Annotated in this window: 48 protein-coding genes (2 of these 48 running past the window's edge); 30 read left to right on the top strand and 18 right to left on the bottom strand. The window is 48.6% G+C overall.

The window, feature by feature from the left end; translation table 11 throughout:
• On the top strand, nucleotides 1–1,350 hold the end of the coding sequence (locus AC50YG_RS08560) for a hypothetical protein (RefSeq protein WP_494826112.1). Its footprint begins 4,173 nt before the window's first position; 1,350 of the gene's 5,523 nt are visible here — the last part of the coding sequence; its start codon lies off the left edge, out of view; its stop codon occupies nucleotides 1,348–1,350.
• Between the two features lie 111 nt (nucleotides 1,351–1,461).
• Here the strand turns inward: AC50YG_RS08560 and AC50YG_RS08555 are convergent, their stop codons facing one another.
• From AC50YG_RS08555 to AC50YG_RS08545, 3 genes are all read right to left on the bottom strand, one after another.
• Nucleotides 1,462–2,106: an HAD hydrolase-like protein gene (locus AC50YG_RS08555; protein ID WP_494826110.1), complete on the bottom strand. Its 645-nt coding sequence runs from the start codon at nucleotides 2,104–2,106 to the stop codon at nucleotides 1,462–1,464.
• Between the two features lie 127 nt (nucleotides 2,107–2,233).
• Nucleotides 2,234–2,986, bottom strand: a complete 753-nt coding sequence (locus AC50YG_RS08550; protein ID WP_473757387.1) for an SDR family NAD(P)-dependent oxidoreductase — start codon at nucleotides 2,984–2,986, stop codon at nucleotides 2,234–2,236.
• 40 nt (nucleotides 2,987–3,026) lie between these two features.
• The gene (locus AC50YG_RS08545; RefSeq protein ID WP_341280908.1) at nucleotides 3,027–3,797 is read right to left on the bottom strand and encodes an SDR family NAD(P)-dependent oxidoreductase; all 771 of its coding nucleotides are present in this window, start codon (nucleotides 3,795–3,797) and stop codon (nucleotides 3,027–3,029) included.
• Nucleotides 3,798–4,132: 335 nt separating this feature from the next.
• Between AC50YG_RS08545 and AC50YG_RS08540 the strand changes: the two genes are divergently transcribed.
• Both AC50YG_RS08540 and AC50YG_RS08535 read left to right on the top strand, forming a co-directional pair.
• Nucleotides 4,133–4,786 carry a TetR/AcrR family transcriptional regulator gene (locus AC50YG_RS08540; RefSeq protein WP_494826107.1) on the top strand — a complete coding sequence of 218 codons (654 nt, stop codon included), beginning with the start codon at nucleotides 4,133–4,135 and terminating at the stop codon, nucleotides 4,784–4,786.
• A gap of 308 nt (nucleotides 4,787–5,094) precedes the next feature.
• Nucleotides 5,095–7,443, top strand: coding sequence for an endo-1,4-beta-xylanase (locus tag AC50YG_RS08535; protein WP_494826106.1), 2,349 nt, complete (start codon nucleotides 5,095–5,097; stop codon nucleotides 7,441–7,443).
• Between the two features lie 200 nt (nucleotides 7,444–7,643).
• On the opposite strand, the gene AC50YG_RS08530 is transcribed toward AC50YG_RS08535, so the two are convergent.
• Nucleotides 7,644–8,609, bottom strand: coding sequence for an ABC transporter substrate-binding protein (locus AC50YG_RS08530; RefSeq protein WP_494826105.1), 966 nt, complete (start codon nucleotides 8,607–8,609; stop codon nucleotides 7,644–7,646).
• A gap of 193 nt (nucleotides 8,610–8,802) precedes the next feature.
• Between AC50YG_RS08530 and AC50YG_RS08525 the strand changes: the two genes are divergently transcribed.
• A complete protein-coding gene (locus tag AC50YG_RS08525; protein ID WP_494826103.1) occupies nucleotides 8,803–10,560 on the top strand; it encodes a helix-turn-helix domain-containing protein in 1,758 nt (585 codons plus the stop codon).
• 110 nt (nucleotides 10,561–10,670) lie between these two features.
• Here AC50YG_RS08525 and AC50YG_RS08520 read toward each other — a convergent pair whose 3' ends face one another.
• Nucleotides 10,671–11,624 carry a ribose-phosphate diphosphokinase gene (locus tag AC50YG_RS08520; protein WP_494826102.1) on the bottom strand — a complete coding sequence of 318 codons (954 nt, stop codon included), beginning with the start codon at nucleotides 11,622–11,624 and terminating at the stop codon, nucleotides 10,671–10,673.
• A 222-nt stretch (nucleotides 11,625–11,846) separates the two neighbouring features.
• On the opposite strand from AC50YG_RS08520, the gene AC50YG_RS08515 reads away from it, so the two are divergent.
• Entirely contained in the window at nucleotides 11,847–12,356 is a 510-nt protein-coding gene (locus tag AC50YG_RS08515; protein WP_494826100.1) for a GNAT family N-acetyltransferase, read from the top strand.
• A 217-nt stretch (nucleotides 12,357–12,573) separates the two neighbouring features.
• Here AC50YG_RS08515 and AC50YG_RS08510 read toward each other — a convergent pair whose 3' ends face one another.
• Nucleotides 12,574–13,431: an SDR family NAD(P)-dependent oxidoreductase gene (locus AC50YG_RS08510; protein WP_494826098.1), complete on the bottom strand. Its 858-nt coding sequence runs from the start codon at nucleotides 13,429–13,431 to the stop codon at nucleotides 12,574–12,576.
• Between the two features lie 225 nt (nucleotides 13,432–13,656).
• On the opposite strand from AC50YG_RS08510, the gene AC50YG_RS08505 reads away from it, so the two are divergent.
• The 17 genes from AC50YG_RS08505 to AC50YG_RS08425 all read left to right on the top strand — a co-directional run bounded on the left by AC50YG_RS08505 (nucleotide 13,657) and on the right by AC50YG_RS08425 (nucleotide 35,322).
• Nucleotides 13,657–14,025, top strand: coding sequence for an MGMT family protein (locus tag AC50YG_RS08505; RefSeq protein WP_494826096.1), 369 nt, complete (start codon nucleotides 13,657–13,659; stop codon nucleotides 14,023–14,025).
• Between the two features lie 35 nt (nucleotides 14,026–14,060).
• On the top strand, nucleotides 14,061–15,242 hold the full coding sequence (locus tag AC50YG_RS08500) for a hypothetical protein (protein ID WP_494826094.1): 1,182 nt from the start codon (nucleotides 14,061–14,063) through the stop codon (nucleotides 15,240–15,242).
• A 204-nt stretch (nucleotides 15,243–15,446) separates the two neighbouring features.
• Entirely contained in the window at nucleotides 15,447–16,973 is a 1,527-nt protein-coding gene (gene wsfD / locus AC50YG_RS08495; protein WP_494826093.1) for a glycan biosynthesis hexose transferase WsfD, read from the top strand.
• A gap of 4 nt (nucleotides 16,974–16,977) precedes the next feature.
• Complete coding sequence (locus tag AC50YG_RS08490; protein WP_494826091.1) at nucleotides 16,978–18,582, top strand: hypothetical protein; 1,605 nt, start codon at nucleotides 16,978–16,980, stop codon at nucleotides 18,580–18,582.
• A 10-nt stretch (nucleotides 18,583–18,592) separates the two neighbouring features.
• Nucleotides 18,593–19,843, top strand: a complete 1,251-nt coding sequence (locus tag AC50YG_RS08485; protein WP_056031077.1) for a glycosyltransferase family 2 protein — start codon at nucleotides 18,593–18,595, stop codon at nucleotides 19,841–19,843.
• 17 nt (nucleotides 19,844–19,860) lie between these two features.
• Nucleotides 19,861–21,960 carry a cellulose biosynthesis cyclic di-GMP-binding regulatory protein BcsB gene (locus tag AC50YG_RS08480; protein ID WP_494826089.1) on the top strand — a complete coding sequence of 700 codons (2,100 nt, stop codon included), beginning with the start codon at nucleotides 19,861–19,863 and terminating at the stop codon, nucleotides 21,958–21,960.
• Nucleotides 21,950–22,804, top strand: a complete 855-nt coding sequence (locus AC50YG_RS08475; protein ID WP_494826088.1) for a diguanylate cyclase domain-containing protein — start codon at nucleotides 21,950–21,952, stop codon at nucleotides 22,802–22,804. The genes AC50YG_RS08480 and AC50YG_RS08475 overlap by 11 nt, the downstream gene beginning before the upstream one ends.
• 253 nt (nucleotides 22,805–23,057) lie before the next feature.
• On the top strand, nucleotides 23,058–23,531 hold the full coding sequence (locus AC50YG_RS08470) for a GNAT family N-acetyltransferase (protein ID WP_494826086.1): 474 nt from the start codon (nucleotides 23,058–23,060) through the stop codon (nucleotides 23,529–23,531).
• An 81-nt stretch (nucleotides 23,532–23,612) separates the two neighbouring features.
• Nucleotides 23,613–24,140 carry a phage tail protein gene (locus AC50YG_RS08465; RefSeq protein ID WP_494826084.1) on the top strand — a complete coding sequence of 176 codons (528 nt, stop codon included), beginning with the start codon at nucleotides 23,613–23,615 and terminating at the stop codon, nucleotides 24,138–24,140.
• Nucleotides 24,141–24,181: 41 nt separating this feature from the next.
• Nucleotides 24,182–24,700 (top strand): phage tail protein, encoded by a 519-nt coding sequence (locus AC50YG_RS08460; RefSeq protein WP_494826082.1) that lies wholly within the window; start codon nucleotides 24,182–24,184, stop codon nucleotides 24,698–24,700.
• An 18-nt stretch (nucleotides 24,701–24,718) separates the two neighbouring features.
• Nucleotides 24,719–25,252: a phage tail protein gene (locus tag AC50YG_RS08455; protein ID WP_494826081.1), complete on the top strand. Its 534-nt coding sequence runs from the start codon at nucleotides 24,719–24,721 to the stop codon at nucleotides 25,250–25,252.
• A 186-nt stretch (nucleotides 25,253–25,438) separates the two neighbouring features.
• Complete coding sequence (locus AC50YG_RS08450) at nucleotides 25,439–31,525, top strand: cadherin-like beta sandwich domain-containing protein (protein WP_494826080.1); 6,087 nt, start codon at nucleotides 25,439–25,441, stop codon at nucleotides 31,523–31,525.
• Nucleotides 31,526–31,825: 300 nt separating this feature from the next.
• A complete protein-coding gene (locus AC50YG_RS08445) occupies nucleotides 31,826–32,257 on the top strand; it encodes a GntR family transcriptional regulator (protein WP_473756797.1) in 432 nt (143 codons plus the stop codon).
• The gene (locus tag AC50YG_RS08440; RefSeq protein WP_494826078.1) at nucleotides 32,250–32,939 is read left to right on the top strand and encodes an ABC transporter ATP-binding protein; all 690 of its coding nucleotides are present in this window, start codon (nucleotides 32,250–32,252) and stop codon (nucleotides 32,937–32,939) included. The genes AC50YG_RS08445 and AC50YG_RS08440 overlap by 8 nt, the downstream gene beginning before the upstream one ends.
• Nucleotides 32,936–33,778 (top strand): hypothetical protein, encoded by an 843-nt coding sequence (locus AC50YG_RS08435; protein ID WP_494826077.1) that lies wholly within the window; start codon nucleotides 32,936–32,938, stop codon nucleotides 33,776–33,778. The genes AC50YG_RS08440 and AC50YG_RS08435 overlap by 4 nt, the downstream gene beginning before the upstream one ends.
• A gap of 11 nt (nucleotides 33,779–33,789) precedes the next feature.
• Nucleotides 33,790–35,031, top strand: coding sequence for a hypothetical protein (locus AC50YG_RS08430; RefSeq protein WP_494826076.1), 1,242 nt, complete (start codon nucleotides 33,790–33,792; stop codon nucleotides 35,029–35,031).
• Nucleotides 35,032–35,061: 30 nt separating this feature from the next.
• Nucleotides 35,062–35,322, top strand: coding sequence for a hypothetical protein (locus AC50YG_RS08425; protein ID WP_494826074.1), 261 nt, complete (start codon nucleotides 35,062–35,064; stop codon nucleotides 35,320–35,322).
• On the opposite strand, the gene AC50YG_RS08420 is transcribed toward AC50YG_RS08425, so the two are convergent.
• Nucleotides 35,317–35,883 (bottom strand): TetR/AcrR family transcriptional regulator, encoded by a 567-nt coding sequence (locus AC50YG_RS08420; protein ID WP_494826073.1) that lies wholly within the window; start codon nucleotides 35,881–35,883, stop codon nucleotides 35,317–35,319. The genes AC50YG_RS08425 and AC50YG_RS08420 overlap by 6 nt on opposite strands.
• A gap of 134 nt (nucleotides 35,884–36,017) precedes the next feature.
• On the opposite strand from AC50YG_RS08420, the gene AC50YG_RS08415 reads away from it, so the two are divergent.
• Nucleotides 36,018–37,265: an acyl-CoA dehydrogenase family protein gene (locus AC50YG_RS08415; RefSeq protein WP_494826072.1), complete on the top strand. Its 1,248-nt coding sequence runs from the start codon at nucleotides 36,018–36,020 to the stop codon at nucleotides 37,263–37,265.
• 22 nt (nucleotides 37,266–37,287) lie between these two features.
• Nucleotides 37,288–37,821, top strand: a complete 534-nt coding sequence (gene ssuE, locus AC50YG_RS08410; protein WP_494826070.1) for an NADPH-dependent FMN reductase — start codon at nucleotides 37,288–37,290, stop codon at nucleotides 37,819–37,821.
• 148 nt (nucleotides 37,822–37,969) lie between these two features.
• On the opposite strand, the gene AC50YG_RS08405 is transcribed toward ssuE, so the two are convergent.
• From AC50YG_RS08405 to garR, 6 genes are all read right to left on the bottom strand, one after another.
• Complete coding sequence (locus AC50YG_RS08405; protein WP_494826068.1) at nucleotides 37,970–39,094, bottom strand: metallophosphoesterase; 1,125 nt, start codon at nucleotides 39,092–39,094, stop codon at nucleotides 37,970–37,972.
• Nucleotides 39,095–39,136: 42 nt separating this feature from the next.
• Nucleotides 39,137–39,763, bottom strand: a complete 627-nt coding sequence (locus tag AC50YG_RS08400; protein ID WP_494826372.1) for a LysE family translocator — start codon at nucleotides 39,761–39,763, stop codon at nucleotides 39,137–39,139.
• Nucleotides 39,764–40,211: 448 nt separating this feature from the next.
• Nucleotides 40,212–41,570: a GntP family permease gene (locus tag AC50YG_RS08395; RefSeq protein ID WP_494826067.1), complete on the bottom strand. Its 1,359-nt coding sequence runs from the start codon at nucleotides 41,568–41,570 to the stop codon at nucleotides 40,212–40,214.
• 84 nt (nucleotides 41,571–41,654) lie between these two features.
• Nucleotides 41,655–42,518, bottom strand: a complete 864-nt coding sequence (locus AC50YG_RS08390; protein WP_494826065.1) for a class II fructose-bisphosphate aldolase — start codon at nucleotides 42,516–42,518, stop codon at nucleotides 41,655–41,657.
• A gap of 205 nt (nucleotides 42,519–42,723) precedes the next feature.
• Nucleotides 42,724–44,160 carry a four-carbon acid sugar kinase family protein gene (locus AC50YG_RS08385; RefSeq protein ID WP_494826064.1) on the bottom strand — a complete coding sequence of 479 codons (1,437 nt, stop codon included), beginning with the start codon at nucleotides 44,158–44,160 and terminating at the stop codon, nucleotides 42,724–42,726.
• 16 nt (nucleotides 44,161–44,176) lie between these two features.
• On the bottom strand, nucleotides 44,177–45,088 hold the full coding sequence (gene garR / locus AC50YG_RS08380) for a 2-hydroxy-3-oxopropionate reductase (RefSeq protein ID WP_494826370.1): 912 nt from the start codon (nucleotides 45,086–45,088) through the stop codon (nucleotides 44,177–44,179).
• 195 nt (nucleotides 45,089–45,283) lie between these two features.
• Between garR and AC50YG_RS08375 the strand changes: the two genes are divergently transcribed.
• Together AC50YG_RS08375 and AC50YG_RS08370 are read left to right on the top strand one after the other, a co-directional pair.
• Entirely contained in the window at nucleotides 45,284–45,919 is a 636-nt protein-coding gene (locus AC50YG_RS08375) for a GntR family transcriptional regulator (RefSeq protein ID WP_494826062.1), read from the top strand.
• Between the two features lie 19 nt (nucleotides 45,920–45,938).
• On the top strand, nucleotides 45,939–46,568 hold the full coding sequence (locus tag AC50YG_RS08370; RefSeq protein ID WP_494826060.1) for an NUDIX hydrolase: 630 nt from the start codon (nucleotides 45,939–45,941) through the stop codon (nucleotides 46,566–46,568).
• Nucleotides 46,569–46,650: 82 nt separating this feature from the next.
• Here AC50YG_RS08370 and AC50YG_RS08365 read toward each other — a convergent pair whose 3' ends face one another.
• The 4 genes from AC50YG_RS08365 to AC50YG_RS08350 form a co-directional block, all read right to left on the bottom strand.
• Nucleotides 46,651–50,121, bottom strand: coding sequence for an S-layer homology domain-containing protein (locus AC50YG_RS08365; protein ID WP_494826058.1), 3,471 nt, complete (start codon nucleotides 50,119–50,121; stop codon nucleotides 46,651–46,653).
• A gap of 79 nt (nucleotides 50,122–50,200) precedes the next feature.
• Nucleotides 50,201–51,028 carry a hypothetical protein gene (locus AC50YG_RS08360; protein ID WP_494826056.1) on the bottom strand — a complete coding sequence of 276 codons (828 nt, stop codon included), beginning with the start codon at nucleotides 51,026–51,028 and terminating at the stop codon, nucleotides 50,201–50,203.
• A 147-nt stretch (nucleotides 51,029–51,175) separates the two neighbouring features.
• Nucleotides 51,176–51,379, bottom strand: a complete 204-nt coding sequence (locus AC50YG_RS08355; protein WP_494826055.1) for a hypothetical protein — start codon at nucleotides 51,377–51,379, stop codon at nucleotides 51,176–51,178.
• Between the two features lie 71 nt (nucleotides 51,380–51,450).
• Nucleotides 51,451–53,226, bottom strand: coding sequence for an ABC transporter substrate-binding protein (locus AC50YG_RS08350; protein WP_494826053.1), 1,776 nt, complete (start codon nucleotides 53,224–53,226; stop codon nucleotides 51,451–51,453).
• 133 nt (nucleotides 53,227–53,359) lie between these two features.
• Between AC50YG_RS08350 and AC50YG_RS08345 the strand changes: the two genes are divergently transcribed.
• Both AC50YG_RS08345 and AC50YG_RS08340 read left to right on the top strand, forming a co-directional pair.
• A complete protein-coding gene (locus tag AC50YG_RS08345; RefSeq protein ID WP_494826051.1) occupies nucleotides 53,360–54,646 on the top strand; it encodes an MDR family MFS transporter in 1,287 nt (428 codons plus the stop codon).
• Nucleotides 54,647–54,693: 47 nt separating this feature from the next.
• Complete coding sequence (locus AC50YG_RS08340) at nucleotides 54,694–55,113, top strand: VOC family protein (protein ID WP_494826049.1); 420 nt, start codon at nucleotides 54,694–54,696, stop codon at nucleotides 55,111–55,113.
• 108 nt (nucleotides 55,114–55,221) lie between these two features.
• On the opposite strand, the gene AC50YG_RS08335 is transcribed toward AC50YG_RS08340, so the two are convergent.
• Nucleotides 55,222–55,779, bottom strand: a complete 558-nt coding sequence (locus tag AC50YG_RS08335) for a PadR family transcriptional regulator (protein ID WP_494826048.1) — start codon at nucleotides 55,777–55,779, stop codon at nucleotides 55,222–55,224.
• A gap of 287 nt (nucleotides 55,780–56,066) precedes the next feature.
• Between AC50YG_RS08335 and AC50YG_RS08330 the strand changes: the two genes are divergently transcribed.
• Nucleotides 56,067–56,540, top strand: coding sequence for a tautomerase family protein (locus tag AC50YG_RS08330; RefSeq protein ID WP_494826046.1), 474 nt, complete (start codon nucleotides 56,067–56,069; stop codon nucleotides 56,538–56,540).
• Nucleotides 56,541–56,732: 192 nt separating this feature from the next.
• Nucleotides 56,733–57,671, top strand: partial view of a bifunctional cytochrome P450/NADPH--P450 reductase gene (locus AC50YG_RS08325; RefSeq protein WP_494826044.1) — the 5' end (the start) only. It continues 2,274 nt past the right edge of the window; only the first 939 of its 3,213 coding nucleotides appear in the window; its start codon is at nucleotides 56,733–56,735; the stop codon falls past the right edge of the window.

The following is a 57,671-nucleotide window of genomic DNA, read 5'->3' as shown; positions in this document are numbered from 1 at the left end:
TACTTTATCATCGATTCGCCGCCCACAACCTACTTGCTGAGCTACAACGGAGCAGCAGCATCAGAGCCAATTTATACGAACAACAATCGTCCGAGCTTGCGTGTATTTACCATTGATCCTGAAAATGATCCTATCACGGCAATCGATTACGAGGTATTTTACCATGCTGCCGATCGCAAAGTGATGGATACTAATATGGCGAATGCTGCGACCAGTCATGTACCAACACTTCCTTTGCAGGAAGGTTTGCATTATTGGAAGGCAAGAGCCTATGACAGTTATGTATGGGGTCCATACAGCAGCAATGGCTATTTCTTTGTGGATACGGTGCAGCCGGATGATGTGGAGGAGCAGCTTGAAATTAAACCGACCTCGGTAAAGGTTAATTTTAATGCTTTTAGCGATGCGATCCCATCCTCAGGCCATGCGGCTCGAGTCTTTTATATGCAAAAGGTTAATATGGATGGCAGTGTGTCAACGATTGACTTGAATGGCGATGGTTCAGCCGAATACAATATGGCTCTGCCGGCGGCTGTCCGATCGCATCAAATAGCGGGATTAATTCCCGGACAAACCTATCGATTGACGGTTATAGATACGGATGTAGCGGGCAATCCAGGGAAATATGCGTATATTTATTTTGTGACGAATCGTCCGCCAACGGTTAATGTAGACTGGTCTCCGAAACCGATTTTTGAAGGGGACATGGTAACGTTCGAGGCGAATGCAGCTGATCCCGACAAAGATACGCTAGCTCTAAAGATGGAGCTTAAGTCGCCTTCTGGGCAAAAATATGCGTACGAGTATACCATTTCCTATCCTTACGCCAAGACAGGGCCGAGGCTCAAAATGGAGCAGACTGGCGCATGGCAGCTTAGCGTTACTGTAGATGATGGTCTAGCCGAACCGGTAACGATTTCCAAAACCGTACAAGTACAGCCGCTGAAAGTGGCGGGAATGGTCAATCATACGGACGATTGGAACAGCATTCGTAAATCCTATAACAAAAAGCAGAGCGGGGATGAAGAAGCTCCACGTGCGTATAGCGTATTTTGGGCAGGAGAAAAGTTCATTTTGGTAGCGAATGCGACAGAAACGGGGACGGATACGAAGCCGGAGCGCGTAGAGGTTGCCATGAAAAGCTTTAGGACAAAGCTGGAGGTGAAAAATAAGGCGGGCACATTATGGGCTGGCGAGCTATGGGATGCTTCCTTCGAAAAGCTTGACAAAGGAACGTTAAGCTTCACCTTTATAGCTTATTATAATAATGGAACGGTGAAGCAGGATGTCGTCCAGGTATCGATTGACGGCACATTTAATGAGGTTCTGGGCGTTCATCGGGTACGCTAGAGTCTAGTTTGAAGAAGCTTTATGATAGTAAACAGTAAAACTGATGTCGGTGCTCGGCTAGCGTCAGTTTTACTGTTATTCGAGGCTGATATGTTTTTGCCATATGTGAGGTTAAGAAGAGGTGGATTCTATCAGACGCAAAAGCTCATTTGGCTGGTCAATCAAATAACTAGGCTTGCCGGATACCAGCAGTTCCTTAGGATCGAGTCCCCAGGTGACTCCGACTACCTTAATTCCGCATTTATGGGAGGCTACGATATCCCGCAGCTCATCGCCGACGTAGATTACATCCTCTGGTCGAAGCTGGTTTTCTTTCAAATAGCTTTGAATGGTCTTATGCTTGCCAAACAGACTGTTGGAGCTGCGAATGTCATGAAGGGCGTGAATGCCGTGGGGCTGCAGAAAGTCGGCGACGTTGTTTGCAGCGTTGGATGTAATAACGGATAGCTTTATGCTGCTTTGCAGCAAATGGCTCAATACCTCTTGCATCCCGTTACAAAATGGAATGGAAGCAACATGCTCATTGTATTTCCGTTTGAACTCTATGCTGATTTTGCGAAACAGCATAAACCGATAAAAGGGGACGTCAAGCGCCTTGAATCGCTCCTGCAAAGTAAGCTTGCTCAGCTTTTTATATTCCTCTTCCGTTACAGGCTTAAAACGATATTGCGCCGCCATTTCATTATAGATGGTCAAAATAGCGGCAGCAGAGTCGGCAATCGTGCCGTCAAAATCAAATATAATATGCTTGTACATACCAGCATCAGCTCCCTTGTTATGCCTATTTATACTATAAAGAGGCGACGATAACAACAAGTAGGGTTAACTGAAAAAAAAGAGCAGCATCTGCGGGCAATCCGTAGCTGCTGCTTGCTAGTATGAATTAAGAGCGTTTAAAGATAAGGAAGCCATCTTCAACAGGAATCGTCTGTCCATTGATAGCCGAGGCCTCTTCGGAGAAAAGGAAGGATACAACATCAGCAATCTGCTCCGGCTGAATGAGCTTTTTGCTCAGATGCTGCTCAGCAAGGAAGGTTTTGAAATCATCGCCGTCCTTGATGATAGGTGTATCAATAAAGCCCGGTGCTACCGCTGTTACACGAATGCCGTCCTCAGCAAGCTCCAGTGCTGCCGATTTTGTCATCATGATGACCGCAGCCTTTGCAGCCTGATAAGCAAAGCTGCCTTTAGCAGCCATGTAACCGAAGATGGAAGCGGTATTGACAATAATACCTTTAACACCAAGCTCCTTCATTTTCTTGGAAGCATAGTAGATGCCGAGATATACGCCAAATTGGTCCACGGAAATAACATGGTTGAAATATTCCGGTGTGTGATCCTCAAAGGAGCGAATATCGCCTACGCCAGCATTATTGAAAATACCGTCAAGCGTCCCATGTGTTTCGACTGCTATGTCGATCATGTTTTTAACATCTTCGACACTGGAAACGTCGGCGCGGATCGCGGAAGCTTGTCCGCCAGCCTGTTTAATCAATTCCGCTGTTTCTTTAGCGGTTGCTTCATTGTAGTCGGAAGATACGACGATAGCGCCTTCGGCAGCAAGCTTCAAGGCAGTCGCACGTCCAATGCCGCTTCCCGCACCTGTAATAATGATGACTTTGTTTTCAAGCTTCATAGTGGATAGTCTCCTTTTTGGTAAGTTATTTTTCTAGTTATTATTGTCCGACCATACCGCCATCGACCGTATAAAGCGATGCTGTAACGAATGATGCTTCATCCGACAGGAGGAAATTCATTACCGCTGCCACTTCTTCCGGCTCGCCGTAACGACCCATAGGTGTTGCAGCTTCATTGGCTTTTTTGAACGCCTCCGGATTGCCGAAATTTTCTTCAATTTGACGCATCATGCGCGTATTGATTGTGCCTGGAAGAACGGCGTTGACTCGAATGCCAAGCGGAGCAAGCTCATTAGCTGTAACGCGAGTTAAACCGATTACGGCATGCTTGGACATGATGTATGGGGACATGCCTGGTGCGCCCATAAGGCCTGCCAGCGAGGAAGTGTTCAAAATCGCGCCGGATTTTTGTTTTTTCATCACAGGAACGACGTAGTGAAGGCCGAGAAATACGCCGCGAACGTTTACGTTATACACAAGGTCGAGTGCTTTCACGCTTTGCTCTTCGATAAGTCCAGATGGGCCTTCGATGCCTGCATTGTTGGCGAAATAATCGATTGTGCCGAATTTTTCAACGGCTTTATTGACGTAGTTTTCAACATCCTCTTCTTTGGAGACGTCTGCTGCTACGATTAGGGAGTTGGAATCGTCAAGGCCAAGCTCAGCAACGACTTGCTGCAAGGCTTCAAGCTTCAAGTCTACCAGGACCAAATTAACTTTACGCTCTACAAAACGGCGGGCAAGCTCTTTTCCAATGCCGCCAGCGGCGCCTGTAATGACTGCGGTTTTCGTTGTTGTTGTAGTAACCATGTTTTATCGCATCCTTATCGTATAATTTAGTCGAGCGTTATTATTGAATGAATAAGTTGTATGTCTGCCATTACAGGTTACACTTCACAATGTTGTCACGACAATAATCAATACTCTCTTCAGTGTCACGTAGGTGACAGGTAAAGCATGTATGTCTTCTTTTGGACGGAAATTGAACATATGAAACTCAATTGTTGATTTTGCTTATGATGTTCAAATGTATTCCAACGTATGCATGTCTTGGATGCTTAATAGGTAGGCAAGATAAGCTGACATTTATTCTGGAATATTGAATGAGGTATAATAGGAACAATATGACCTATAAGCTTTGGAGGATGAGCGCATTGGCAACGGAGGATCAACTGGACCGAAGGACAAGAAGAACGCGTCAAGCGATTAAAGCTGCATTCGTGTCGCTCATATTAGAGCGAGGATATGAGGCTGTGACCATACTTGATGTGGCGAAGCGGGCGGATTACAATCGCGGAACTTTTTATAAGCATTTTGTAGGCAAAGAAGAGCTGCTGCAAGAAATACGAAGCGAATTTCTGCTTGGCTTTGCCGAGACCTTGCTCGTCCCTTACGAGGGGATGGATCTGGTAAAGGCAGAAGATATTTATCCTTCGGCGCTGCAGCTGTTTAACCATATTGAGAAAAATAAAGATGAATTTCAAGCGCTGCTCTCTGTAGATCGCAGCTTCGGGTTCGAGCTTTACGACGTGCTTCGGGAGTCGATGAGGCGCGATATGCATATTATTATGGATGAGGGAAGCCCCAATCTAGACTATGAAATTATGCTTAGCTACCAGATGTCAGCTGCAATAGGGGTTATTCTTTATTGGGAAGAGTCGGGCTTTAAATATTCCACGTCCTACATGGCGGATCAGTTAATTGGATTGGTCAATCGCAAAATGGATAAAATCACCTTCAAAAAAAATGTGATTTCTCCATCTCCAACGGTAAGTGTCTATTCCCCTTATAATCAGTGAAGCCTAAGATTGGCTTGCTATCTTCTACAGCTACTGTATAAATTATAATTACATTTTTTTCTATTAATTGATATTGTAGGCTGGGCTAGGAAGATGTATAATTTTTACATGGGTCGTTCCCAGCTCTATCTATCGGGTATCTTGCTTGCAAAAGGGTAGGCTCTTTCAACCAACATAGGGAGGAGGCGCGTCTAATTAAAAATATAGACAAATATTTGTCGTTAGCTTCGCTTGTGTATGTTGAGCGACAGTACTGCGGATTTGTGAGTGGTTACCGTACCCGAATAGAAAAAGGAGTGAATTAAAGAATGAGCAATCGTCAGCTTTATCCATTTATGAAAGCGCTTAAATTTCTGATTGTCCTAAGTTTATTGCTTCCCCTCTATTGGGCAAAGCCTGTGCAAGCGGAGGAAACCGGAAATACCTTGCTCCAGTTGAGCGATTTCGAGGATGGTACGGTGCAGCAATGGGTTGGCCGCGGCGGTGTAGAGGTTCTGGCTGCGAATGCCGCAGCAGCGCGAAGCGGAGCCTACGGCTTGGCTGTAAGTGGACGAACAAGCACTTGGCATGGACCTTCTCTGGATGTGACAAGCCAGCTTGAGGTTGGGCAAACGTATGAGTTTATTGGTTGGGTCAAGCTGCCTGCTGGAGCAGCAAACACCAATATTTCAATGTCTCTTCAGCGCACATTGCCAGCGGGTACCCGCTATGAGAATATTGCATCTGGGGCAGTCACAGCGAACGGCTGGACGAAGCTGCAGGCTGCATTCAAAATGCTCGAGCCGGCCACACAGGTATCGGTTTATTTTGAGGTATCAGGAAGTGCAACCGCTTCCTTCTACGTCGACGATTTCAGGTTCGAGCGGCAGCCGGATCTCGGCCCAATTATTATTGAAGAGGACATACCGTCGCTTCAAGATGCTTTTGCCGGAAAATTTCTGCTTGGCTCGGCTTTTACGAATGATGAGCTTCTGACCGAGCCGGACAAACAGCTTCTGACCAAGCATTTTAACAGCGTAACGCCTGGCAATGTGCTGAAGTGGGATAACACAGAGCCGCAGGAGAACGTATTTAATTTTACGGAGGCAGATGCTGCTGTAGCTTTCGGTGTGCAAAATGACCAGCAGGTGCGGGGACATACGCTAGTCTGGCATGCGCAAACGCCGGATTGGGTGTTCCGGGATGCGAACGGTAATTTGGTCAGCAAAGCGGTGCTGTATGCACGCATGCAAAATCATATTCAGACGGTAATGGAACGATATGAGGGCAAAATATATGCATGGGATGTAGTGAATGAGGTCATCGATGCATCGCAATCAGATGGCTTGCGCCGCAGCCTGTGGTATCAAATTGCGGGTGAAGAATATATTGAAAAAGCGTTCGAGTTCGCCCATGCGGTAGACCCGACTGTTAAGCTGTTCATTAACGATTACAATACGCATGAACCGGCAAAAAGCCAGGCGCTGTATAATTTAATTACACGTTTGCAGGCTAAGGGCATTCCGGTTGACGGCGTCGGTCACCAGACACATATCAGTCTTTATTACCCGACTCTTGCAGAAATAGAAAGCTCCATCATCAAATTCAAAGCGCTGGGACTGGAAACGCATATTACCGAGCTTGATATTAGCGTCTATTCGGATAATTCACAATCCTATGAGGCATTTTCGGAGGAGCTAAAAACACGCCAAGCCAATTTGTACAAGTCGCTGTTCCAGGTGTTTTTGCGGCATACGGACACCGTTACGAATGTGACCTTATGGGGAAAGGATGATGCGCATACTTGGCTTCGCACCTTCCCGGTAGCCCGCAACAATTGGCCGCTCCTATTCGATGAGCGATTGCAGTCCAAGCCCGCCTATTGGTCGGTGCTGGAAACGGTCGAGGCGCCTGAGGGGCCGCTCGTTCCTGCTGCGCCGTCCGGCTTAACAGCAACAGCTGGCAACGTGCAGGTTCAGCTTGCTTGGAATGCAGTAGCTGGCGCGACCTCGTATACGGTGAAACGGGCTACGACGAGCGGCGGGCCATATACGACGCTGTCTGCTGCTGTAGCTGGTATCGGATATAATGACACAGCCGTTACGAACGGAACGACCTATTATTATATTATTCAAGCGGTCAACAGCGCTGGCACAGGAGCAGCCTCGGCCGAAGCTGCTGCCACACCGAGCGGTACAACCGGACCAGAGCAGCCTTCTGGTTCATTAGAGGTAGCTTACCGGGCAGGGGATACCAATGCTGGGGATAACCAACTGAAGCCGCAGTTTATTATAAAAAATAACGGGACCGCTCCCGTCGCAATGAGCGGACTTACTATTCGCTATTGGTACACGATTGACGGAGAAAAACAGCAAAATTTCTTCAGCGACTATGCCCAAGTAGGCAATAATAATGTGGCGGGCAGCTTCGTCAAGCTGAGTACGCCGCGGACGGGCGCCGATCATTATGTAGAGCTGTCTTTTAGCGCTGGCGCTGGCAGCATTCCGGCGGGCGGAACATCAGGCGAAATTCATACGCGCATTCATAAGAACGATTGGACGAATTTCAGCGAGACGGATGATTATTCCTTTAACCCGCTGCGAATCACTTATGCAGATTATACAAAGGTCACCTTGTATCAAAACGGAGATTTAGTGTGGGGCACGGAGCCTAGTTAAATGAGGAATAAACGGCAAGAAAGAAATGCAGAGATTTAGGAATACAGAGACACAGGAATATAGTAAAAGGAAGGGCGGAAGGCATAGCGTTGCCTTTTCGCCCTTCCTTATTTAACGATAGATTGAATCAATCAGCTTGTCCGACAAAGGAAGACGATTGATCAGCACATGAATAGGTCTATTAGGGTCTATTCTATGGCCTATTGCAGCTTAGTTTGCTTGGAGGCTAATTTTTCAGCAATTTCTTCTGCCTGATATATCGTCGTATAGGGATCAGCAGAAAGGTATTTATGAATATCCAGCTCATATACCTGGTTATTTTTCATGGCATCCATCCCCGCCCATATTTCAGGAATATCTTCTTTATCGCTGTTTTCGGACTTCATAAGCAGGAGATAATCGCCTACATATTCCCCAAATAGCTCGGAGCTGATATCCATGCTTTCCTCGCCTTTATCAATTAAATCCTGTTTGATTTTTGTAGCAGGGGTGAGGCCAAGCAAGTCGTATACCGCTTTACCGCCGCGGTTTGCACTTTTTCCAACAATGCCTACATTAGTGAGCCAATTAAAATCGGCTATCGTAAAGGTGGCGCCAGCCGGTACGGCCGCCTGTGCTTTTTTGTGCGCTGCTTCTGCTCTTTGGGTAAACTGCTCATTCCATGCTTCAGCTTCCGTCTGGCGATTCAGAATTTCGCCCATAGCGGTCACTTCCTCTTCCATGGATGCATATTCGTCAGGCACGAAAACGACAGTCGGAGCGATTTTGGAATAGGAATCATAGGCATCCTTGTTCCACGTAATAATGAGATCAGGCTCAAGTGCTACCATTTTTTCAAGTGAAACCTGATTGTGATTGCCGATATCCGCTGTTTTCTCGAGAGGTTTGCGCATAAACTCGCCATAATCGAGAAGGCTGTGAGGCACTCCGATCGGAGTGACGCCTACAGCAAGCACATGTCCGATATTCCAATCTACAATAATGCGCTCGGGCTGAGCTGGGATTTCGATCTCGCCAATAGATGTGTTTATCATCCGAGTTACCGGTGTTTGGGCTGCATCCTCCACCTGTTCAGCAGTCTCCTGATTGGCGCAGCCAGCGAGGAATACAGCAAGTGCTAGCATGGCGAGGCATGCCATTTTGTAAAAAGCTTGTTGTCTAAACATCTCGAACCCTCTTTCTAATTGATAACAATTTTCATTTAAACCTCACTTTAGATGAAATTTTTAGATTGTACAATGACCAATTCGGAACGAGAGCATACCCGTTTCGGAACTTGACTAAAGATTGTATTGAGAATTGTTATCATATATGATGAGGATGCACGCCCGTTTTAATGCTAACGATAGGAGCTTTCTTATGGATATAGAGCAATATGCAGCGCTTTGGGACAATAGGCCAGTCCGGCTATTGGATGTCCGTCGTTATGAATATGAGATTAATCAGGCACCGAGCTCCCAATTATGTCCATCCAACACCTTTTTATTTGTCATGCGCGGCCGAGGAATCATATGGCTGGATCAAGAGATGCATAGGGTTGACACCTGCTATGCCATTCATGGCAGCCAAGGGGCGCATCTAAGCGTCATAGCCGATGAGGCGATAGAGCTTTATTGGGTTGTATATATGTTTGTGGGGCCTTTGCCCGTGGAAGCTGCGGATTTGAATGCCCACTTTGGCATGCAGCTATCCTATCCTTCACCGCTTTTGGCGCATATGGCGCAGCTGCAGAGGCAATGGGAAAACATTGATTATTTGGAGCGTATCCAATCTACTTCCCAATTTTATCAATGGCTGTACGAGCTGCTGAAGCAAATACGGCAGCATCGCGCACTAGCCTCAGGCCTTGACCGAACAACGCAGATCATTGGCTATTTTGCAGAGCATTATAAAGAGCCTCTAACTGTTGAGCACGTAGCAGCTGCATTTAATTGCAGTACCCGTTATATAAATCGGCTGTTCCAAAATCGGCTTCATATGAGCCCAGGACGTGTACTGGCTCAAATTCGCATGGCTCAGGCAACACGGCTGCTTAGACAAACGGAAGCGACCCTGCAAAATATTGCCGAGCAGGTCGGCTACGCGAATGGTTTCACACTGAGCCGTTATTTTAAAAAGAATTTCGGAATCTCTCCCAAGCATTATAGGGAGCAGCTTAGAAAATACGGGCCAACCTTTGAAATAGGAGCTGGCGAGCTTGATTCAGCTGTAAAGGTATGGCTAGGAGCGAATAGTGAAGAGCCGGTAATTCGGGGAAACAGCAAACCAAGTGCAAGAACGATTGCTACGCCAATGGGCAGCATTCAAGTTCCGGCTATGCCGAGCCGGGTAGTGGTGGATTGGGATATCGGCCACGTTTTGGCGTTAGGGGTTACACCGCTAGGAGCGCCGTATTCTCTTATCGGGGGCAAGAAGTGGTTTGAGCCCTATATGAATGCGGAGGCTGTGAATATCGGCAATCATAACCACATCTCGCTGGAAAAGGTTCTAGAATTGGAGCCGGACCTGATTATTACCTGGGACCCCGGCGCATACGCCTCGTATGCCCGCATTGCGCCAACGGTTGTTTATCAAAGCGGAGCGTACCAGACAATAGCGGAGGAAATTCAAGCGATGGGCCATATTTTAAATCGACAAGAGGAAGCGGAAGCATGGCTAAGTGAGTTCGTGCGGCGGACAACTCTAATACACAATCATGTAAGCAAATATGTTTCCCCTGGGCGTACATTAACAATAGCTGATCCGAATTGGGGCGAGCACGTCGACCTGATAGGAAACAGCAAGGGCCGTGGCGGCAGAGCAGCCTATGAGCTGCTGGGATTTAAGCCTGCCGAAAAAGTGCGGAGTGAAATCATAGAACAGGGGCTTGAATATGCCCAAATAGACAGAAGGGCAATTAGCGCGTTTCTTGGCGACTATTTGCTCATGCTGAATAGTCCGCATGGCAGCTCCGCTACACATTCAATACTGCGGCATGAGCTGGATAAAGTGTCGACCTGTGAAGTGATAAACCTAGAGTGGAGTAAATATTTTCTATCCGATCCCTTGTCATCATTACTGCAGGCGGAAGAAATCGCGCAGCAAATTACGGCAGCGGGTCCCATTTGTATGCGGTAATCAAACCAAAGAGGACGAGGAGGAAGGAAGAAGGGGACATCGCTGCCCTCCCTCCTCCGCAGCAATCATCTAGCTTAGGATCTATGACTGCTGAAAAATAGATTCGGATGTTAAACCTTGCCTGAGTTAACCTGTGTATCGATGGAGCCGCCCTGAATAATAATTTGAACGGCAGAAGCGATGATCGGAGCTATTGGCAAAATGACAAGCTTTTCACCAAAAGCCTCATGCTCCTCCTGCATCGCAATCGTATCGGTGACGACGATTTCGCTGATATTTGGCGAGGCCAGCAAATTGTGGGCCCCTCCCGAAAACAGTCCATGCGTAGCGCAAACATAAGCATTCTCGGCGCCATTTTGCTTAAGGGCATTAACGACATTGACGATTGTATTTCCGGTATCAATCAAATCCTCAATAATGATAGGCGTTTTGCCCGTTACATTCCCAATAATATGCGTTATTTCCGTCTGATTGTGAGCGGGGCGGTTTTTGATCATAATAGCGAATGGACAATCCAGCTCGACCGCAAGCTTTTCCGCTGTTGAGGCGCGTCCTGCATCGGGAGAAACGACGACCGGATTTTTAATATTTTTGCTTTTCAAATGGTGGATAATAAGATCGAGGGCGGTTAAATGGTCAACCGGAATTTCGAAAAAGCCTTGAATCGGATCGGCATGCAGATCAATCGTTATGATGCGGTTGGCGCCTACAGTCGTCAGCACCTCGGCGACCAGCTTCGCCGAAATTGGCTCGCGGGGAGCGGTTTTTCGCTCTTGGCGGGCATAGCCATAATAGGGCAAGATCAAATTAATTTTATTGGCCGAAGCACGCTTGGCAGCATCAATGAGCACAAGCAGCTCCACCAAATGCTCATTGACCGGATGGGACATCGCTTGAATGATGAAGACGTCACAGGTGCGAATCGGCTCCTGATAGGAAACGTGAATTTCCCCGCTTTGCTGGCGGGTAATAGCGACATCGCCAAGCGGCTGCCCAAGCAAAGAACAAACCTGCTGCGCGAGCTTGCGATTGGATGTACCGGAAAAAAGCTTTATTTTTTGCATCCTAAGCCTCCTAAAGGAAAAGCGTTTCACCAACTTTTTGGATCGTAGTATCGGACATCTCCGATGCGGTCTTTACAGAAATTATTCGCGGCATTGAAGATTTATTCGATGAATTACAATTACGACTACTGGGGGCTTGGATCGAAATACGTATATTGAGCTCAGAAAACAAATTGGATATGCTAGAGAAGATAAAGCAGAGATAGAAAAGGAGCTGAGGGCATGGGCCAATCATTGCGAGTAGAAGAGCTGACAGAACTGAATGAGGATACGTTAGAGGAGTTAGTCGGGCTCATTGTCGAGGTTGTAGAGGATGGAGCGTCGATCGGCTTCCTGCCGCCCCTTAGCAGGGAGGATGCTAAAGCTTATTGGCAGGGAGTATTGGAGCCGGGCACATTGCTGTGGGTTGCCAAGGAGGGAGAGCGAATTGTCGGTACCGTACAGCTTCAGCTGGCGCAAAAGCAAAATGCGACCCACCGTGGGGAAATCGCCAAAATGATGGTGCAGCCCCAGCAGCGGCGCAAAGGCATTGCCAGACTGCTGATGCAGCAAGCGGAGGACCGGGCTGTTGCGGAAGGACGAAGCCTGCTCATTCTGGATACGCTGGAAGGAGCGCCTTCTAATATTTTGTACCAGTCGCTGGGCTTTACTGAAGCGGGGCGTATTCCGAAATTCGCTCGGTCAGGCGATGGCAACCTATATGCCACGGTATTATATTATAAAGAAATATAGCCTACTTACATATTCTAGAAAATAGGAGCTAATCGAGTGGTCGAAATAGAGCTAATACTCCCTAATAACGAAAATCGTCCAAAGCCCAATTAGAAGCTTATCGCTCTTAATTGGGCTTTAAAAAGAATCGTGTATTTCATCTGACTAAATATCAACTATATAAAGCTATTACAGCTCGATTTTTCACTGCTCTTTGGCGTTGCCGTTAAAGTTATTGTTACTGGGGCTTCGCAAACTCCCGCTCATAAATCGAGCTGACGAGACTCAGCACTTTAGCGCTTTGGTCTGTGAATTTCAGCTCGGCGGCTTTGCCATTTACAAGATAAGAGCCTGGCGCTGCAAGCTTCTCCTTGCCGATTGCTGCTTCATAAAGCAGGGAAGCTCCCTTGCTCGGATGCGGGAAAAATAGCTTCATGATTGGCGTTATATAAAAAGGCAGGCCGGACTTTTTCCCTTTTCTAATCGTATTATTGCCGCCCGGGTCAACGCTGATGATGCGAAGCCCTTCAGCTGCCAGCTGCGGGGCCAGCTCCTTTGTCCACAAGGAAAGAGCGAGCTTGGAGGTGGAGTAGGGACCGAACAGCTTCTTGAATTCCGTTGGGCGCTCCAACGTTTGCGAGTCGAATTTCCTCAAGGTTTTGAAAGAGCTGGTCGATGTATTAACGATCGTCTTGTAGCTTCCTTTTTCCAGCAGCTCCTTCAGCTCCATAAAGACGGCATAAGGCGCGACCGTCTGCAAATCAAAATGCTGCTCCCGCCCTTGCTTGGTCATGGCAAGCTCCGAAAAGCTTCCTCCAGCATTATTGAAAAGCACATCAAGCTTTGCTTCTGCTTCTTTAATTCGCTTCAGTGCCTGCTTTAAGCTTGCAAAATCAGCTAAATCGGCTTTATACACGCGGAGCTGGCCCTTGCGCAGAGCAGCGTGCACCTCCTCGTCATCCTCTAGAAAATCGGAACGAATGAGCGCGGCGACATGCCAGCCTTCACCAAGCAGCCTGCGAGTCAGTTCAAGTCCAATTCCATTATTAGCGCCTGTAATGAGCGCGGTTGGTACATCTATTGGTTTGTTCCTCATCATGTATCCTCCTCTATATGGTTGAACCATCTCAGCAGCTAGCCGTTGCTGCTGCTCTTGATGGCATTAGCGTACAACTTGGAGTCAGCTCCAAGTCAAGCGATCCGGCAAAACTTTTTGAAACATAGGGCTTGCAAGTTTTTTAAGAAATGTAGAAACCAGTCGAATGCTGAAACATGTTACAATCTTTTCAAAAGAAAAATAAGCATTCTAACGGAGGCCATGATGCAGCCATTTACGAAAAGAGTCATTGAAATCATAAAATGCATTCCCTCAGGTGCTGTTATGAGCTATGGGCAAATTGCCGAGCTTGCGGGAAGCCGCAGAGGGGCACGCCAGGTTGTGCGGATTTTGCATACCCAGAGCAGTATTCATCAATTGCCGTGGCACCGGGTTGTCAATGCGCAGGGCGAAATCTCCATTCCGAATGAAGAGGGGAATATGGAGCAGCGCTCTCGCTTGGAGGAAGAGGGCATCGAGGTGAGTGTGCAGGGCAAGCTGGATTTGGCAAAATATCGTTTTAATCCGGCGCCAGCGGACATAATGGGAGCGTGGGATAACCTAGACCCAGACGATGTCGACCAGATGTTTTAAAAAAATGACCGGATTCAGAGAAACGAGGCAGATGGATGCGTAAAATACAAGCAAGCGATTCGGGCAAAAAAGTGATCCTAACCGCTATAACGTTCGTGTTATTGTTGACGGCATGTGGACGCTCGGAGCAGCCAGCTCCATCTGCATTGCCAACTTCCTCGGCAACGCCACAGGAGGCGCCTACGGCAGCATTGCTGCCAGAGCAGCATTATGGAGACAAGCTGCAAATGCAGGACAAGCGGCAGAAGCTGTATCATTTTATAACGACCGAGCTGTCCGGGACGGCTGGCTTTTATACGAATTTGCAGGATACGGAGCAAAATGCGGAGCTGACGACGGGGCATGAAATGCTCAGCGAGTCGGCAGGGCTTATGATGCGCTATAAGGCTCTAACGCAGCAAAAGGCTGCTTTTGAGGAAGAATGGGCCCGCGCCAAGCAAACCTTTAATATGGAGACGGCTTTCAGCTACCGCTTCAGCCCTAAGCTGCAGAAGCGTTATACGCTAAACGCGGCGGTTGACGATTTGCGCATCATTCGGGCGCTGTATGAGGCTGGAGACGTTTTTCAAAATGAAGGCTATAAGCAGGAAGCCGACAGCTTCGGCATGCGTTTTTACGAGCATAATGTGAAAAATGGCTATTTGTATGATTTTTATGATGAAACGTACAAAATAACGAATGAGTTTATTACGCTGTGTTACATCGATTTGAAGACGCTGAGACTGCTACCTATTGAGGCGGGGGAGCGGCAAACGCTGATCGCTAATATGGAGAAAATCATTAATGACGGTTATTTAACGGATGAATTTCCTTTTTATGAGACCCGTTATGATTATGGCAAGGGGAAATACAGCTCGGATCATATTAATATGGTGGAATCTTTGCTGACGGTGCTTATTTTAGCCGAAATGGGTGAAGAAAAAGCCGAAAGCATCCGATACATAAAGGATAGGGTTAAGGCGGGTACGCTTTACGGCCAATACACGAAGGAAGGCGCAGCCACAACGGATACGCGCTCGACGGCCATCTACGCCATTACAGCGATGATTGGCTCCGTGATTGGGGATCAGACCCTTTATGCCGACAGTATTGGCAAAATGAATGAGTTCCAGATCGAGGAGGTCGGAAGCCCGCTGCTCGGCGGCTTTGGCGACACGGCTGCTCAGCAGGCCTACTCCTTCGATAATCTAATGGCTTTGCTTGCTTACACTTACTAAAAGCATGTTGAAAAAGGATCATCACTGCGTGAAAGGTTTGGCTTACGATCGCTGTTGCCATTGGATTTCTTGAATTAAAACTGATTTAGCTGTAGAAATCCAATGCCAAATGCGAACGCTACCGCTTCTCCAGCTCAAACCTTTCACTCCGCTTGCCTTTTTCAACATGCTTTTAAAAAAGATATTAGAAAGAGGGCGCCCACCATGTTATTAGACAGGGCCAAGAACTATGCTCGGCGAGCCTACGCTTTATTCAGCCGATACCTATCGCCTGCAAGCTTTGCGGCTTTGGCAGTGCTCATCATTACCGTCATCGCCTTGTTCACGCCCCCGTATATTGGGATGGCAGACAACGGGGACTTTTTTCGTATTTTGTACAGCAACGGTTTATACTTTAACACTCCTGATTATGACAGCCAATATCTCGGCCACTTTGTAAAGAATTTTGGCATTTTGCAATATTATAATGAAAATGGAACAACCTTTACTTCCTCGCAATCGTGGTTCATTCAATTGTCGATTGCGCTGAATACGCTGCTGGCCAGCAGCCAGGTGTTCGATGTGCGTTTTCAGGCAGCTATATTGACGATTCTTTACGTCATTGCGATTTATTTGCTCGTCGAGAGCCTGACTTGGAAAATAGCCCGTAAATACGGCTATATCATCGCGCTGCTGGCGATTTTTATGTTTGGAGACACCGGATATACGGCGTTTTTCAACTCTTTTTTCAGCGAAGGCATCGTGCTCATTATGATGATGCTCGTCTTTGCCTCAGGGCTGCTGCTTTACCGCCGCCGTTATAATGATTACGCGATGCTCGCCGTGTTTACGGTTAGCGGCTTCCTGCTTACGACGAGCAAGCAGCAAAATGCCCCGGTTGGCGTCATTATTGCCGTCATCGGCCTGTTCTACCTGTTCATCCATGTGAAGCGAACGTTCCGCGTGCTAATGCTGACATCGCTCACAGTTCTGATGCTTGCGGGCATTGCAACGTATGTGCTCATTCCGAAGGAGTTCGTCAACATTAACAAATACCATGCGATGACGCGGGGGGTGCTGATGGGCTCGGATGATCCGGAAGGCGCCTTGGAGGCGCTCGGCATGGACAAGCAATATGCGATTTTAAAGGACAGCATTTATTATGAGCCGTTTACGACGGTGGATGTGGATTCGCCGATTTTGGAGGAAAACTTCTACAGCCAGTACGGCTTTGGAGCGATTGTCGGCTATTATATCAGCCATCCGGATCAGGCTGGCAGCATGCTGAATTTGGCAGCGAAAAATGCATTCAGCATCCGCCCTGCGGCGATGGGCAACTATGAAAAGTCGGCTGGCAAGCCGTTCGGCCAGCAGACGATCTTTTTCTCCGGCTACAGCTTGCTAAAAGAGGCGCTTGCGCCCAAAACCTTCGGCTTCATCGTCATCTGGATGATTGTCGTCATTGGCGTATATATGCCGGCTTTCGTAGCGGCAATCAAGGCGCGCAATCTAAGGCGGGCTTCACGCCTGCCGCTCATCGTCATGATGATGCTGGCCGGCTTGTCCGGCATCTTCGTCTCGATTATCGGGGCGGGGGACGCCGATTTGGCAAAGCATGAATTTCTGTTCACCGCGGCCTTTGATCTCATTACGTTTTTGGTCATCGCTGACGGCGTGCGCCGCAGATTATGGCATAGCGAGCAGGAGCAGGATTCGCCAAATGAAATACATGTAGAGAGGCTGGGAAGGTGAGAAGGTGAAAAAAAGCAAATATAGACAACCATTACCGAAAATACTATTGAACCTGCTGCTGTTGCTCTGTTTGCTTTATGGTTCTTCCACTTCTTCTCTCGCTGCTGCCGCAGATAAAGAGGCAGAGCCAATCCGTGTGCTACTGCTCTATGACAGCTTGGCCATTGGTACGCCAAAGGCTGGCAATGTAGAGGCGCTGCAGCAGCAGCTGGCCGCATTTGGAGTGGAGGTCACACTCCTCTCCGTAGACGGTTACTCAGGCGGCATGCTGGAGACATATAGCAAGGTGATTCTAGTACGCAATGCAGCTGATATGGAGCTGACGAACGCCGCTTTTGTCCAAGATAGGGGAGCCTACCGAGGGGATTATTTTCACATCGGCGAGGAATTGCCCGCCCGGCAGCAGGAAGCGCTGCATATTGCCATTGAACAAACGCCGAGCGAGGAAACGATGCGGCTTGCGATTGGCCCGTTCTCGGATGAGGCGGTACGTGTGCAGAACACCCCGTACATCGTGATGCAGATGGCGACGGCCGAGCCTCAAGCCGAGGCATACGGCAGCTTTAAGCCCAAGCAAAATGATGGGGCGAACGGGAATTCTCCCTACGCAGCGAGGAATGAGCATGCTGCGTATGTGCCTTATTTTCAGAAGGGGAATTTGAGCGAGCTGGCGATGTCGTATGTGCTGAAGGATTGGCTTGGGCTTTCCGAGCCGGGGCAAACCTACCTGCTTTTTAAGGAAATATACCCGTTTTCGGATTTAACGCTTTTGGCCGAGATGGCCGATAAATTATACGAGGCAGGCATTCCTTTTGCGATTAGTGTGCAGCCGGTTTTCAGCAATTCGGATTTCCCGGCGATGCAGCGCTATCTGGAGGCGCTAAAATATGTGCAGTCGCGTAACGGCTCTGTGCTGGTCAATGCGCCTGTCGTAGCTTCAACTATTGGTCAAAATGATCAGACGCTCAAAACGAAGATGACCTCGTTCATTGACGTGTTAGCGGCATACGGCATTGCCCCGCTCGGCATGGGGGCGGAAATGTATTGGTCCTACGACAAGGAATACGCTGTGGACGGCATGGGCTTCTTCGATTCGGCGGTGCTGCTCCCTAATAAGAAGCTGATGTACCGCTCGCAGACGAACGTTTCCAAGCCCTTCGCCTCATCGCTTTACAGCATAAGCCCGAGCTTTCTAGCAGGCTTTGAACACCAGGGCAAGGCTTGGGAGCCGCTTCCGATGAATACGGCGCTGACGTATGATTTTGCTGAAAATGAAGCACAGCTGAGCGCCGATCTTACCAGTATTACCGAGAGCTGGATGACCTTCGCGGATTATAAGCAGAGCCACCATGAGGTGCGGACTGAGGCGCATGTTATCCTATCGCAAGGTGGGCATATGACGATTAATGGTCAAGCAGTCGCCTTAAGTGATGCGCTGCGGCAGGTCAGCTCTGATTATGAATACGCAGATAAGGGAACGGTAAGCTTTACCACCTTGTTTAATGTGCAAAATAAAATTTTTATCGTCATTATTATGGTGTCGCTCTTCATATTCGGCTTCCTCTTTATGATTGGATACCGACTATACAGACGCAAATACTTCAAATAAGGAGACAGCTATGACAATCGCAGACATCCTCATGTTGATTGCCGTTATCTGTATTTGGTCGCTCCTGCTCGTCAATGTGGTGCTGATTATCGCCGGCTATTTATTTTATATCCAGAGCGAAGGGAAGCCTGTACCGGAAATCAAGGGGGAGACTCCCTTTGTCACCATTATGGTACCGGCCCACAATGAGGGCAAGGTCATTACGAAGACGGTCGAATCGCTGCTGGCGCTCGATTATCCGCATGACCGCTACGAAATTATCGTCATCAACGATAATTCCTCGGATAACAGCGCGGTGCTGCTTGCCGAGGTGCAAGCCAGATACGCAGGACGCAATTTAATCGTTATCAACACCGACAAGGTTACAGGCGGCAAGGGCAAGTCGAATGCGCTCAACATTGGCTTCCAGCAGAGCCGCGGCGAGCTGATTGCCATTTATGACGCGGACAATACGCCGGAGCGCACAGCGCTTCGCTATCTGGTCGGTGAAATTACGAATGATGATACGCTGGGCGCGGTCATCGGGAAGTTTCGTACACGCAACCGCGATACGAATCTGCTCACCCGTTTCATTAACATTGAGACGCTGTCCTTCCAATGGATGGCGCAGGCGGGCAGATGGAAGCTGTTCAAGCTTTGCACGATACCCGGCACGAACTTCATCATGTGGCGTCATATCGTCGAGCGGATTGGCGGCTGGGATGTGAAGGCGATTGCCGAGGATACCGAGATCAGCTTCCGCATTTATATGATGGGGTACCGAATCAAGTTTCAGCCGAAGGCCGTCACCTGGGAGCAGGAGCCGCAAACGGTCAAGGTATGGTTCAAGCAGCGGACGCGCTGGGCGAAGGGCAATATTTATGTCATTGTGAAAAATATCCCCTTGCTGTTTGACCGCTCGGCAACGAATATCCGCTTTGATATTTTATATTTTTTATCGATTTATTTTCTTCTGCTTACGTCGCTCGTTATGTCGGATCTGCTGCTGATTCTTCACGCTTTAGGTTATGTACATACGACAATTGCCGGATTCAGCTCCTTCCTCTGGGTGCTGGCGGTCACGCTGTTTATAGTAGGCACTTATATTACGCTAACAACGGAAAAAGGCGAGTTAAGGCTGTCCAATGTATGGATTATTATGCTGATGTACGTATCCTATTGCCAAATGTGGATGGTTGTTGCCGCCTACGGCTTATATACCTACCTCAAGGATTTAGTGTTTAAGCGTGAAGCTAAGTGGTACAAAACCGAACGTTATTAAAGCTGGAGGAGAGCATCATGAAAATACGCATATCCGTCATTACCTTCCTTTGCATGGCGCTGCTGCTGGGCCAGTTCGGCCAGCTTGGAACAACTACGGCAAGCGCAGCAGAGGCACCGGGCACAGAAAGCTATAAGATTTCATTCATTACAGCCGACACATCCATGTCGGGTGTAATGGCGACGCGCCAGGACTTTTTTCAAATACCGTCTTATTGGAATGTAAGCAGCGTCACCGTCAATGTTGACTATATGGTGTCGCAGTTGGCCGACAAGGACCGTTCCAGCGTCACCTTGGCAATTAACGGCGTAGCCTTTTATTCGTTCCGCCCAGACCGCACAGTGGAGAAAAAGCAGCGCCTTAGCGTAACGATTCCGCGCGAGCTGCTGGCGGAAGGCACAAACACGCTATCAACATTAGGAAGCATCGAGACGATCGTCAATGATCAAATGTGCTCGCCAGACGAGGCGCGGGACAATTGGCTGCAGCTGTACAGCAGCTCAAGCGTCGATGTTCGTTATGTGAGCAAGCCGCTGGACGGCTCCATCCGTGATTTTAATGAGCGGTTTACGGGCCTTGATACGGGAAGCAAAAGCTTGAATACCATTGCGGTGCCGAAGCAGGCAGCACCTTCCGAGCTGGAAGCGGCGGTCTATGCGCTGTCGGGCTTTGCCAAGGCGAATACACTTCAGGACAAGACGATTCCACTGCTTGCCTTCGATGATGAATATTATTCGGGCAAAAAGCTCGTAACGGCTGTAGCTTTGTATGATCAGCTCCCAAGCGGGCTGAAAACAGCCGTTGGCACGCCTGATTTGAACGACAAAGGCTTAATTCAGCTCGTGCGCCAAGGCGAGCAATGGACGCTCGTTGTGACCGCGAAGGATGAGGCGCTGCTGGTGAAGGCGAGCCGCCTTGTGGCGAATCAGGCATTAATGGCGCAGCTCGATAGCGACCGTAAAATCGTCGACGAGAGCACGGATGTATCGACGCCTGTGGTCAACATTAGCCGAAATGTCGTATTGACTGAAGCAGGCGATGAGCTGAAGGGCCCGCGCCATCAGGAAAAAGCTTATTTTGTTTCGCTGCCGGCCAACCGTTCCATCGCTGACGCAAGCAAAATCAGCCTCGATTTCCGCTATGCAAAAAACCTGGATTTTGACCGTTCGATGATGACGGTACTCATTAACAATACGCCAATCGGCAGCAAGAAGCTGACGGAGGAGCTGGCAAATGGCGATTCGATTACACTGCCAATTCCGAAAAATCTGGACATTTCCGGCAACTTTTCCGTCGTTGTCGCCTTTGATCTAGAGCTGGAAAACGCCGTTTGTGTGCAAAATCAGAACCAAATGCCATGGGCTTTCGTGACGAAGGATTCCATGCTGCAATTGAATACGAAGGACCGGACGGAGCTGTTGTTCAACAACTATCCGTATCCATTTTTACGAGATGGAGCATTTAATCAGGTAGCGGTTGTACTGCCAAAGGAAAGCGATTCCTACACTTATCGTACGGTAGCCAACCTGTTCAATTTGCTCGGACAGTATGCTGAAGGCAATACGGGAGACGTTCTCTTTTATAACGATGATGTCGCTGCTGATGTTTTGAAAGCCCGCAACGTCATCGCGATTGGAACCTTCCAAAGCAACAAGGTCATTCGGGATCATAATGATGCGCTGTACTTCAAATATGATGCGAATGGCGCAGGCTTGCAGTCCAATGAAAAAATGAGCATTGACTCCGATTACGGCAAGCGCATCGGGACCTTGCAGCTGATTGATTCCCCATATGAGGCGGGACATGGCTTGCTCGCCGTTACTGGGGCAGACTCGGAATATTATTACTTAGCCTCCAAGCTGGTCGCCAGCCAAGGGACGGTATGGAAGGTGTTCGGCGATGGCGTATCGACGGACAAGGACGGCAATATAAACGCATTTCGGTTTAAAAAAGAGGCCGAGCCGGAGCAATCCTCCGTCATTAGCAATGTGATGGAGCGCACCGATGTGCTCAGCTTCGTGATCGCGGCAGCGCTTGTCATGGTGCTGGTGCTCGTATCGCTGATCTTCCTGGCTCGCAAATATCGCAGAAGACGGGGTGATCGCGATGAGGCGTAATCAGAGCAGTCTTATTTCCGACAGCGGCTTCCTGCTGCTCATCGTCGTCAGCTTTATTTGTATCGTATTTACAGCGGGAGATCCTGACCGTTATTTGCAAAATATTATTTTTCTAAATATCGCTTTCCTGATTGCGATCATTACGTATTTCACGAATGTGACGACAGGGCTGATTCTCAACATTCTGTTTATTTTCGGCTTCGGTACCTATACGCTGTATGGAACGCTCGTGGGCGGAGAGGCGGTCAGCAGCGGCAATTATTTCTGGCTCATCATGACGCCGGTATTCACCTTGGTGACGTGGATGTTTACGCTCGCGGGCAGACAGCTCCAAACGGAAAATGAACAGCTCAAGAAAACAAACAGCCGATTGGCGACGATGGATGAAAATACGAACCTGCGCAACAGCCGCTCGTTCCAAAATGACGCTGCCGTCTTCATGGCGCTGTCCACTCGATATCAAATTCCGCTCACGCTGCTTGTTGTGAACGTGAAATATTGGGATGAGCTGCGGCGGATGGTCAGCGAGGAACGGATGACGGAAGCGATCTTTGAGCTTTCGCAGATGAGCCAGACGAGTATTCGGACGAATGATTCGATTTATATGCTTAGCAAGGATAATCCGACTTGGGGGCTGCTGCTGTTCACGGACCGCCAAGGGGCGAACATTGTCATTGAGCGCTTGCGCCATAAAATTCAGGAGTTTAATTCCGCTGAGTTTTCGCACAAATACAAGGTGGAGCTGAGCCTGAAAATCGGGGCGCTGCAATATGAGCCGGAAACAATCCCGACGCCGCTTGATTTCATCGTGCAGGCGCGGAAGCAGCTGGAGTATGATGTGTAAGCTGGAGGGATAGTGGAAAGACGAATACCAAACGGATAGCGGTTGGACAAATAGTAAGTTATAGAGAACCCCTTGATTTCAAGGGGTTCTTTTTTGCGGAAAATAATCACCTATTTTATTGAAGTTAAATTTAAATTCAATAGAAGTTAAATTTAAAATAAAATGTCGAATATAAAGGAGGATTGTAAATTTAAATGTGGAATAGATAAATATGGTAATCACTTCTTTGGTTGATTTTAGGAGGGGATAGCAGGTGCTTACGGGCAGGCTTCATATGGCACAGGCAGAGGAGAAGCATCATTCATTTCTATATCGCGTTTATGCGAGTACCCGTGAGGAAGAAGTAGGGCAATGGGGCTGGGAGGAATCGTTTCAACAGGCCTTTCTTCGCATGCAATATGATTTACAGAAGCGCTCCTATGAGGCACAGTATCCAGATGCGGAGAACTATATAGTAATGAAGGATGATTTCCAAATCGGAGTTTGCATGCTTGTTCGCAAGGTGGATAGAATGATACTCGTTAATGTAGCACTGCTGTCTGCATTTCGAAATTCTGGCTACGGTACGTATTTGTTGAAGGAGCTACAGAGTGAAGCAACCGATAGAAAACAGCCCATTCAGCTGCATGTGATGCAGGGCAATGTGGCACAACGTTTATATGAAAGACTAGGGTTTGTCAAGGTAGAGGAGCAAGGGATGCATTTGTTGATGGAATGGAAGCCCTAGCGGCTTTGGAGACAGAGCAGGACCTTGACTCGGCTATCGTTTTTCAATGAATATCTACGAAAAATCGGGGGGATTTAGACAATGAGTGAGGCTTTTCTTGGTGAAATTCGCATGTTCGCTGGCAATTATGCTCCAGTGGGCTGGGCGAGATGTGAAGGTCAAACCTTAAAGATTTCGGAAAATGATGCTTTGTTTATGTTATTAGGCACTACCTATGGCGGTGATGGTCAAGTAGACTTTGGATTGCCAGACCTGAGAGGAAGGCTTCCTATCCATAAAGGCTCCAATCAAGGCTCCACTTACTCGTTAGGCATGATCGGAGGGACAGAAAGTGTTACGCTCCAAGCCTCTCAATTGCCAGCCCACACTCACCCCGCTATACCAGCTCAAACCGCCGGAAGTGACGCTTCTCCCCAGAATAATACTTGGGCGAAAGCAGCTGTATACTCCACAGGTCTTGATGGCAACAACAACCCACTTTCACGTAATCCTATGAATAACAATAGTGTTTCATACTTAGGAGACAGTCAGCCTCATAGTAATATGATGCCATCCGTGACCCTGTCTTTCATTATTGCCCTTCAAGGCATTTTTCCACCACAGTCTTAGTTATTTATGAGATTTAGCACTTTAAATATAGGAGGATGAAAATGCAACCATTTCTTGGTGAAATTAGAGCGTTCCCGTATGGATTTACACCGAAAGGCTGGGCTGCCTGCAATGGGCAATTATTAAACTTATCGAGCAACCAAGCTTTGTTTTCGCTTCTTGGCACGTATTATGGCGGGAATGGCAGGGAGAATTTTGCCCTTCCGAATTTACAGGGGAGAGTTCCCATTCATGTTCATGTTGGAGAGAAGGTTGAAAATCCAATTCCGATTGGAAGTGCGGCAGGAGAAGCGGCTCATACATTAACGGTCAACGAAATGCCGATGCATACGCATCAGCTCTCTGCTTCTACGGAAACGGCGGATCAAGTAAATCCATCAGGAAATGTATGGGCGAATACACCTTTTACGCCTTATGCTCCTCTGTCGTCGGCGAACATTCAAATGAATGCAGGAGCTATTGCAGCAGTGGGTGGCAGCCAGTCGCACAACAATATGCAGCCCTATTTGGCGTTGAATTATTGTATCGCTACTACGGGAATTTTTCCATCAAGAAATTAAAGGAGGCAGCTTTATTATATGGATGCATATATAGGTGAAATACGCATTTTTGCGGGGAATTTTCCACCGATGAACTGGGCGCTTTGCAACGGAGATATTTTACCAGTTCAAAGGTATACAACTCTGTTTTCTATACTTGGCAACCAATATGGCGGAGATGGTAAAACAACCTTTGCTTTGCCAAATTTACAGGGTGCGGCTCCTATGGGGCAGGGAGAAGGTCCTGGGCTTACGCCAACGACGGTAGGCGAGCAGAGTGGAGACGCGGGAGTCACACTTCTGACTAGTCAAATGCCTCGCCACACTCATAATGCAATCGGAATTACAGCGCAGCAGAACTCCGATGATCCAGCTAATCATTATTGGGCGGAGACGAGCGGAGAAGGGCGGCCACCAGCTCAGCGACCGCTCTATAAATTAGCAAATAATACGTTAATGAGTCCTCAAGCGCTTGCACCTACAGGTGGAAGTCAGTCGCATAATAATATGCAGCCATATTTGGCCATGAATTTCATAATATGCATTAATGGAGATTATCCTCCAAGACCCTAGATGAAGCACAGGCTGACCAGTAGTGGATTATGATGGAAGTCTCTTTATTGAAAGAAGATTGATTTTTTTATGGCGGGTGCAGGAAATCTCGGCAGATGTCTGAGAGAGCACCCGTTTTTTTGAGTGGGAGTAGAAAAAATTGGGAAATAAGCGAAAATTTCTATTAGAACAAGGGGAGATGCGGTTATGAGACATCAATTAGCTGGGCAGAGCAATACTAAAGTCACGATGAAGCGAGGCGAGCTTGGCAGCCCGATCAGGCGAGTTGCTGTGTTGCTGCTTGTGCTTGCTATTATGCTTAATCTGCTTCCAGCAAGTTTGAATGCGGCTCCCGGGACAGCGGATGGGACTTATGATTTTGGTGATAGCTTAGGGGCAAATAATTCAGGCGGATCGGGCTTCAAGAAGCAGGGAGATAAGTTTGTCGTAACGAATGGCTTTGCAAAGGAAGGAACTTCTTTATGGTCGGAGCATTTGCAGAGTTCAAATACGACGGGCGAGCTTGTCATTAAGGCGGAAGGGCAGAACGTGCTAGGCAGCTTTACCTTTAGAGATTTAGGTATTTCTGCATATTCCAATTTGACGAGTCCGAGTCTTGATTTGCTCACCCTTACTTTAAAGGATGCTGGAGGGGCAGAGATTGCTACGCACTCTAACACAGGTAACGTTAACCTGCGTGAGGACAATGTGAACAAGAAGTTTCAAGTTTCGACTTTATTAGGAAATGGATCCTCGTACAACTACTCGAATGTTGCTTCTGTAACGCTTCAATGGCGCTTTGCAAATTCTCTCGCGCCATCCAACTTGAATATTGATGACATCACGCTGACGAATATGATTAGCCCTGTCCCTCAAGACACGCCTACATTTAATCCGGCGGCGGGAGCAGTCGCATTTGGAACAGCGCTGGAAATTGTATCGGCAGGAGCCGAGCATATTTACTACACGACAGATGGAAGCACGCCAGCGACGGCGGTAGGTGGCTCGACGCTGGAATATAATGCGGCAGCCAAGCCAACAATTAGCGCAGCCATGACCGTGAAGGCGATTGCGACGAAGACCAACAAAGCGAATAGTGCGGTAGGCAGTGCGAGTTATACGCAAGCTGCAACGGCGAATTTGACGGGTCTGGCGCTGAGCGGCAGTCCGAGTGGCTTTACTTTTGCTGGCGGCACGTATACGTATAACGGCGTAGCGGTAGCGAGTGGTGTGGCGAGTGTAATGGTAACGCCGAGCGGAGCAGGCACGCTGACCGTTGAAGGAGCAACCGTAGCAAGCGGAGCAGTGTCGTCGGCGATTATGCTTACGCCGGGAGTGGAGCGCACGATTACCGTTGTAGCAACAGAAACGGGGAAAAGTGCAAAAACGTATGTCATTAAAGTGACACGCGAGCAGGAAACACAGGCAACGCCAACGTTTAACCCAATAGCGGGAGCGGTGGCATTTGGTACAGAGCTGGAGATATTGTCAGCAGGAGCCGACCACATCTACTATACGACAGACGGAAGCACGCCAGCGACGGCGGTAGGCGGCTCGACGCTTGCGTATAATGCAGCAGCGAAGCCGACGATTAGCGCAGCGATGACCGTGAAGGCGATTGCGACGAAGATAAACAATCTGGACAGCGCGATTGCGAGTGCAAGCTACACACAGGCTGCAACAGCGAATTTGACGGGCCTCGCGCTGAGCGGCAGTCCGAACGGTTTTGTGTTTGCCGGCGGTACGTACGCATATAACGGCGTAACGGTAGCCAATGGTGTTGCGAGCGTAACGGTAACGCCGAGCGGAACAGGCACACTGACCGTGGACGGAGCGACGGTAGCGAGCGGAGTAGCCTCGTCGGCGATTACGCTTACGCCGGGAGTGGAGCGCACGATTACTGTTGTAGCAACAGAAACGGGAAAAAGTGCAAAAACGTATGTCATTAAAGTGACGCGTGAGCAGGTAGCGCAGGAAACGCCGACGTTCAACCCAGCGGCGGGAGCGGTGGCATTCGGAACGGAGTTAGAAATTGTGTCGGCAGGAGCCGACCACATTTACTACACGACGGACGGAAGCACGCCAGCGACAGTGGCAGGCGGTTCGACGCTGGAGTACAATGCAGCAGCGAAGCCGACGATTAGCGCAGCGATGACCGTGAAGGCGATTGCGACGAAGATAAACAATCTGGACAGCGCGATTGCGAGTGCAAGCTACACACAGGCTGCAACAGCGAATTTGACAGGCCTCGCGCTGAGCGGCAGTCCGAACGGTTTTGTGTTTGCCGGCGGTACGTACGCATATAACGGCGTAACGGTAGCCAATGGTGTTGCGAGCGTAACGGTAACGCCGAGCGGAACAGGCACACTGACCGTGGACGGAGCGACGGTAGCGAGCGGAGTAGCTTCGTCGGCGATTACGCTAACGCCGGGAGTAGAGCGCACGATTACCGTTGTAGCAACAGAAACGGGGAAAAGTGCAAAAACGTATGTGATTAAAGTGACGCGCGAGCAGGTAGCGCAGGCAACGCCGACATTTAATCCAGCGGCAGGAGCGGTGGCTTTCGGTACGGAACTGGAGATTGTATCGGCAGGGGCCGACCACATCTACTACACGACGGACGGAAGCACGCCAGCGACGGCGGTAGGCGGTTCAACGCTGGAATACAATGCAGCAGCGAAGCCGACGATTAGCGCAGCGGTGACCGTGAAGGCGATTGCGACGAAGACAAACAATCTGGACAGTGCAGTTGCGAGTGCGAGCTATACACAGGCTGCAACAGCGAATTTGACGGGCCTCGCGCTGAGCGGCAGTCCGAGCGGTTTTGTGTTTGCCGGCGGCACGTATGCGTATAACGGCGTAACGGTAGCCAATGGTGTTGCGAGCGTGACGGTAACGCCGAGCGGAACAGGCACACTGACCGTAGATGGAGCGACGGTAGCGAGCGGTGTAGCTTCATCGGCGATTACGCTAACGCCGGGAGTGGAGCGCACGATTACTGTTGTAGCAACAGAAACGGGAAAAAGTGCAAAAACGTATGTCATTAAAGTGACGCGTGAGCAGGTAGCGCAGGCAACGCCGACGTTCAACCCAGCGGCGGGAGCGGTGGCATTCGGAACGGAGTTAGAAATTGTGTCGGCAGGAGCTGACCACATCTACTATACGACGGATGGAAGCACGCCAGCGACGGCTGTAGGCGGCTCGACGCTAGAGTATGATGCGGCAGCAAAGCCTACAATTAGCGCAGCGGTGACCGTGAAGGCGATTGCGACGAAGACAGACAATCTAGACAGTGCGGTTGCGAGTGCGAGCTATACTCAGGCGGCGACAGCGAATTTGACGGACATTGAGCTAAGCGGCACGCCAAGCGGCTTTGTGTTTGCTGGTGGGACGTATGCATATAACGGCGTGACAGTAGCGAATGGTGTTGCGAGCGTAACGGTAACACCGAGCGGAACAGGGACGCTGACCGTAGACGGAACGACAGTAGCGAGCGGTGTAGCTTCGTCAGCGATTACGCTTACGCCAGGAGTGGAGCTTACGATTACCGTTGTGGCAACGGAAACGGGAAAAAGTGCAAAAACGTATGTGATTAAAGTGACGCGCGAGCAGGTAGCGCAGGAAACGCCGACATTTCATCCAGTAGCGGGAGCGGTGGCCTTTGGCACGGAGCTGGAGATTCTATCAGCGGGAGCCGATCACATCTACTACACGACGGACGGAAGTACACCAGCGACGGCTGTAGGCGGCTCGACGCTAGAGTATGATGCGGCAGCAAAGCCTACAATTAGTGCAGCGGTGACGGTGAAGGCGATTGCGACGAAGACAGACAATCTAGACAGTGCGGTTGCGAGTGCAAGCTATACGCAGGCGGCGACAGCGAATTTGACGGACATTGAGCTAAGCGGCACGCCAAGCGGCTTTGTATTTGCTGGTGGGACGTATGCATATAACGGCGTGACAGTAGCGAATGGTGTTGCGAGCGTAACGGTAACACCGAGCGGAACAGGGACGCTGACCGTAGACGGAACGACAGTAGCGAGCGGTGTAGCTTCGTCAGCGATTACGCTTACGCCAGGAGTGGAGCTTACGATTACCGTTGTGGCAACGGAAACGGGAAAAAGTGCAAAAACGTATGTGATTAAAGTGACGCGCGAGCAGGTAGCGCAGGAAACGCCGACATTTCATCCAGCAGCGGGAGCAGTCGCTTTTGGCACGGAGCTGGAGATTCTATCAGCGGGAGCCGATCACATCTACTACACGACGGACGGAAGTACGCCAGCGACAGCGGTAGGCGGTTCAACGCTGGAATACAACGCGGCAGCCAAGCCAGTCATCAATACAGCGATAACCGTGAAGGCGATTGCTACGAAAGCCGATTATTTCGACAGTGACGTCGAAAGCGTTAGTTATACGCAAGCAGAGGCAGCAGACCTCACTAATCTATTATTAAGCGGCAGTCCAAGCGGTTTTGTGTTTGCCAGTGGTACGTATGATTATATCGGATTGACAGTTCCATATAACGTTTCCACTCTAACAGTGACGCCAAGTGGATCTGGAACAATTAAAGTGGATGGCTCGACAGTAACAAGCGGAATCGCTTCTGCCCCAATTAGTCTGAATGCTGGCGCAGAACAGACTGTCACGATTGTTGTAGAAGAAGCAGGGAAACTTTCTAAAACCTATACGGTGAAGGTGACGCGCTTAAATATTCATACGCCTGGCGTACCTACTGGTGTCGCAGCTGCTCACGGCAATGCACAGGCAGTCGTTAGTTTTACTGCCCCTGTCGACAATGGGGGGAGCCCAGTAAAAGGGTATGAAGTGACAGCGATGCCAGGAAATATTACAGTTTCTGGTATTAGCAGCCCGATAACGGTGACGGGACTTACGAACGGGACCAGTTATACGTTTACCGTAAAAGCACTCAATATTGCGGGCAGCAGTGCTGCATCTACTCAGTCTAATGCGGTAACTCCGACTGCTCCTTCAAGCGGTGGAAGCAGCAGTGGAAGCACGAGCAATCCGAGTACGCCAACGACTAAAAGCATTAATATCTTAATAAACGGAATCGTGTATAACATAGGCTCGACTTCAACTGTAATGGTCAACAATCAAAGCGTAACGACGTTGAGTGTGAATCAGGAAGCCCTAAACGGCAGGCTCGCAAATGAATCAAGTGGAGTTGTTGTTACGTTTCCTGTGGATATCCAATTAGGTACGTTGATCGTGAAGCTAAATGGAGATAATGTGAAGGCGCTGGAGCAAAAGCAAGCCCTTGTCAAAATTCAAACAGGTAGCGCCTCGTACACTCTGCCTATTGAGCAAATTACAGGCTCTCAAGTTATAAAAGAGCTGCTTCAGAAGACAGGGCTGGAACAATTGGAGTTTCAAATTGAGCTGGCAGCATTAACTCCAAGCAGGCTGCAGGAAGTGAAATCAGCCGCTGCAAAGGGTGGCTTTGAGCTTATTGGAGAGCCATTTGATTTTACAGTCAGGGTCGTAAATGGGGCGACACGGCAGGAGATTGCGAAATTTAATACTTATGTAGAGCGCGAAATAGCGATTCCAAGCACCGTTGATCCACAGCGAATTACAACGGCGATTGTGATTGAGGCAGATGGCAGTATTCGCCATGTTCCAACTAAGATCGTACAGGCGAACGGCAGTTATTGGGCGAAAATATATAGCCTGACTAACAGCACATATGCTTTGGTCTGGAATCCAATAGAGTTCCAAGATGCTGCTGGCCATTGGGCGCAGCAGGCAATCAATGATATGGGCTCTCGGATGGTCATCAGCGGAGTAGGTGGCGATCGTTTTAATCCAAATGCATCGATTACCCGTGCTGAATTTGCGGCTATTATTGTGAGAGGTATGGGAATTAAGCTGGAGACAGGAGCTTCAGGATTCTCTGATGTGCAGGCCAGCGCTTGGTATAGTCAGGCGATTCAAACGGCTGTTGCCTATAAGCTGATCAACGGCTTTGAAGACGGAACCTTCCGGCCCAATGAGCCCATAACCCGTGAACAAGCGACGGTCATCATCGCTAAAGCTATGGCTATCACTGGACTAAAAGCGGGATTGCCAGTGGGAAATACTGACGATATATTAAGGCCTTATGCCGATGCAAATGAAGCGGCAGCATGGGCAAGAAGCAGTCTTGCGGACAGCCTGCAGGGCGGAGTTATTTCAGGCCGCTCGGGTGCGCAGCTGGCCCCTAAAGCTTTTATCACTAGAGCGGAAATTGCCGTTATGGTGCAGAGGCTGCTTGCCAATTCGAAGCTCATTTAAAAGATTGAACCATGAAATATGAGGCATGAAGCAGCCCCTGGAGACTTATGTCTTCGGGGGCTGTTTGCGCTGCGGCGACGGCCTGCACGGGGTCACTGGGATCCAGCTTGCTGTAGATGCTGCTTACGTCATTTTTCACCGTTCCGAGGCTGATAAATAACGTATCCGCAAATTGCGGTGCTGGATGTTTCCCCTATTTTTTAACAAATGCTTGACAGAAAAACGTATTATGCGCATAATACACTTAAAGTGTATGAACTACTTGGTACACACGCTGGAACAAGAATGAGAGGTAACGGGATGAAGACAAATGAAGGCTGGACGGAAGTCGCTTTCAATGGCCGTGACCCGGTCTACTTGCAGGTCGTCAAGTTTTTTAAGGAGCAATTGGTCATTGGGAAAATGGAAGCCGGACAAATCATTCCTTCGCGAAGGGAGCTCGGCGCACTGTTGAAGATCAACCCTAATACGGCGCAGAAGGCTTATAAGGAAATGGAGGAACAGCAGTTGATCGTAACAGAAGGAAACTCGCCAAGCCGGATTACTATGGACGAGAACGTATTGCGGGCCATTCGCGCAGAGCTGATTGGCGAAGCTGTCGAGGCCTTCGTTGCCTCTGTTCGTAAAATCGACGTTCCGGTAGAGGAGCTGCTGGAGCTGGTCAAGCATAAGTATACAGAGGATAAGCAGTTGAATGGCGGAACGCAGGGAGGAGGGGTGCAGCATGATTGAGGTGCGGGATATCCATAAAAAATATCGTCGGCGCAAGGTGCTGGACGGAGTCTCCTTTCAAATCGAGAAGGGCGAAATAACCTGCCTGATCGGCACGAATGGTGCAGGCAAGTCGACTATTATGAAGGCTATTATGGGGCTGACACCATTTCGCAAGGGCGAAATCATAATCGATGGGCAAAAGCTTGGCAGAGAGCGGTATGAGAAAATTTCTTTTATCCCAGATCATCTGACGATGCCGCCTGCGATGAAGCTGGATGAAGCAATGGTGTTCATGGCGGATTTTTATCGCAGCTGGAATGAAGAGCGGGCAAAGGAACTGATGAGCTTTTTTCAACTGGAGGGTAAAGAACGAATCGGCAATTTGTCTAAAGGGACGGCGGCGAAGTTCAATTTGCTGCTAGGGCTGGCACTGGATACCGAATACGTGCTGATGGATGAGCCGTTTTCCGGCATTGATATGTTCAGCCGTGCGCTCATTACAGAAGTTTTTTCGAGCCATTTGATTGAAGATCGCGGTGTATTAATTACGACGCATGAGATTGCAGACGTAGAACATCTCATCGATCGGGCGGTGCTGCTGCAAAATGGTGCGGTATGCCGCGATTTCTACTGTGAGCAGCTTCGTATGGAGGAAGCCAAGTCGATTGTGGATGTTATGAAGGAGGTGTATCAGGCTTGAAGTTTTATTTAAAGCTGGTACATATGGAAGTGCACCGCTTCCGCTATTTGCTTGGCGGATTAATGGCGTTAACGATTCTCGTGCAATTTGGAGTAGTGCTGCTGTGGTCGCTTAGTGAGCGCAGTATTAGAACGAGCCCCGGCTGGAGTGAGAAATTAATTACGTATCACCCTTTCTCTGAAACCGGGAAGCTGACGTTTAATGAGCTGATGTTCAGCAATCAATTTTGGTTTGTCCTTCCGGTGCTGATCAGCATTGTGGTTATCGCCGCATATGTTTTTCTCATTTGGTACCGTGATTGGCTGGGGCGCGATACGTTTATTTATCGGCTGCTGATGCTGCCGGGTAACCGAGGCTCCATTTACGCAGCGAAGCTGACGGCAATTCTGCTGTTTACGTTCGGACTCGTTTCCTTCCAGCTGCTGCTGCTCCCGCTTGAGATGATGTTTTTTAATCTGGTAATACCAGAGGGACTGCGTGATCCGTCCTATTTGTCGCAGGCGATTTTGCAAAATCAAGCGCTGAAAGTGCTCTTTCCAGGCCAGTTTGATGCGTTTGTGATGGCCTACGGGATCGGGATTTTGACCGTACTTGCTGCTTTTACAGTTATTTTGCTGGAACGAAGCTATCGGGTTATTGGCATTGGTTATGCCGTTATTTATGTGTTCGTATGCGGTGCTGCGCTGTTGGCTCCCGTTACTTTGCAGCGACCGGGGAGTGCGGCTTCCTATTTATATCCAGGGGAAACTTATTCTATTATGCTGGCGTTGACCGCCATTCTCGTTTTGGTATCCGTATGGCTCAGCATCAGGCTGTTAAATAAAAAGATTACCGTATAAGGGGGAGCAAGATGAAACGTTATGTAACGACACTGGCGCTCGTCCTGCTCGCAGCAGCAGGGTTCAGCACGTATTATGCTTTTGGATCGGCGGATCACTTGCCGGAATATCGATTAGAGACGCTGGAAGGGGATGCGAATGAAGCGGCCAATCTGGTATTAGTCGGTTCTTATATAGGCGGGAAGGGCTCGCAGCCTCTGAATTTAACTGTACATGGCAGTGAGTATAGGAGTAGAAAGTCCCTTTATGAATCGTATATAACTGATGCACGTGAGTGGTTTTATGAGCAAGAGGGCATGAGAGAGCTTATTGAAAAATATCCCGCTTTCATGCGGGGCAAAGCGGAGATAGGCAGCTTTTATCAGGATCAGGACTGGTTAGCCTATGCGGAAATTCCATACAATTCGGCTACAAGTGACCCGGAAGGAACGATAGAGGTAGAGATACTGAATCGAAGCACTGGCAAGGTCGCAGACTATTCGATTGCATTAACTCCTCTATCTCAGCAAGGCATGAGAGAGGATGCCACCATATATGATGTACAGCTGCAAGCAGATGGTCTTCATGTGATGGTAAACCAATATGAAACAGACAATAGGCCGTCAGGAGCAAGCCAGTATTTTGATTATATAATCGATTCGGCTAGCGGTCAGCTCATTAAAAGAATTGCTGTGGAATTTGTAGATGCTGCTGGGAACAAGCTGACTCCCCTTTCATCTGCAACCACCCAAAGTGATTATACAGCACCCCATGATTATTTTGTTTTAAGTATCGTTATGCAGGAACAGACGGGAGAAGCCAACAGCAGCAGCGTTCCGACAAGCGTTCCGGCAGAGCTTTATGTGTATTCGTATAAGAGCGGGATAACGAAGCGCTTGCCGGATGAAATGCAGAAATTGGATGCGCGTAGAATGGGGGGACGCTACATTTCAGGCGGTGACCTCTATTTTACAAATTACAATGAGACGCTGATTGCGGTATCGCGTTACAGTCTGGAAACAGGGGAAAGACGAGGTGAGACTTGGTCACTGTTGTCAAGTCAGATTGGCGAGGGCGAATTGCAGAGCTTTTCTATTAATGGAGAGCGTCTTTATGTTTTGCTCGCTAAGGAAAATGCTCGAACCGTTGTGGTAATGAATGCTGCAACTGGCGAGCCTTTATATAAAGGCAGTGTGACGGCTGAGGGCAGCGAGGAAGAGAGACAGATCGCTTTAAGCGATATGGCGCTAAATAATATGAGCATTAAAGAATAGACTAGCAAACGTCCCAAAAAAGAGGGTGAGGTGCAAAGCATGCAAGCAGCAGTCAGCCTGGATCAAACGATCGAGGCGCTCAGAGAGCTGGAAACATGGAGCTATCAGCTGGCCTATTATATTTTGCAGGATGAGAGGCTTGCTGCTGAGGCGGGCAAACAGGCGCTGCTTGCCATGGGATGCGAGAAGGCCTTCCACCTTCAGCCAGAGAATGAGCGCCGAGACAAAGTGAAAAAGATGATTATGCGCAAAGCGCTTATCGTTAGCGCAAGCAGCGGACGCCATTTATAGCGGTGTTCGCTGTTTTTTATTGTTGAATACAGAGAAATCCCAATCCTCTAACACTTTATAAATTTCGCCTTGATCAATAGGCATCTTGTTTTCAATCCACCAATTTAGTACGCCCAGAATGGCACCGATATGCGCTTCTGCCACTATTTCAGTATTTATGGAGCTGCTGTTCAATTGAAAAGTAGTATTTAAATGCTCTTTAATACCTGCACCCATTTCTCTCCGCATAATATTACGCAGGGAGTTCCTTTCTTCTGATAATAGCTGTGAAAATATGCTTTTATGTTTAGTTGCAATGTCGAAGAGGTCATGAAAAATTTCAGGGGGTGTACGCTTATTTAGCATAAACTCTTCCTCAGCAATTTGTCTCAACGTACGTGAGAGCAGATCATACTTGTCATTGAAATGAGTATAAAATGTGGTCCGATGGACCATAGCTAAGTCGCAAATTTGCTGTACGGTTATTGCCTCAAAGGATTGCTTCTCCATTAAAGATAACAATGCATTGTAGAGCAGCTTATGAGTTCTTCTAATCCTAAGATCCAATTTCTCCTTACCCATATAAAATCCCCCATCTGTATGGTTAATCGACACTTTTACGAAACTGCTCTTTGACCTCTTTTATTATACACCGTAGTATTTAAGCTATAAATAGCAATTAAATATACAAGTGTATATAAAAAGGAGTGTTTCTAATGGAAAATTTAGGTGCAGTCAATAAACTCACTGCTGAAGAGCAGCAATTGCTTCAAAATGCAACAGATTTGGTTCCGGTTCTGCGAGAATTTGGAAGAAAAATTGATGGGGATAGACATATACCTGAGGAGCTTATTCAGAAAATTTCCCAGGCAGGACTATTTAAGCTTGGAACTCCAAAAAAGTATGGCGGTCATGAAGTTAGTATTCGAGCATTAATTGAAATTATTTCTGAAGTGGCGAAAGGAAACGGTTCTGTGGGCTGGGTAGTCCAAATCATAAATGGAAATAACTTTAACGCTTCTCTGTGCTTGACTTCAGAAGTGCTGGATTCGATTTTTAAGCATGAAGAGGAAATACGATTCTGTTCAGTCCTGCAAGCACGTAAAGCCATTGTAAGAAAAACAGAGGGGGGTTATTTTATTGAGCATGGATTATGGGGATTTGGTTCGGGTTCTAAGCACGCAACACATGCCTTGTTAAATTTAAGGGACCTTAAAGGCATGCAGGAGAATCCAGGAATGATGCTGGCTGTTGTCCCAATGAATCAAATTACAATTATAGATGACTGGTACACAATGAGCTTAAAAGGTTCCGCAAGCAATAGCTTGGAAATTAATAATGTATTTATTGAGGAACAGTATGTAGTCGTTCAAGATCAAGAGGTTATAAATGCTTCGAGTTCCATGTTGCGACAATTACAAGGGATAGATCGTTACAGGCCGTATGCCAATATAATATCCAGTCTTACAACGGGTATAGGCGCCATACTTGGTCTAGCCAGGGGTGCATTGGAATATTTTGTTGATACAGCGCCTAGAAAAGGAATTACGTTGACCATCCACAGATCCCAGGCAGAGGTTGGGCATATTCAATATAAAGTAGGACTTGCTGCTATGAAAATTGAATCTGCACATCTGCACATCAATCGATCCGTCGAAAATTTGGAGAACCATATGAAAAGTGGGGAACCATTTAGTAAAAAAGAGTTTGCGCAAATCCAAACGGATATCGGATATGCAGCTATGTTATGTACCGATGCAGTCGATATGGTGATGGTAGAAAGCGGAGGCAGCGTTATTGCTGATTCCAATCCGCTGTCCCAAATATACCGTGATATTCGAGGTGGTGCAAACCATGCACTTACTACGGCATCTACCGGTCTGGAGTTGTATGGAAGAATACTTTTTGGGTTGCCCCCGCAGCATGTATTTACAATTTCTGCTGCTCCACTTCTAAAAGATTAAGACGAGAAGCAGGTGCAATCCTATGAAAAAAATAACGATCATTTCCGGAAGTCCAAATGAAAAATCACGTGTCAATGGTGTTATAAATTATGCAAAAAAAATACTGCTTGATAACGAATACGAAGTATCCATCATTAATGTGGCATCATTGCCTGCAGAAGATTTAATGCATGCTAATTTTAACAGCGAGTCTATTTTAGCTTCAAATTTAAAAGTTGCAGAGGCAGCAGGAATCATTATTGCAAGTCCAGTATACAAAACAACTTTTACGGGAGTCATAAAGGCATATATCGACTTATTACCTGAAAAGGGTTTTAAAGATAAAATTATTGCTGCCTACTTTGTAGGAGGAACGATTTCTAACCTTTTGTCAATCGACTATGCAGTAAAGCCTATATTAGCCTCAATGGGGGCTAAATACTTCGCAGAGAATGTGTTTGCTGTAGACAGCCAAATTGAGCGCTTTGAGGACAGTGAAGGAAACCTATTATTCCAACTAACGGAGGAGCTTAAGCAACGAATTGAAAATTCTGTCATTGATCTTACCAACCACTAACAAGAATTGAAAATGGAGCATTTAATTAGAATTAAGGTAGTAAAAAACAAAAAGAAGGGATAACCACTTCTTTTTGTTTTTTTATACTTATCTATAAGCAGACAAGACAAGAATGTATTCTACCGTATTATCGGTTTCCCATATGGGACTATTCAGCCCCTTTGCTGCTAAACGTCACATTGATTTCCACGATTTCAGAGCGGGAGCCGAGGCGGATCGGCGGTCCCCAGAAGCCAAAGCCGGAGGAAACGATCGATTGCAGCTTTTCCTTTTTCAAATAGCCCCAGTCATTCTCGAACACGAGCTGCGTAATGAAATTCGCCGGAAATATTTGGCCGTGATGCGTATGGCCTGACACCATCAGATCAACGCCGAGCTCATCGGCAATATCGAAATCGTAAGGCTGATGCTCCAGCAAAATGAGCGGCTTGGCGGCATCCATGCCTTGAACGAGCTCGCTTAGCGGCGCACGCTCATGATCGGAATGATCCTTGCGTCCAAGCAGGGTGAAACGGTCATCTATGGTAACCGACTCATCATAAAGCACCTGCATGCCGCCTGCTTCAACGGCGTTAATAATGTCCTCGATATGCCCATTGTATTTATCATGATTGCCGAGCGAGGCGTATACACCATATGGCGCTTCGATAGCTGCCATGATTTTATCAATGCCATTGTCCAAATAAGGCCGGATTTGATCATCCAAAATATCGCCAGGAAACAGCACGATGTCGGGCTTCAGCTCATTAATGCGATCGACGAGACGGATGGCATGATCTTTGCCGGACAAAATGCCAAAATGCATATCGGAGGCCATGACGATTTTTAAATTGTTATTCGCTGAGTCGCCGTCTTGTGCGCCTTTGGGAATCGTAATATCATACGTGCGGACAACGGGGCTATAAGCTAGAAACGAACCGTAGCCAAGCAGTGTAATGAGCAGTATGGGGACGGCAATGCCGGACCATTTGAACACCGACTCGCGCGGCAATGACGTAAAGCGCAGCAGTCTTGCGATGAGCTGTACGGATGGAATAATGAGCAGTAATAAGCAAAAAATAGCGAGCCAGTACATGCCAATGGCAATTAAAATAGCATTTTGCGAAACCATCGCGGCAATAAAGACGCAGGGCAGCGCAGCGGCGACGATTATATAAATGAGCTTGCGTGACTTCGTGTGGAGCGGCTTCAGCCACCGCCAAATGCTCCAGCTTTGATAAAAAACGAGCGAGCCGAAAACGGCAAGCATGACAATACCCATAACAATAAACATGATAACTCTCCCTTTTATGTCTCTTTCTGTGCTTTTACGTATTTAGCTTTTTCTGCTGAAGGCGATGCTGAGGCCGATTAGGCCGAACACGGAGCCTTCGACGATATTCATTTTGCTAGACAGGCGTGGACGTTTGAAAATAAACCGGCGCAGCACATCGGCAAACATGCTGATTAGGATGAAAATAATGATAGCTTGCAGCATGAACACGAGTCCCAGCGCAATCATTTGCAAAGAAGCGTAGCCATTCGCCTCATTGACGAATTGCGGCAGCAAAGCCAGAAAGAACAAGGAGACTTTAGGATTGAGCATGCTCATGAAGATGCCTTTCTTGTATAGGGAGGCATACGCCAGCTCATCGGCTGTGCCGAGCGCAAGGGGCGATTGCTTTTGCCGAAACGCTTTATAGGCCAAATAGAGCAAATAGGCGGCACCGGCATATTTCACGACGGCAAAGGCAACTGCCGATTGGTAGACAATCGCGGAGATGCCGAGAGCGGCTGCGGAAATATGGGCGAAGAGACCGGTGCATAGCCCGAGTGTGGTGATGATTCCTGCTTTTTTGCCACGGGCGATGCTTTGGGTGAGTACGTACAAATTGTCTGGTCCCGGCATTAAGGTAAGCAGCACCGCAACGCCTAGAAATGATAAGAGGGAAGCCCAATCCAAGGTCAACACATCCTGTTCTATCAAAAAGTTACTTACTTCCTTTAGTATACTAGGAACGACTCCCCGATCTCAAACAATTCGCGATTTGTCTCTCTTCCCTAATCTCTTATCTCTTATCTTTTATCTCTTATCTTTTATCTTTCGTCTCTCGTCTTTCATTATTCGCCGAGTTATTGACTGGCGAATAGATTTCTTAAAATTAAAAAAGGAGCCTGCGAGAGGCTCCTTTGCGGTGTATGTTGTTTTAAACCGGATGAACCGGGAGGGAGGGTGGAGCGGAGTGAAAGGGTTGAGCTTGAGAAGCGTAGCGTTCGCCTTTGTGGAGGGGTTTGGTCAAATTTTACCGTTATAGCTGTAAAATTCGACCAGACCCCGGAGCAACCGCGATCGAAAGCCAACCCTTTCACGCAGCGCAGCCCAGTCCCCCCCGTTAATCCCCTCAGTTCGTTTAAATAAATATACTAAGCACCATAACGACCGCAAAAGCGACGAATGATAGGATCGTTTCCATAACCGTCCAAGTCTTCAGCGTTTGCTGCACGGTCATGCCGAAAAACTCTTTTACGAGCCAGAAGCCTGAATCGTTGACATGCGACAGCATAATCGAACCAGCGCCGACGGACAGCACGAGCAGCTCGGGGCTGACGCCAGTCATTGAAGCGGCGATTGGCGCAACGATACCTGCGGAGGTTGTCATGGCTACGGTAGCGGAGCCGACAGCTGCACGGATCAAACCGGCAATCACGAAGCCGAGCACGAGTGGCGACATATGGGCCATTTGCGCGTAGCCAGCTATCGCTTCTCCTACACCGCTGGCAGTCAAAATTTTATTGAAGCCGCCGCCTGCGCCAATAAGCAAAATGATTGAAGCGACAGGTCCTAGGCAATCATTAGTGAATTTCAGCAGGTCCTTGCTGTTGAAGCCGCGAGCAAACCCGAACGAGTAGAACGAGAACAGCAGGGCGATCAGCAGCGAGACGACCGGGCTGCCGATAAAGTTAATGACAGAGCGAACGGAGCTTGTTTCCGGCAGTGTCAAGTTTACAATCGTTGCAAGCAGCATAAGCATAACCGGCAGCAGGATAGTGAATAGCGTGATGCCGAAGCCTGGCAGTTCTTTTTGCTTGTTTTCAGTAAACTGTGCCATAAGCTCGGCATTTGGCTCAAGCTTAATGCGCTTGGAAATAAACGAACCATAAATCGGGCCAGCGACTGCCGCTGCAGGAAGCGACACAAGCAGGGCGAGCATAATCGTTTTACCCATATCCGCTTGGAAAATGCTAACGGCAAGCATAGCTGCTGGATGCGGTGGAATCAAGCTGTGCACAACAGCAAGTCCAGCGATGAGCGACAGTCCGATTTTGATCAAGGATGTGCCCGTATGCTTGGCAATTACGAACACGAGCGGGATCAGCAGGACGATACCGACCTGAATAAACACGGGAATACCGCAAATGAGTGCGACAACCATCATCGCCCAGTGGACATTTTTCTCACCGAACACTTTAACCATCGTTTTGGCGATTCGTTCGGCACCGCCGGATTCGGCCATCATTTTACCGAGCATGGTACCAAGGCCGAGCACGATGGCGATAAAGCCGAGCACGCTTGCAACGCCATCCTGGAACGAGGTGACGATATCCGGCAGCTTCATACCCGAGATGAGGCCCATGAACAGCGCCGCCATAATCAGCGAGACGAATGGATTGACTTTAAATTTGGCAATGAGCACAATGAGGCCGACAATGGCGACAAAAGCATAGAGAAGCAAGCTTGCATCATGACTTAACCCGAATATAGTTGACATAGCTAATAATAAGCCTCCTTAAAATGTTTAGCAGCATCGGTAGCGGGAGCTGTAGCGGGAGCAAAACATGCTGCACCTGTTAGTTTAATTGCTGCTTTTTGTACTGCTGCCCGCCTTGCTTGCAAATAAGCGGATGAACCGTGCCATCGCAGGCTCCATTGCGTGCTGCATCTCCGCCATAATCGTGGAGAGATGGGCGCTCGGGTTTTGCGGAACATATTGCTGCAGCTGCTTCGTTGCTGCCATTGAAATTTCAGTGTTGACATTGATTTTGCATATGCCGCGCTGGATTGTCTGCACAATGATGTCATCCGGCGTGCCGGAGCCGCCATGCAGCACGAGCGGAACGTCTACTGCGGCGCGAATTTGCTCCAGCAGCGCAAGATTAATGTTCGGCTTGCCTTCATACATGCCATGCACGGTGCCGATTGCAGCCGCGAGGAAATCAACGCCCGTTTCTTCTACGAAAGCCTGAGCCGACTTCGGATCGGTCAGTGTGCCATCGCCTTCCTCCTCATCGGAGAAAGCGCCACGGGACAAGGAGCCAATCTCTGCTTCAACCGCAACACCAGCCATATGGGCAATATCTACAATTTCCTTTGTTCTTCGTACGTTTTCCTCAAAATCGTATTTTGATCCGTCGTACATGACGGAAGAGAAGCCACAGCGAATGGCACGAATAATGGAGGATTTCTCATAAGCGTGATCCAGATGCAGGGTGACCGGGATCGATGCTTTGGCGCCAATTGCTAGTACCATTGCCGCGAAGCCTTCCACATCAACGGTGTCAAAATAACGCTCGCCCAGCGCAATAATGACGGGACGATTTTCCTGCTCGGCTGCCTTTACCGCGGCTTGTACCGTTTCCTGATTATAGACATTGAATGCAGCTACTGCGTAGCCGCCTTGCTGCGCTTGAAGCAGCATTTGTTTCGTAGTGATCAGCATAAACTCATTCCTTTTTTTGTTGATATCGCTTACATTTCGTACCACCACATAAGCGAACAACCTTTGTTTTTATGGACAGCAGGATGCAGGCTTGCAAAAAAGCATCGTGCTCTTTTGCAAACCGGCTAATATCCCACTGCCAAGTTCTGTAACCTCTTATCGCACGGCACAAAACGGTGGTTGTTTGTGCAGGGGCAGGGACGCTTTAACCTTCTATTTTGAGCAGCGTCTCCAGCAAAGTCGTCTCGCTTCCGACATTGCCAGGGAAGACAATGTAAGGAATGCCGGCAAACTTGGCTTCTTTGCCAGTCAGCCATACCGGGATGCCGGCGCTCACTTGACCAAGAACGCGGGCTTTGCGGATGGCAAGGCCTTTGGTCGCTACATCGCTTGATGTAATGCCGCCTTTGGCGATGATAAACTTCGGTGTTACTTGCAGCGACTGTACAACGCGCACGAGCGCTTCTGAAACCGTCTGGCTGATTTTCATATTGTCAGCCTTGTTTTCCCGGGCAATCAGCTTGCGGCTGCTGAATACAACAACATTTTCACCCGCTTCGAGCTTCTCGTTCGCTTCGGCAATGATCCGCTCAAGCTCCACTTGATGCTTCGCTTCATCCAAAATAAGCTCGACGCTCATCTCCAGCGGAATAACAGGGCCATGCGCAATGAGCTGCTCCAGCTGCTTCGTCGTTTTCTGTACATAAGAGCCGACAACGACGATGCCACCATGGTTTTCCTGGCCATTAGCAATGAGCCTGTCCTTCGGCAAATAATCCTGATTGCTGAAACCGCCGTACGATTTTACGAAAGAAGCGGCTGTGCGATAGAGGAAACGTTTCCCTTTCGCCTCAGCACGCAGAAGGGCGAGCGACAATACATCCATGTCTGCATAGCTCAGCGCATTGACAATAATCGGCGCGTTGTTAGTGACGCTTAGCAGTGCTGCTTCAACAGCATCTGGTCCTTGGCGCAAAAGCTCCAGCGAAAGCACAATCGCTTGCTCCGCTTTTATTTTGCCTTCCGTTTTCTCTTCCACCCACTGTGTCAGCTCACCGCTTTGATAGCCAAACACTTTATCTTTGGCGAATTCCGTCTCATGGACAGGAATCAGCTTACCTTGATCCTGCATGTAATGGATATTGGCCGCTGTATAACGTCCGCCTTCGAAGAAAGCGGGAATGATGAGGTGTCCGTCCATCATTTTGCCAGTTAGGCGGGCAAGTTCTTCAGCTAGCACATCCGTCTCCAGCGGATAATATCCGCGCAGCATTGAATCGCTGCGGCTGACAAAAATAAAATCCGTGCCCAGCTCGCTCGCAACGGCGTGAACATTTTGCACAATTTCACGGTTGATCCGTTCAGCATCCTGCGCATCAAGGCCGCGCGTATTGGTTAAAATATAAAACACGTTTTCCGGCTCGGTGAAAGCCTCGCGCAGCAATTCCACATCCCACTGGGTCAGTACATTAATATCATGAACCGTTTGCACGCCAGTGGGGTCATCGTCAAGGACGATTACTTTAGCGTTTCGGCTTTCTTGCAGCGCGCGAATTTGCTGGCGAGAGTCCCCAGCCTGCCACTCCTTCGGCAGTCCGGCTTCAATTTGCGTAAGCGATAAGCTTGTTGTATCTGTCATCATATGTTTGCTCCTTTTCCTAGGAAGGCCTGACTTCAACGTTAGCCAGCTTCTCGTAGTATTGGACAATGCCGCCGTGATCGTCGCCCGCTTTGCCGTCTACCTTCAGCGCGTGGAATATTTCCAGCAGTTGGCTCGTCAGCGGGAGTGGAACACCGATGTTATGAGCGGTTTCCATCACATTCGTAATATCTTTAAGGTTAATATCGATGCGTCCGCCCGCCTTGAAATTGCGCTCAAGAATGAGAGGAACCTTCGCATCTAATACCGCGCTGCCTGCTAGGCCGCTGCGAATGGCCAAATACATTTTATAAATATCAATTCCGGCTTTCGCTGCGAGCACAAGTGCCTCCGACATCGCCGCAATGTTCAGGTTTACGATAATCTGATTAGCCAGCTTAGCCGTGCATCCGCTGCCGTTAGTGCCAACATGCACAACATCCTTACCCATCGCTGCCAAAATTTCTGTAACGCTTTCAAAAACGCTCTCTTTGCCGCCGACCATAATCGAAAGCGTACCATCAATTGCTTTGGGCTCTCCGCCGCTTACAGGCGCATCCAGCATGTCGATGCCTGCTTCCGCTAGCTTGCCGGCTAGTTCTTGCGAGGCAACAGGGGAGATCGAGCTCATATCGATAATAATCGTCCCGCGCTTTGCCCCTTGAACGATGCCGCTGCTTCCTAAAACTACTTCCTGTACATGGCTTGCATTAGGCAGCATCGTGAAAATAACATCCGCTTGCTCGCCAATCGCCTTCGGCGATACGCCTTCTGCTGCGCCAGCTGCGACAAGCATCTGTACCGCGTCTTTGTTAATATCGAACACATGCACCGTGTAGCCTGCTTTGAGCAGATTGAGCGACATCGGTTTCCCCATAATGCCAAGGCCAATAAATCCAATGGTTTGTTTCATATTTGCTTTAACCTCCAATGCTTCTTTCGACAAAAATAGCTCCTAGGGACGGCCGACGCATTCGCTAAATGTATACTTAAAAGTAATTAGTGAATACATTTTATTTAAAATTGTATACAATTATCATAGGGGATATTAAAATCGATTTCTAGTCTATACTTTTTTCCAGCGGTTCTATATAATAAAGATTTTAAAATAATTGAGGTGGATCAGATGACGCAGGACAAGAAAAAGCCTTCTCTCGCCTACAGGCAGGCGTATGAAATTATGCGTGACATGATTTTGCGCGGCGAAATTGCCCAAGGCACCAAGGTCGTCGAAGAAAAGCTTGCCGCTTCACTAGGCGTCAGCCGAACGCCGATTCGCGACTCCATCCGCAAGCTGGAGCAAGAGGGACTGATCGTTGGCAAAAAGGTTGTCACGCCGACGGAAGGCGATTTGCGCAACCGATTTCAGGTTCGAATGCTGCTTGAAGGGCATGCAGCCCGCAGTGCGGCAACGTTTCTTCCCGACCATCAGCTGGCAGCGCTGCGTGAATGTGTTGTAATTGGGCAGACGGGCGAGCTGGAAGAAATTATGAAGGCGAATGAAGCATTCCATGATATTATAGTGAAAGCAAGCAACAATCCGGTCATGGTGCAAATTATTGACCAGATGCAGTCCATTATTTATCTTTTCCGCCGTACGGTCGTTTATTACAATCGTCCTTTTCTTATAGATGAACACATGAAAATATATGAAGCGATCGAAGCCCGAGACGGCGAGCTTGCCGAGCGGCTGATGAAGGAGCATTTGCAGGCTGATCTGGAGTTTTGCTTGCATCTGATGAGCTCGACCCGCACGATTTAGAAATACGGAGGAATGTGGAATGAACCATTCGTCAGACGAGCAGTGGCTGGAGTGGGTAAAACGGGTTCAAGCACTCGCTCAAAATGGGCTTGCCTATTCGGAAAATGCTTTCGATATCGAGCGATATGAGGAGCTTCGCGCTATTTCGGTAGATATGCTGGCATTTGCTACCGGCATGAAGCGGGAACAGGTCGCGTTAACTTTCGCCAGCGATACGGGATACGCGACGCCGAAGGTTGGCATTCGCGGCGTTGTGTTCCAGGATGAGCGGATTTTAATGATCAAAGAAAAGCAGGATCAGGCGTGGGCGATGCCGGGAGGCTGGGCGGACGTTGGCATTTCTCCATCTGAGGTGGCGGTAAAGGAAATTTGGGAGGAATCCGGCTTCAAAGTCAAGCCAAAGCGGCTGCTCGCGGTGCTGGACAAAAAGAAGCATGAGCATCCACCGGATATTTATCATATTTACGACCTGTTTATTGAATGTGAAATTATTGGCGGAGAAGCGGCGGTTGGACCGGAGACGACTGACGTTGGCTTTTTCGCAGAGGATGCGCTTCCTCCATTATCCGTGCAGCGCAATACGGAGCGGCAGATTAAGATGATGTTCGAATTTTTGAAGCAGCCGGATAAGCCGGTTGTATTGGATTAATCGAAATAAGGGCAGCCTTGCCAGTAGTGTTTAACTACTAGCGGGGCTGCCCTTATTTGATAGGCTGGTTGCAGCGATTAGATTAGTTTTTAGACAGGAGATTGTACAGCACCTGTGCGACCTGAGCGCGCGAGGAGACCGTTTCAGGGTTGATTTTGCCACCTGATCCTGAAATGATTTGTTGATCGGCCAGCTTTTGAATAGCCTCTTGTGCATACCCGGCAATCTGATTAGCATCATTGAAGCGGGATAAGGATGTGCTTGCGTTGCCTTCAGGCAGTTCGCCAAGCTCACCAAGCTTGTCAAGCGAGCGGTAAAGCAGTGTAAAGAGCTCTTGCCGCGTAATTTGGTTATCCGGCTTAAATTGATTGTCGCCTACGCCGGTCGTAATGCCGAGACGTTTTGCCGCAGCCAGGTAGCCGGTATAATAAGTGCTGCCTGCATCCGCGAAGTTGTCCGCAGCCTGGCTATCTGGCGTAATGCCAAAAGCATTTAGCAATAAAACGATGAATTGGCCGCGAGTCACTGCCGCATTCGGGCTGAATAAAGCTCCGTCTGTGCCAGTGGTGATGCTTCTGGCAGCCAGAAAGCCAACCGCATCGCTATACCAAGCTGTTGCGGGCACATCAGCAAAGGTAACCTTGTTATATCCGATAATATATTGGGAAAAGTGGGTTGTAACAAAGTCCACTGTGCCCGTTGCTGCGTTATATTTCCCGCGAACATTTTCCAATTGTCCGGAACCATTAATATGATAGACGATGACTGCAAGCGGATCTTCTCCAGTTAACAGCGAGTAGGGAGTGCTGATCGCAGCTTTTCCCCCGCCAAATTCTGAAATCGGGCTGTCACCTGCCTTAACGGACAAGTCATAGACCGGGCGATCTCCAAGAACAGCTTTGCCTTCCTCCGTTAGCGAAACCTTCGCTATGCGAATACTAATATCTCCGCTATCTGACGCTGACGTTATGCTTTTCAGCGCCGCAGCATCAAATATAATCGTTCCGACATTAGCGTAGACAATTCTTACCACAGCGTTGGTATCGGAAGAAATTTGATTTAAGGCGCTCCTTGGTAGGATAAGCTCAGCTGTTTTGGTTTCGGCGGTTGCCGCCACTTTAATTTCCACAATAGCTGTTTTTCCTCCAGCCTCGGCCTTTTTGGAAGCCTCGGCAAGGCTTGCGAGGGAAGCTGCTGACAGGGTTGCGGTTGTGACCCCCGTTGCATTGTCGTTAACTGCCACGGCGGATGCCGATGCTACAACTGTAGAGGATTCGGCTGTATCCGGCTCTGTACTGCCACCTGCAGCAGGATTAGGAGTGCTGCCGCCAGATGAGCCCGTGCCGCCGCCACTGCCGCTTCCTCCACCGCCGCTGCTTGGAGCAGGTGTAAATGCAGGTACGACGACGTCCGTCGCTGCGCTGGCGTTGAAGCCCTCTTTCTCAGCGTATCTGACTTGATAAATACCCGGAGTAAGCCCGGAAATTTCCACATCCGGCGCATAAACATAATCGGTAACGCCAGCTTGCTTGTATTGCAAAGCGGTAGTTGTGCCTGTAATCCGGCCGTCATTGTTAGCTGCCGAAGTAGGCGCTATGCCCACGAGCCCGGTTGGGGCGGCTTGCTCGCCATATGCTGGAACCTCGACAGAAGCAGCTGCGCTCGCCAAGCCCCCATCAACAGCTGCAAATCTGACCTCATATATGCCCGGTACCAAACCCGTGATTTCGTTATCTGGCGCATAAACATAGTCAGTCACACCTGCCAGCTTATATTCCTGACCTGGAACGGTGCCAGTGATTTTCCCGTCGTCATTGGCTGGAGTGGTAGGTGCAACGCCGAGTAGGCCTGTAGGCGCCGCTTGCTCTTGTGAGAAAGCGGGAACGATCACATTAACCGATTCGCCAGCGTTATATAAAATGGCTGTTGCTCCAGCGGCGGCCGTCGTTGGTCCCTGATAGCCTGCTTTGGCGGCATAGCGTACGTTGTACGTGCCAGGAGCGAGATTGGCAATCGCTTCGCCTGATGCTGGTGTGTAAGCCGATGCTCCGTCCAGCTTGTATTCCAGCGTTTTATTTTTGATACCCGTAATTTTTCCGTCATTGTTGCTTGCAGAGGTAGGCGCTGCTCCTTCAAGTCCTGTTGGAACGGCCTCTACTCTATAAAATAACGAATCCAACGCATTGGTATAGTTGGTGTATCTTGCACCAATCGCATAACCGCTGCTGGCATAATCGGGCTGAATATTTGTCCAAGAATACATCAGCTCAACATGTCCAAGGATAGGGGCGCTCGCACCGTTCGCATCTTTGTTATTTTTGTTATAAGTGAAAAGGTACGGTACTTGCAGTCTATCTCCGACCACTACCGTGCCGCTTCCATCGGTATAGCTGATGGTTGTAGGATTGGCTGCGGTGTTGTTTTGCGTCTTGATATTGGTCAAATATTTATTCACGACATCCACATACAGCTTGGCATAAGGGTGATTGTTGGCCCTGACCTGCAGTGTTTCCGTATTATGTGGGTTAGTAGTCGGATTGTTAGTCGGGCTGGCAACCGTCACCCCTGAATCCAGCTTCGTATCCCAAAAATAAACCTTGCTAATATTGTAGGACTTCGCATATTGGTTGATATATTTGATGGCCGCCTGTGTATTTGGGCACCATGAGCCACCAAACAGAAAGACGTAGCTGCCATCACTGTCGAGCAGCTTGTTCAATTCGTGATAGGTCACATGCTCAAGGACGAGATCGCCATCCAGATCATCAAAAATCAGCGGCTTTCCCGGGTTTTCATTGCCATAATTTTTGTTGAAGGCCGCTTTAATATAGGCGGACTCGTCAATCGTATCAAATTGCGCAACGGAGCTGAATACAGGCCGCAGCGATGCTTTATAAGCTTCCGTCTTAGCGGGATCAACTATGCCATTGGTCAGGAAATCATCCCAGACATGAGCTTCATCCAAATAGGCAACGATGGGAGCGCTATTGCCGCTTCCGTCCTTATGATCCTTGTTGTAAATGAATAGGAAGGGGGCCTCCAGCTTGTTGGCGACCACCGGATTGCCATCTTTAATATAGCTGACGTTATGATCGGGGTCATTTTTATCATAAAGATCGAGGTTGGTTAAATATTTGTTAACCAGATCAACATATTTGAAAGCATAGGGATTGCTGGAATCAGCAATTTGCAGCGTATCGCCATCAAGCTTCGTGTCAAAGTTATAAATGGTGGCTACGCCGTATTCTTTGGCCACTTCATTAATGAAGCCGATATTGGCTTGAGTCTGCTCACTCCATGCGCCGCCGATTAGAACGGCGTAGTTTCCTTCACTCTCGAACAGATGAACGATATCTTCATATGTAGCGGTTTGATAAACATGCTGGTCATCATTCAAATGTGGATAAACATCATTAAAATAATTATAAGTATTCGCAACGCTTGCGGAGTAAGAAGCCGCAGCATTCGCTTTCTCAACGGGGAGGGGGAGAACGAGCAATGCTGCTGTGAGCAGCATTGCCATCCATTGCTTTATTACAGATTTTCGTTTCATTATTTGCACCTCTGCTTATTGGATTTCATTGTTTACAGAACATCATGACAACGACTGCTGCTGCTAATCTGCTTTTTGCTTACGGGCAAATTTCTTCATCGTCAGAGGAGGAAGAGGGTGCCTGCTCTGAAGAGGAAGCTGGCGTAGAAGCAGCTGGATTCTGCGAACTACCGGATGATGAGCTTGATGAAGATGAAGAAGTAGATTGCGCTGCTCCTGTTGAAGCGCTGCTTGTTGTTTTCGCTGCTTGAACGACTTCTGTCGTAGCGAAGGTAATCGTTTTTGCAGGAGCTTGCTCAGCAACCGGTGCTTGGGTAGCTTCAGGCGCTGCCGCTTCTGTCTTTGGCTTGCTCGCTACTTGAGGCTTTACGCCTTCCGTCTTGGGAGCGCTGGTCGGCTTTACGGCTGCCGCATCTGTCTTAGGAGCAGTGGTTGCTTCCGGAGTTGCTGCCACTGTGTTCGTGGTTGGCTGTACAGTTGCGGATGAAGCGACGGCCGATGGCTGGTTAGTCGCTGTTTTGCCGGCAGTGACCTCAGCTGCTGCGGACGGTGCTGGTGATGCTGCTGGTAATGATTCTGAAACTGCAGCAGTCGTTACCGTTCCAGCATTTGCTTTTTCAACCGCCGTTTCAGCCGCTGCCTGCTTGTTCTCGGCTGGTGCTGCCGCAAGTGACACGCTTTGAGTTTTCTGAGCCGCTGGGGCAGCAGAGGCTGCTGGCTGCTGGCTTGCAGTGGAGGCAGCGTTGCTGGCTGGCACTTGTGCTTTGTTGCTGGAATCCGTTGAAGCAACGACATTCTCTTGAGGCACAGCCGAAGTCTGCTGCGGGCTGTTTGCGGATACGGCAGCCAAAGTGACTGCAGAAAGGACAACTGCTGCGGAAACGAGTGAAACGGTCAACTTTTTCATGAAAAATACCATCCTTTTCGGTTGCCATGGGCACAGGAGTAGTCTGTATCCTCTGTCTGCCTTGGCGATTTTTTTTGTAATACTTCAAATTTGCTTCGAGCCCGACGTAGAAAAAAAGATTCAATAAGGAGCGTGACTTCACGCTCCTTATTGAATCTCCGGGTGTCCAGTCGATTCCTGCTTTACGGTTAAAATCATCAATATTGGCCTGCAAATGGCTCCATTCCACCTCCTTGTCATTTGGCAAAAAAATAGAGACCCAAGGCAGCGGTCAATCGTCGCTGCATTGAATCTCTGGTCATCCAGTTGATTAGTTACATGATAGGTGCCAGAAGTTTCCTTGTCAATCATTATTTACTTAACCTATTGAAATTGTCGGATATAATAGGGGGGAGCTAGCTGAAATACCGCCAGATACCCTCTTATTTTTTAATCCATAGTTTAGAAAAATCCAGCCAGCCGAAGGAGTCGATAGCCAGACCTTGAAGGGCTAGCGGCAGCTGCGTCTGGAACCGGGAATGGTAAAGATACAGCAGCCAGTTGTCCTGCCGCAGCCATTGCTCGGCTTCCTCTACAATTTGGGCGCGCTCGGCTGCGGAAGGGAGGCTGACGTAACGGGCGAGGATGCTCCGCAGCTGCTTTCGCTGCTCCATAGTCAGAAAATGATGCAAATTGCTGTCTTCATTATAGAAAAGCCGAAGCAGGCCCACTTCTGTATCATTTTCCAGTATCTCAGTTGCCAGCATCAAATGGGCAGATTGCGCGAGCTTTTGCGGCGAGACCTCTGCAATGACATAGGGATGGAGTTTCAGGCGAAGGCCAATAACAGCTGCCCGCTGCTGCAGCCAAAGCATATCCTGCTGTTCAACAGGCCTGCCGTGATGATACAGCTGAATGACTTCTCCGGCATAGCCGCTTTCCCGAAGCAGCGCCTCTGCATCAGCCAGCGAGCCAGATTCATATGAAGCCAGTTCACTGCTGGCGACAAGAAAGCTGTTTGCGGGTACGGCGCGATTGCCTCCGAGCTCCGCAATTAGCAGCTTGCGGTCAAGCAGCAGCCGCAGCGCTTGGCGGAAGGAGGATTGGTGCTGGATGCCCGGCATGCTGAAGTTGAAAATTAAATAGCGGCAGCCATCAAGCAAGGAATCCATCGCTCTATTATTTTCCGCAGCATGGTCTCCGGATGGGGTATCCATATGCGGCAAGGAAAACTGCCGCTCCCGCGGCGCATCCGATGGAATATGCCAAATTTCCACAAGGTCAAGCCAGGCTCGCTCGCGAAAATAGTGGTCGAAGGCTTCAAGCCGCACCACCTGCGCTGCATTTTCCACCAGCTTGAAGGAGCCTGTCCCAAGCATCTTCTGCTCGGAGAATGCCACATCATGCGGCAAAATCGACATGGTCGCGCAGCTGAGAAAATGCAGCAGAAACGGGTTTGGCTGCCGCAGCCTGAAGATCAGGCAATAATCGCTGACGATCTCAATGCCTGCAATGTCCTCGTATTGCCAGCAGGAGGGAGAATGCACTTCACGCAAACGCTCCAGCGTGAACCGCACATCCTCCGCTGTTAGGAGCAGTCCATGATGGAAGCGGACTCCTTTGCGCAAATAAAAGGTCCATGCCGTGTAGTCGTCATTGCTTTCCCAGGCATGGGCAAGCGAAGGCAGGAAGCGCTGCGACGCCGAATCAAAGTCGATCAGGCGGCTGTAGATTTGCTCCAGTAGAAACACCTCTGTAACGGTAAAAGCAAAAGCTGGGTCGAAGATGCCGAGCTTCCTCGTCACGGTCACCCGAAGCACATCAAGATTGGCGGCACCTGCCTGCTCCAACTGGAAGCCCATGCGATTTTCCAGCATGGCGCGCAGCTTGTCACGCAAGGCGGGAGGAAGCTCGCTGCTGGAGATGAAATCGATGGCCTCCTTCATTTTTCCCTTCGCCAGCAGCTCGTTAAAATGCTCCGTTAGCACATCCTCCAGCCCGCGGATAACCGTCAATTGCGAAATATGGCCGCGTCCCACCCCTGCGCTCCATGCGACAAAGCTTTCCTCCACCAGCCTGCGCAGTACAAGCTTGACGTTGCGTGGCGTACAGTTCAGCACCTCCGTCAGCTCGCCGATCGAAATCGGTATTGCTGCTCCCTTATGCTGTTTGCCGGGCAGCGATAACAGCAGGCTAATATAATGCTCCTTATGTTTCATATTCTAACCGTCCTTTGCTCAGGCTGGCGCAAGCGCTGCCCATAAAAGGTGAAATTTTAATTTCAATCTTACTCTTTTTATTCTCGTTTTCCCAGCTAAAATTAAGTCTACATAGAGAGAGGGGAGAACCATCATGTTTATGCAGCTTGATCGCAATATTAAAATTCGGATTTTGACGACCTTCCTGACCCGCTGCGTAGAGGCGATGATCCTGCCGTTTATGGCGATTTATTTTACCCAGCGGCTGGGGGCGGGGATTGCGGGCCTTCTGCTGCTCATTAATTTGCTCGTGCAAATTACAGCGAGCCTGTACGGCGGCTATATGGCAGATCGTTATGGACGAAAAAAGGTAATGGCATACGCCCAAATGATCCGCTTTATTTCCGTCCTTGTCATGACGCTTGCCAACTCGCCATTTCTTGATTCCACTTGGCTGACCTTCTCCATGATGCTGCTGCTTAGTCTTTGCAATGGCATGTTTAATCCAGCGGCCGAGGCCATGCTGATTGACGTCAGCACAAAGGAAAATCGCGCTTTTATTTATAGCGTTAACTTCTGGGCAATCAATTTATCGATTTCGATTGGCGCACCGATCGGCGGCTTTCTGTTTGCGACGCATCGGACCGAGCTGTTTATGATTATGGGACTAGCGAGCCTGGCTACGCTTATGCTGACGTTATTTTTAATTCGGGAAACTCATTTTCCAGATGCGGAAAGCCGGCTGCAGTACAGTGGCAACGGCCCCATTCGCAATATGGTGCTGAATTACAAGCTGGTGGCGCAGGACAAGCTGTTTATTATCTACAGTGTCAGCGGGATGCTCATTCGCTCGCTGGAAATTCACTTGTACAACTACATTAGCGTCCGCCTGCAAAAAGAGTTCGAGCCCCAGCAGCTCTCCATGCTGGACAATTTCACCTTTGACCTGACAGGCATTAGGCTTGTCAGTCTGCTGCAGGTCGAGAACACACTCATTATCGTCTGCCTCGCGATCTGGGCAGCCAGTTTTGTCCGCCGTTTCCGTCCGGCACGAATAATGTATATTGGCGTTATTTTGTACACGCTCGGCTTTACGATCGTCGGCTTCAGCAACTCTGTGTGGCTGCTGCTCATATCGATGCTGGGAGCGACGGTTGGCGAGCTCATGTTTACACCGATTAGACAAGCTTATTTGGCTGGTATCGTGAAGGATCAAGCGCGGAGCTCGTATTTGGCGGTGAATGGCCTGCTTGGGCAGTTCGCTGGCGCTTTCGGCGCTATTGGCATCAGTCTTGGTGCTGTGCTGCACTCCAGCTACATGGCCATGATCATTTTCGTAATGGGCATGACCGGGCTGCTGCTGACGCATTACGTATTTCAGCGGCTTGCGCCAGGGGAGTCGCGTCCTCAAGGTTCAGCACCGACGGTAGCGAAGATTTAGAAGCGAATAGCTGTTGTAAACGAAGAATATAGAGGAGGTTGTACAGCATGAGTAAAAAACAATGGGCTGGCGCGATGCCAGCCGTACAGTTCAGGGTAGCAAGGCCGACGAACCAATTGGCTGAGGTGGCTGCTTTTTATGAACAGGGGCTGGGCCTAGAACGAATTGGCTCCTTCGAGGGGCAGGACGGATACGATGGCATGTTGTTCGGCCTGCCGGGGGCGGACTACCATTTGGAGTTTACGCAGCATGTCTCGGGGGCGCCGCTCGCACGACCATCTGAGGATAATCTTCTGGTGTTCTACATTGAGGATCGCGAGCAGCAGTTAATGATTGCAGAGCGTCTTTTGGAGCTGGGTTACCCCGAGGTGGAGCCTGAAAATCCTTATTGGAAGCAAAAAGGCATCACAATTGCCGATCCCGATGGCTACCGAATCGTACTGCAAAACACGTCTGGACTGGGCTGATTGAGTGCCGCGAACAAAGCTGGCGGATATAAGCATAACAAGACCGATTCACGAAGAATCGGTCCTGTTCATACCGTGTTTTTTTGTAATAGCGCCAATACGCAGTCGTTAAGTGCTAAGCATTTTTATGCTATCATCGCACCAGCTAATTAAACTATTGAAATGACTTTTCCCATAGTTGATTGTAATCAGCCAATATGTATAATTATGATCCTTCACCTCTGCGTTGCGAAGCCAAACTTCAAGGTCTTCGAAAACACGCAAATTTTCGGCTAATTCCTTTTTATGTTCTTGTATATGCTGGATGATGATTTCAGGCGAAGAATTACTGCCAAAAAACACCCTCAACAGCAGCTCATTCTTCTTAAGCATAACCATATGCTCCATAGGCTGGGACAACCAGTCTGTCAATGTCTGCTTTCCCTGCTGGGTAATACGGTAAAGTTTTTTGTCAGGCTTCCCCTTCTGTTGGATGATTTCCACTTCAATGTCGTTCCGATCAAGCAGCTCAGCCAAGCTGGGGTAGATCTGACCATAGTTTTCATTCCAAAAGTAGCTGGTGCTCTGCTCCATATGCTGCTTTATATCATAACCGGAATGGGGCCCTAGACTCAATATGCCTAATACTGCAAACATCGTATTGGTTTTCCCCTGCGGTTTCGCCATTCTCTATTCCTCCTAATGCTCCGAGTTTACCTCGACCTGCATCTTAACACTGTCATTATGTAAAAAACATTATAGCTTATTTAGTGCTGTTTTTACATATGTGCTTATTATATTATAAAAATATATATTATTTTAATAATTAGAATTGACAAGGGTTTTTTGTGGGTTTATATTAGCGATATCAACAAAAATTTATATGAGCTTGCCAAGGTGAATCTTCTATACAGACAGCATGAAGAGCACGGAGATAGTATTTTTGGCAATCCTCACAAAGGAGAATACAGATCATGACAATGATTAATGTGAATTATCCAACTGGCCGTATGACACTTGAGCAACGCCGTCTTTTGGCAGAAGGTCTGACCGATGCGGTCCTTCTTCCAGAAGTAGGTCAATATTGTCCGCCAGCAAGAGAAGGATTTCAAGTTCATTTCACGGAGCGTCCAACAGATTACATGGCGATTGGCGGCAAGCTGTTATCCGATCAGCCTGAACGTGATGTGATTATGATCAATGTTCTGGTAATGGATGGTGACTGGCCAAATGAAGTACGCAAGGAAGTATTGGAGAACATTATGGGCAGTTTGACTAAAGCTCTTGAGGTTCCTGAACCATCCCCGACATGGTGGATAACGTTCCAGGTCATTGAAGAGGGAAGTTGGGCTTCTCGTGGCGGCGTACTTTCCATTTTGGACTTATTGGATTCGGGGGTCTTTACCGAAGAGAAAACGAACGCAATCCGGAAGAATATAGAAAAGTAAATGCAAGCAAAATTTTAATGCAAGTTGAAAATATAACAAGAAGGAACTATAATGTTATCAAGTGATAGTAATTACTATCACTTGATAACATTTTTTCGTTCTTAATTTTTCAATACCGCTCAAGCGTGGCTGGATTAATGCCATATTAAATGATTGGAAATGTTCAAGATATGAAGAGAGGAATGATAGAAGATGAAAGAAAAAATCTCTATTCCCCACCCCCCAACGTATGGTCCGCTCGGCAATTTGCCTTTGATTAACATAGACTCGCCAACCTTATCCCTTGGAGCTTTGGCAGAAAAATACGGACCTATTTTCAAATTTACTGCACCGGGACTATCAAGTTTAATTGTGTCAGGGCATGAGCTCGTTGCTGAGGTATGCGATGTGACCCGATTTGACAAATATGTATACAACGAGCTGCAGAACGTTCGCGCCTTCGGCGGCGACGGATTGTTTACAAGCTGGACGCATGAGCCGAACTGGAAAAAAGCGCACAACATACTGCTTCCCACGTTCAGCAAGCAGGCGATGAAGGGATATCACTCCATGATGATTGACATCGCCGATCAGTTAATGCTCAAGTGGGCACGGCTAAACCCGCAGGACACTATCGATGTAGCCGATGATATGACCCGGTTGACGCTGGATACGATTGGACTTTGTGGATTCAATTATCGATTCAACAGCTTTTACCGGGAAGATCATGCCCCGTTTGTCCAAAGCATGGTTCGCGCATTGAACGAAGCGATGCTCAGAGGCTCGCGAATGAAAATTCAAACTATGTTGATGGTCAAAACAAAACGCCGTTTTGAAGAGGACATTCAGACGATGTTTACGCTGGTGGATAAGATCATTGCCGAACGAAAGGCAAGCGCCGAGCCGGGACAGACGGATTTATTGGCACGCATGCTGGAAGGCAAGGACCCGGAAACCGGAGAAATGCTCGACAACGAAAACATTCGTCATCAGATCATTACCTTTCTGATTGCAGGTCATGAAACAACGAGCGGTCTGCTATCCTTTGCTGTTTATTTCCTGCTGAAGCATCCGGAAGTGCTCGCGAAGGCTCAGGAAGAAGTAGACCGCGTGCTGACAAGTAAAGCCCCGCAATATGAGGAGGTTCTTCAG

Source organism: Paenibacillus sp. J31R34, assembly GCF_059383715.1.
The sequence above is the reverse complement of the archived record's forward strand: the minus strand, read 5'-3'. Positions and strand labels throughout refer to the sequence as shown.

What these genes read in the sequence shown, in the direction of transcription:
- AC50YG_RS08365 (WP_494826058.1), bottom strand. Translation starts at nt 50,121, where the DNA reads ATGAAACGAAAATCTGTAATAAAGCAATGGATGGCAATGCTGCTCACA.
- AC50YG_RS08385 (WP_494826064.1), bottom strand. Translation starts at nt 44,160, where the DNA reads ATGATGACAGATACAACAAGCTTATCGCTTACGCAAATTGAAGCCGGA.
- AC50YG_RS08390 (WP_494826065.1), bottom strand. Translation starts at nt 42,518, where the DNA reads ATGCTGATCACTACGAAACAAATGCTGCTTCAAGCGCAGCAAGGCGGC.
- AC50YG_RS08345 (WP_494826051.1), top strand. Translation starts at nt 53,360, where the DNA reads ATGTTTATGCAGCTTGATCGCAATATTAAAATTCGGATTTTGACGACC.
- AC50YG_RS08530 (WP_494826105.1), bottom strand. Translation starts at nt 8,609, where the DNA reads ATGTTTAGACAACAAGCTTTTTACAAAATGGCATGCCTCGCCATGCTA.
- AC50YG_RS08420 (WP_494826073.1), bottom strand. Translation starts at nt 35,883, where the DNA reads ATGGGTAAGGAGAAATTGGATCTTAGGATTAGAAGAACTCATAAGCTG.
- AC50YG_RS08525 (WP_494826103.1), top strand. Translation starts at nt 8,803, where the DNA reads ATGGATATAGAGCAATATGCAGCGCTTTGGGACAATAGGCCAGTCCGG.
- AC50YG_RS08520 (WP_494826102.1), bottom strand. Translation starts at nt 11,624, where the DNA reads ATGCAAAAAATAAAGCTTTTTTCCGGTACATCCAATCGCAAGCTCGCG.
- AC50YG_RS08440 (WP_494826078.1), top strand. Translation starts at nt 32,250, where the DNA reads ATGATTGAGGTGCGGGATATCCATAAAAAATATCGTCGGCGCAAGGTG.
- AC50YG_RS08335 (WP_494826048.1), bottom strand. Translation starts at nt 55,779, where the DNA reads ATGGCGAAACCGCAGGGGAAAACCAATACGATGTTTGCAGTATTAGGC.
- AC50YG_RS08415 (WP_494826072.1), top strand. Translation starts at nt 36,018, where the DNA reads ATGGAAAATTTAGGTGCAGTCAATAAACTCACTGCTGAAGAGCAGCAA.
- AC50YG_RS08480 (WP_494826089.1), top strand. Translation starts at nt 19,861, where the DNA reads ATGAAAATACGCATATCCGTCATTACCTTCCTTTGCATGGCGCTGCTG.
- AC50YG_RS08505 (WP_494826096.1), top strand. Translation starts at nt 13,657, where the DNA reads ATGCAGCCATTTACGAAAAGAGTCATTGAAATCATAAAATGCATTCCC.
- AC50YG_RS08330 (WP_494826046.1), top strand. Translation starts at nt 56,067, where the DNA reads ATGACAATGATTAATGTGAATTATCCAACTGGCCGTATGACACTTGAG.
- AC50YG_RS08360 (WP_494826056.1), bottom strand. Translation starts at nt 51,028, where the DNA reads ATGAAAAAGTTGACCGTTTCACTCGTTTCCGCAGCAGTTGTCCTTTCT.
- AC50YG_RS08355 (WP_494826055.1), bottom strand. Translation starts at nt 51,379, where the DNA reads ATGATTGACAAGGAAACTTCTGGCACCTATCATGTAACTAATCAACTG.
- AC50YG_RS08375 (WP_494826062.1), top strand. Translation starts at nt 45,284, where the DNA reads ATGACGCAGGACAAGAAAAAGCCTTCTCTCGCCTACAGGCAGGCGTAT.
- AC50YG_RS08545 (WP_341280908.1), bottom strand. Translation starts at nt 3,797, where the DNA reads ATGGTTACTACAACAACAACGAAAACCGCAGTCATTACAGGCGCCGCT.
- AC50YG_RS08485 (WP_056031077.1), top strand. Translation starts at nt 18,593, where the DNA reads ATGACAATCGCAGACATCCTCATGTTGATTGCCGTTATCTGTATTTGG.
- AC50YG_RS08350 (WP_494826053.1), bottom strand. Translation starts at nt 53,226, where the DNA reads ATGAAACATAAGGAGCATTATATTAGCCTGCTGTTATCGCTGCCCGGC.
- AC50YG_RS08465 (WP_494826084.1), top strand. Translation starts at nt 23,613, where the DNA reads ATGAGTGAGGCTTTTCTTGGTGAAATTCGCATGTTCGCTGGCAATTAT.
- ssuE (WP_494826070.1), top strand. Translation starts at nt 37,288, where the DNA reads ATGAAAAAAATAACGATCATTTCCGGAAGTCCAAATGAAAAATCACGT.
- AC50YG_RS08370 (WP_494826060.1), top strand. Translation starts at nt 45,939, where the DNA reads ATGAACCATTCGTCAGACGAGCAGTGGCTGGAGTGGGTAAAACGGGTT.
- AC50YG_RS08430 (WP_494826076.1), top strand. Translation starts at nt 33,790, where the DNA reads ATGAAACGTTATGTAACGACACTGGCGCTCGTCCTGCTCGCAGCAGCA.
- AC50YG_RS08555 (WP_494826110.1), bottom strand. Translation starts at nt 2,106, where the DNA reads ATGTACAAGCATATTATATTTGATTTTGACGGCACGATTGCCGACTCT.
- AC50YG_RS08460 (WP_494826082.1), top strand. Translation starts at nt 24,182, where the DNA reads ATGCAACCATTTCTTGGTGAAATTAGAGCGTTCCCGTATGGATTTACA.
- AC50YG_RS08450 (WP_494826080.1), top strand. Translation starts at nt 25,439, where the DNA reads ATGAGACATCAATTAGCTGGGCAGAGCAATACTAAAGTCACGATGAAG.
- AC50YG_RS08475 (WP_494826088.1), top strand. Translation starts at nt 21,950, where the DNA reads ATGAGGCGTAATCAGAGCAGTCTTATTTCCGACAGCGGCTTCCTGCTG.
- AC50YG_RS08445 (WP_473756797.1), top strand. Translation starts at nt 31,826, where the DNA reads ATGAAGACAAATGAAGGCTGGACGGAAGTCGCTTTCAATGGCCGTGAC.
- AC50YG_RS08535 (WP_494826106.1), top strand. Translation starts at nt 5,095, where the DNA reads ATGAGCAATCGTCAGCTTTATCCATTTATGAAAGCGCTTAAATTTCTG.
- AC50YG_RS08340 (WP_494826049.1), top strand. Translation starts at nt 54,694, where the DNA reads ATGAGTAAAAAACAATGGGCTGGCGCGATGCCAGCCGTACAGTTCAGG.
- AC50YG_RS08540 (WP_494826107.1), top strand. Translation starts at nt 4,133, where the DNA reads ATGAGCGCATTGGCAACGGAGGATCAACTGGACCGAAGGACAAGAAGA.
- AC50YG_RS08395 (WP_494826067.1), bottom strand. Translation starts at nt 41,570, where the DNA reads ATGTCAACTATATTCGGGTTAAGTCATGATGCAAGCTTGCTTCTCTAT.
- AC50YG_RS08550 (WP_473757387.1), bottom strand. Translation starts at nt 2,986, where the DNA reads ATGAAGCTTGAAAACAAAGTCATCATTATTACAGGTGCGGGAAGCGGC.
- AC50YG_RS08500 (WP_494826094.1), top strand. Translation starts at nt 14,061, where the DNA reads ATGCGTAAAATACAAGCAAGCGATTCGGGCAAAAAAGTGATCCTAACC.
- AC50YG_RS08515 (WP_494826100.1), top strand. Translation starts at nt 11,847, where the DNA reads ATGGGCCAATCATTGCGAGTAGAAGAGCTGACAGAACTGAATGAGGAT.
- wsfD (WP_494826093.1), top strand. Translation starts at nt 15,447, where the DNA reads ATGTTATTAGACAGGGCCAAGAACTATGCTCGGCGAGCCTACGCTTTA.
- AC50YG_RS08510 (WP_494826098.1), bottom strand. Translation starts at nt 13,431, where the DNA reads ATGAGGAACAAACCAATAGATGTACCAACCGCGCTCATTACAGGCGCT.
- AC50YG_RS08405 (WP_494826068.1), bottom strand. Translation starts at nt 39,094, where the DNA reads ATGTTTATTGTTATGGGTATTGTCATGCTTGCCGTTTTCGGCTCGCTC.
- AC50YG_RS08455 (WP_494826081.1), top strand. Translation starts at nt 24,719, where the DNA reads ATGGATGCATATATAGGTGAAATACGCATTTTTGCGGGGAATTTTCCA.